This window comes from Novosphingobium sediminis (assembly GCF_007991615.1).
Classification (GTDB): Bacteria; Pseudomonadota; Alphaproteobacteria; order Sphingomonadales; family Sphingomonadaceae; genus Novosphingobium; species Novosphingobium sediminis.
Genome location: NZ_BJYR01000012.1, coordinates 1 through 57671, shown reverse-complemented (window position 1 = coordinate 57671; position 57671 = coordinate 1). Strand labels below are relative to the sequence as shown.

The window sequence follows — 57671 nt, the reverse complement described above, 5'->3', positions numbered from 1 at the left end:
CTAGCAGGCGCGGTTGCAACCGGCAGCGGGCTCAGGGTTGACCCGGCGCAGGCTGGCGCAGGGATATCTGGCGCCGATGCGCAGCCGCAATGGGCACGCGGCATCGAGGGGCAGCGGCGCGCCGATCTTGGCAATGGAACATACCGCAATCCGATCCTCGCCGGGGACTACCCCGATCCGTCCGTGCTGAAGGACGGCGAAGATTACTACATGACGCACTCGTCGTTCGATTCCGCGCCGGGCCTGCTGATCTGGCATTCGCGCGATCTGGTGAACTGGCGTCCGCTGGGGCCTGCCCTCCCCCGACCTCTGGGGACGGTGTTCGCGGTCGACATCGCCAAGCACGACGGGCGCTACTTCATCTACATCCCCTTCATGAAGGCGCCGTGGTCCGAGGGCCTCGCGAGCTTTGCCAATATCTACGTGATCCACGCGCCTTCGATGGCAGGGCCGTGGAGCGAGCCGATCGACCTCAGGATCGGCGGGCTGATCGATCCCGGCCACGTGGTGGGCGAAGACGGCGCGCGCTATCTGTTCTTCAACGGCGGCAAGCGGGTGAAGTTGACTCCCGACGGGCTGGCGACCGCGAGCCCGGTCGAATCGGCCTATGAGGCGTGGCGCTATCCCGATGACTGGATCACCGAGGCCTATTCACCCGAAGGCCCGAAGCTGTTTCGCCGGGGCGGGTACTTCTATCTCGTCAACGCGGTTGGCGGCACCAGCGGGCCGCCAACGGGACACATGATCGTCGCTGCGCGCTCGCGGTCGGTCCATGGGCCATGGGAGCATTGCCCGCACAATCCGATCCAGCGGACCCGGTCCCGCGCGGAAATGTGGTGGTCGCGCGGGCACGCCACTTGCGTCGAAGGGCCGGGCGGACAGTGGTTCATGGTCTATCATGGCTACGAGAACGGCTACCTGACGCTGGGACGGCAGACGCTGCTGGAGCCAATCGAATGGACCGCGGATGGCTGGTTCCGCGCCAAGGGCGGCGACCTTTCGCAGCCGCTCGCGATGCCGCGCGGGCCAGCGGCGGCGCATGGCATGGCGCATTCGGACGACTTTGCCGCCAGCCGGCTCGGCACGCTGTGGAACCTCTACGGCAGCGCCCCCAGCGATGCCCGGCGCGTGCGATTGGGCGGCGGCGAACTGGTGCTGGAGGCCAAGGGCAAAAGCCCGGCGGATGGCACGGTGCTGACCCAGCAGGTGGGTGACCGGGCCTACGAGATCACCGCCGAACTGGAACTGGAAGGCGCAGCAAACGGCGGGCTGCTGCTGTTCTTCGACGACCGGCTGTTCCTCGGCATGGGCATCGACGGCCAGCGGATGACGACCTGGCGCGGCGGCAAGGCCTCCTACTGGCCGGAACCCGCGCCGCCCGCGCGCCAGATGCATCTCAGGATCACCTGCGAGGACCAGATCGCGACGTTTTACTACAGCATCGACGGCAAGGTCTGGACGCGCCACGGCGTGCGCAGCGAGGTTTCCGGCTACAACGCCAACACGGTCGACAACCTGCTCAGCCTGCGCCCCGCGCTGTATGCAGCAGGTGATGGGGCGGTGCGGTTCCGGCAGTTTGGGTATCGGGCACTGGGGTAGGCCTCAGGCGCCTGCCGCATAGGGCGGCACCGCGCCGCCCAATATCGCTCTTGCCTGCTCGCGCAGCCAGTCCATCGCTGCGGCCCATGGCTGGTGGCCGTGGCTGATGCGCGCCACGCCAAGCGCGGCGAGCGCGTCGCGGTCACCGCACGGGGGAGACCACAGGATATTGACCGGAAGAGGCGATCTTTCGCAGATCACGGAAATGGTGGCCGCATCCGACAAGAACGGGACGAACAAACCGGCTGCACCCGCATCGGCATAGCGGCGAACGCGTTCGATGACTTCGTTGGCAAGTGCTGGACCATCGGCGGCCACATCGCGGCCGCGGAATACGTCGCAGCGGGCGTTGACGAAGAGGCCGCTGGCGGCAGCTGCAGCGATGCGGGCGGCAGCTTCCTCCGCAGGCAGCGGAGCGCTGGTGCCGGATAGGCGGTCTTCCATGTTGATGCCCGAGGCGCCTGCCGCGCGTGCCGCGGCGACCGAGGTGCCGACTTCGGCTGGCGTCGCGCCATAGCCCGCCTCCAAGTCGATGCTGACGGGCAGTTCGGTGACCCGCAGGATCCGCTCGAGATTGGCGATCGCATCGGCGAGCGCAAATGTCTCGCCATCCTTGAAGCCCTGGCTTTCCGCGACGCCATAGCTGCCGGTGGCGATGGCCTTGGCCCCGGCAGCAGCGACCGCGCGGGCTGAGCCTGCATCCCAGATATTGACCAGCACGAGCGGATCGCCCGGCACGTGAAGGGCGCGGAAAGCCGCGATGGTTTCAGCCGAGGCCGCGCCCGTCATCGCCCTCACCCCTCCAGCAGCGCGGCGGCCTGAAGCAGGCGGTTGCCGTGGTCGGTTTCCTCCTTGCCATTGGCGCGCAGGAGTGCGGCGGCTTCATCATTGCCGATGCTCGCGGCCCAGCCCTCGTAGAGCGTCTCGCCGTCGAACTCGGTCTGGGCGAGTTTGCGCAGCGCGGCCGGGGTGAGTTCGCCGATCGGGAACACGCCGCTGGCGAGGTAGGGGTTGGCATCGGCTTCAGGCGGCGTGAAGTCCGTGCCGGTGAGGACCTTGAGCACGGCGGCGGCGCGGGTCGCGTGGAGGAACTCCTCGTCGCCATTGGTGCAGAGCAGGTCCGCAACGGCAGGGTTGTCGCTGCCTGCTGCGGTCGCACGGTAAAGCTCGCGGCTGGCAGCCTCGACGAGGCACATGACCTTGATGTCCGTCACGGTGGGCGCGGTGACCGTGCCGATGTGGGCGAAAGCCTCGCCAATGGTCTGCGGCATACCGGGTTCGAGCGTGACGGTGGGCATGGAGTTCTCCCTTGGATGTTCTGATTCCGCGCGAGGGTACATCACGCCTGCCCCCGATGGGAAGGCGATTTAACCGCGCGGCTAAATCAGCAGAAGCGCGCCTTCGCGCTGGAGCAGCCTGGCCTTGATCTCGAGGCCCCAGGCATAGCCGCCAAGGCTGCCGTCCGTGCGGATCACGCGGTGGCAGGGAATGAGCAGCGAGACGTGGTTCGCGCCATTGGCAGAGCCCGCCGCGCGCACCGCGCCGGGCCGGCCGACTTCGGCGGCAAGCTCGGCATAAGTGCGCGTCTCGCCCTTCGGAATGCGGCGCAAGGCCTGCCAGATGCTTTGCTGAAACGGCGTGCCGGAAACATCGACGGGGATGTGGTCGAAATCCGTCTCGCCGGGGGCCTCGGCGGCTCTTACGATTTCCACAAGGAGCGCGGGGAACGTGCCACCGCCCTGCACGCGCTCTGCCTTGGGGAACCGCTCGGCGAGGACAGCGGGATCCTCCCCGAACGAAAGGCGGACGACGCCCTTTTCACTCGCGGCGACGAGCATCGGGCCGAGCGAGGTCTGCGCAACATCCCAGCGGATCACTGTGCCCCGGCCGCCATCGACCCAAGCAGAAGCTGCGGCGGAAGGCGTCTGGTCGGAATGGCTCATGGCGGTGCTCCTGCTGCTTGGTCAGGCGGCGATAGCGGCTTCCTGCTCGCTACGCCTCCCGCTGCTTGCGGTCCAATCGAATCCCGGCAACAACCGTGGACGATGCACAGACTTTACCGCCTGATCGCCGCCTTCGTCGCCCTCATGATCGCCGCGCTGCCCGGCGTGGGGACGGCCGATCCCGCCGATATCGCCGCTGCCAGTCGGGGCGTCGTGCGCGTCGTGCTGATCCGGTATGACGGCGGCGCGGCACAATTGGTGAGCCATGGCACGGGCTTTGCCATCGCGCCCGATCTCGTGGTGACTAATGCCCATGTCGTGGAGGACCTGCGCAGCAGCGACGGGATCGTGGCGGGGGTCGTGCCTTCCGAAGGGCGCGGCGGGTTTGCCGTGACAATTGCCGCCTATTCGCCCCAGCGCGATCTGGCGCTGCTCAAGCTGAAGCAAGGCGCCTCGCTCGCGGCGCTGACGGTGTTTTCAGGCGCGCCGGCGGATAGCCAGGAAGTCTATGCTGCGGGCTATCCCGGCAATGTCGACATGGCCGAAGGGCTTTCGATGGGCGACCTTGTCAGCCCGCAGGCCGCCGTGAAGACGCGCGGCTATATCTCCGCAGGGCGCTCGTCCAAGGCCTTCGATACGATCCTGCACACGGCGCCGATCGGGGCGGGCAATTCGGGCGGGCCGCTGCTCGATGCCTGCGGACGGGTGATCGGCGTCAACAGCTTCGGCACCGTGAGCGACAACTCAACCGATTCGGCGTTCTATTTCGCGATCTCGATGCGCGAGTTGGCCGCGTTCCTGCAGGAGGCCGGCGTGAGCCCGCATGCGAGCGGCACGCCCTGCACTTCGATCGCCGATCTCGACCGCGCAGATGCAGCGCGCGGGGCGGAGGATCAGGCGCGGCTGGCGGCAGAGGCGGAAGCGCGCAAGGCAGCGCAGGCGGACTTTGCCGCGAAGGCACAGCACGATGCCGAACTGCAGATCCTGTCCGAGCGGGACAACGGGCTGGCCATCGCCGCCGTGCTGCTGCTCATGGCGTTTGCGGCGGGGGCGGGGGCGTTTGCCTTCATGCAGCGCGGCAAGCAGCGCGAACTGAAGATTGCGGGCGGCGCTGCGGGGCTGCTGCTCACGGCGGCCATCGGCACCTGGCTGCTGCGTCCGCCGCTGAGCCTGATCGACGAGCGGGCGAAGGATATCATCGCCGAAGCCAAGGCCGAGACCCAGGCCGGCCCGACTGCAGACGCCAGCGCCGAAGCGCCAGAAACCCCGCAAAAGCTGGTCTGCGTGCTCGATCCGCAGCGCAGCCGGGTTACCGTCTCCGACGTGACCGACGTGCCGCTGACATGGGCTCCGGGCGGCTGCGTCAATGGCAAGACGCAGTATGGCCTTGCCGGGGATGGCTGGAGCCGCGTGCTCGTGCCGCAGGGCGAAGCGACAGTCTCGGTCACACGTTTCGATCCGGAGCGGCGGGAGTACACGGTCGAGCGCTACCTCATGGGGCTCGACGCGATGACCGCCGTGCGGGAGGCACGCACGAAGCTCAAGTCACCAGCTTGCGGCGGGAACGAAGCGGCAGCCCGTGCGCTGGGTGAAGCGCAGGGCAGCATCCGCGCGCTGCTCCCCCCCGAACCCAATGAGCGGCTGCGGTACAATTGCCATCCCGCGCCGTAACGCCCACCTGATTCTGCGCGATTTCACCCACGCTGCCCCAATGCCCCACGGAATCGGCATCTGGCATCTTGTCAGGCCGGGACTTGGTTGCTAGGCGCGCCCCCATTGCGGGCCGCTGTGTTTTGTGCACGGCACCATGGCTCATGCAACCTACATTTGCGATCCATCCTGGATGAAGGGGACCAAGGCGCGTGGAGATTTCCGGCGGGATTACGGCCAGCTTGGCGGGACGTTACGCGGCCGCGCTCTATGACTTGGCGGGCGAACACGGGGTCGTGACGGCGGTCGAATCCGACCTCGACACCCTCGCTTCTGCGGTGCGCGAATCGGCAGATCTTGCCTCGCTGCTCAAGAACCCCGAAGTTTCGCGCGATGCCGCGGCGAAGGCGGTGGATGCGGTGGCAGAGCACCTGAAGCTCAGCACCCTCACCCGCAACTTCCTCGGCGTGCTCGCGGCCAACCGCCGCCTCGCCTCGCTGCCCGACGTCGTGCGCGCGTTCACCGTGATCGCTGCTGCCGCGCGCGGCGAAGTGACCGCCGAAGTGACCACCGCGCACCCGCTCGATGAAGCGCAGCTCGCGCAGCTGGCTGACAAGCTCAAGGCCCGCGAGGGCCGCTCCGTCACGGTCAAGGCCCATGTCGATCCGGCTATTCTTGGCGGCCTCGTCGTTAAGATCGGCAGCCGCATGATCGACGGCTCGATCCGTACCCGTCTCAATTCGCTTGCCCAGGCCATGAAGGGCTAAGGCCCAGGGCTAAGCAAACAGGCTTCATGAAAGGCTGAAAATGGAAATCCGCGCCGCTGAAATCTCGAAGGTCATCAAGGACCAGATCGCCAGCTTCGGCACCGAGGCCCAGGTCTCGGAAGTCGGCTCCGTGCTGTCGGTCGGTGACGGTATCGCCCGCATCTACGGCCTCGACCAGGTCCAGGCCGGCGAGATGGTCGAGTTCTCGAACGGGGTTAAGGGCATGGCCCTCAACCTCGAAGCCGACAATGTCGGCGTCGTGATCTTCGGCTCGGACGCCGAGATCAAGGAAGGCGATCAGGTCAAGCGCACCGGCACCATCGTGGACGTCCCCGTTGGCAAGGGCCTGCTCGGCCGCGTGGTCGACGCGCTGGGCAACCCGATCGACGGCAAGGGCCCGATTGCTGACGCCGTCCGCACCCGCGTCGAAGTCAAGGCTCCGGGCATCATCCCGCGCAAGTCGGTGCACGAACCCGTGCAGACCGGCCTCAAGGCGATCGACGCCCTCGTTCCCGTCGGCCGCGGCCAGCGCGAGCTGATCATCGGCGACCGCCAGACCGGCAAGACCGCCGTCGCGATCGACACCTTCATCAACCAGAAGGCCGTCAACGCGGGCGATGACGAGAGCAAGAAGCTCTACTGCATCTACGTCGCTGTCGGCCAGAAGCGCTCGACCGTGGCGCAGATCGTCCGCCAGCTCGAAGAGAACGGCGCGATGGAATACTCCATCGTCATCGCCGCGACCGCTTCGGAGCCCGCGCCGCTGCAGTACCTCGCGCCCTACACCGGTGCGACGATGGGCGAGTTCTTCCGCGACAACGGCATGCACGCCGTGATCGTGTACGACGACCTTTCCAAGCAGGCCGTGGCCTACCGCCAGATGTCGCTGCTGCTCCGCCGTCCGCCGGGCCGCGAAGCCTACCCGGGCGACGTGTTCTATCTCCACTCGCGCCTGCTTGAGCGCGCCGCGAAGATGAACGACGACAACGGCAATGGCTCGCTGACCGCGCTGCCGATCATCGAAACGCAGGCGGGCGACGTTTCGGCGTACATCCCGACCAACGTGATCTCGATCACCGACGGCCAGATCTTCCTTGAAACCGGCCTGTTCTACCAGGGCATCCGCCCGGCCATCAACGTCGGTCTCTCGGTGAGCCGCGTGGGTTCGTCGGCGCAGACCAAGGCGATGAAGAAGGTCGCCGGCTCGATCAAGCTCGAGCTCGCGCAGTACCGCGAAATGGCGGCCTTCGCGCAGTTCGGTTCGGACCTCGACGCCTCGACCCAGAAGCTCCTCAACCGCGGTGCGCGCCTGACCGAGCTGCTCAAGCAGCCGCAGTTCTCGCCGCTGGGCTTCGAAGAGCAGACCTGCGTGATCTTTGCGGGTACGCAGGGCTACCTCGACGGCATCCCGGTGAACCGCGTCAACGAGTACGAGGCCGAGCTTCTGAGCCACCTGCGCTCGAGCCATGCTGACCTGCTCACGCTGATCCGCGACACCAAGGACCTCGGCGACGAAGCCAAGGGCAAGCTGGTCGCCGCGCTCGACGCGTTCGGCAAGCAGTTCGCCTGATGCGGCTTTCGGCCATCCTTCTCTGCGCAGCGGCACTGCCCACTCCGGCCCTTGCGGGCGGGGTGGCAGGTCCGATCGCAGGTGAATGGGTGGTCGATCTCTCGGCCAAGCCGGGGGAAGCATACACCAAGCCGATGGTGCTTACGCTCAATGGGGACGGCACGGTAACGGGCATGTTCTACCAGAACGACATCGAAGCAGGACGCTGGGAAGCCGATCGCGGCCGGACCTGCGTCAGCTTCCGCACCACCGATGGGGTGGGACCGTATCATACCGCGGCGTGCCTCGTCGGGGATCACGTTGAAGGGCAGACCTGGGCGGAACAACGCAAGTTCCTGTTCAACTGGAATGCCACTCGCAAGACAGGTGACAAGTAAGTCATGGCCTCGCTTAAGGAACTCAAGGGCCGGATCAACTCGGTCAAGTCGACCCAGAAGATCACCAAGGCCAAGCAGATGGTCGCGGCGGCCAAGCTGCGCAAGGCGCAGTCGGCTGCCGAAGCCGCGCGCCCCTATGCCAGCCGCCTGGCGGCAGTGATGGGCAGCCTTGCCGGCAAGGTTGCGGGTCAGGACAGCGCCCCGCTGCTGATGCGCGGCACGGGCTCTGACCAGCGCCACCTTCTCGTTGTCGTCAATACCGACAAGGGCCTGTGCGGCGGTCTCAACTCGAACATCGTCAAGGAAGCACGGGCGCAGGCTCGCGCACTCGAAGCCGCGGGCAAGACGGTGAGCTTCTACCTCGTGGGCAAGAAGGGCCGTGCGCCGATCCGGCGTGACTTCCCGGCTGCCGCTGCCGCCGGGTATGACACCAGCCTGGTGCGCACGCCCGGCTTCGACGAGGCCAGCGCCATCGCGCACGAACTGATCGCCATGTTCGAGGCAGGCAAGTTCGATGTCGCCCATCTGGTCTCGCCGGTGTTCAAGAACGCGCTGACGCAGGAACCCGTGACGCAGCAACTGATCCCCGTGCCCGCGCCCGTCGTGGCTTCGGGCGGCGATGCCGTGGTCGAGTACGAGCCCGGCGAAGAGGAAATCCTCGAGGCGCTGCTGCCGCGCTACGTCACCACGCAGGTCTTCGGCGCGCTGCTGGAGCGTGAAGCATCCGAGCAGGGTGCTTCGATGACCGCGATGGACAACGCCACGCGCAACGCGGGCGAGCTGATCCAGAAGCTGACGATCCAGTACAACCGCAGCCGTCAGGCCGCGATCACGACCGAACTCATCGAAATCATTGCTGGCGCGGAAGCGCTGTAGCAACATCAGGCAACTTTGGCGCCGAAGCGCTCTAAGAAATCTCAGGTAAGGAAACCAAAATGGCCACCGCAGCCGTCCTCAACCAGACCACCACTGGCAAGATCAGCCAGGTCATCGGCGCCGTCGTCGACGTGACCTTCACCGGCGAACTGCCGGCGATTCTCACCGCGCTGGAAACCGACAACAACGGCAATCGCCTTGTTCTCGAAGTTGCGCAGCACCTCGGCGAAAACACCGTCCGCACGATCGCGATGGACTCGACCGACGGCCTGACCCGCGGCCAGAGCGTGAAGAGCACCGGCGCGCAGATCTCGGTGCCGGTCGGCCCGATGACGCTCGGCCGCATCCTCAACGTGATCGGTGAGCCGATCGACGAACGCGGCCCGGTCAACGCGGAAAAGACCGCGCCGATCCACGCCAAGGCCCCCGAATTCATCGACCAGTCGACCGAAGCGGCCATTCTGGTCACCGGCATCAAGGTCATCGACCTGCTCGCGCCTTATGCGCGCGGCGGCAAGATCGGCCTGTTCGGCGGCGCCGGCGTGGGCAAGACCGTGCTCATTCAGGAACTGATCAACAACATCGCCAAGGGCCACGGCGGCGTTTCGGTGTTCGCCGGCGTCGGCGAGCGCACCCGCGAGGGTAACGACCTTTACCACGAGTTCCTCGACGCCGGCGTTATCGCCAAGGACGCCGACGGCAACCCGACCCCCGAAGGTTCGAAGGTTGCTCTCGTGTTCGGCCAGATGAACGAGCCGCCGGGCGCCCGCGCCCGCGTCGCGCTTTCGGGCCTGACCATGGCCGAATACTTCCGCGATGAAGAAGGCCAGGACGTGCTGTTCTTCGTCGATAACATCTTCCGCTTCACGCAGGCGGGTTCGGAAGTGTCGGCTCTGCTCGGCCGTATTCCTTCGGCGGTGGGCTATCAGCCGACCCTCGCGACCGACATGGGCGCGCTGCAGGAGCGCATCACCTCGACCACCAAGGGTTCGATCACCTCGGTGCAGGCGATCTACGTTCCCGCGGACGACCTTACCGACCCGGCGCCGGCTGCCTCGTTCGCCCACTTGGACGCGACGACCACGCTGAACCGCGCGATCTCGGAACTCGGCATCTATCCGGCGGTTGACCCGCTCGACTCGACCAGCCGCGTTCTTACCCCGGCCGTCGTCGGCCAGGAGCACTACGAGACCGCCCGCCGCGTTCAGGAAACCCTGCAGAAGTACAAGTCGCTGCAGGACATCATCGCCATTCTCGGCATGGACGAGCTTTCGGAAGAAGATAAGCTGATCGTTGCCCGCGCGCGCAAGATCCAGCGCTTCCTCTCGCAGCCCTTCCACGTGGCCGAAGTGTTCACCGGCATCTCGGGCAAGTTCGTGCAGGTCGAAGATACCGTTGCCTCGTTCAAGGCGGTGGTTGACGGCGAGTACGACCACCTGCCGGAAGCCGCGTTCTACATGGTTGGCGGCATCGAAGATGTGGTCGCCAAGGCCAAGAAGCTGGCTGAAGAAGCCTGATTTCTCTTAAGCCCCTCCCGCCTGCGGGAGGGGTTTGGGGTGGGCCTGCAGCAAACGCGGCGTTTCACCCCTGCCCACCCCCGACCCCTCCCGCAAGCGGGAGGGGGGAGTTAGAAAACGATGTCGCTCCACTTCGAACTCGTCACCCCGGCCCGCCTCGTCCGTTCGGAAGAGGTCTTCATGGTCGAAGTCCCCGGCTCGGAAGGCAACTTCGGCGTGCTGGAAGGCCATGCGCCGTTCATGTCGACGATCCAGGACGGCGCGCTGCGCGTGTACCGCACCAATGGCGCGGCGCCTGAGGACATCCTCATCACCGGCGGTTTTGCCGAAGTGAGCGAGAAGGGCCTCACCGTGCTGGCCGAGCACGTCGAGGGCTGATTTCAGCCGTCTGGTTAGCCAAGAGGCCGGTCCGTTTGGGCCGGCCTTTTGCGTTTGGGGGCTCGGGCGCCACATCTCAGATTCGTCACCCTGAACTTGGTTCAGGGTCCATCTTTCCACGCAGCACTGGTGCCAGCGGATAGCAGCCAAACTGCGCTGCATGCGCCTTGCCTGCTGGCACCAGCATTTGCGGCACGATGGACCCTGAACCAAGTTCAGGGTGACGTAGCGGGGAGGTGGCGAGTTTGGGACCAGTCCCAACTTTTTTCGCTATTTCACATAACTGAACTTTTCAGCCCGGTGAAATTCAGGCATGGCGACTCCGTAATCGCATTCCGGGAGAGCCTTGCCATGACCCAATCGCTTGAAGCCGTGATCGGCGGCCAGCCAGACCTCGTTCACTTCCTGCGCAACCAGCAAGTCGGGCCGAACGTCTATCCCGGCGTGCCGGCGGAATATTCCAACTGGCGCGCGGAGCAGTGGGCCTGGGGGCATACGGCGGTGCTCTACAACCAGTCGTACCACATGGTCGATCTGGCGGTTAAGGGCCCCGATGCGTTCAAGATGCTCGAGTATCTTGGCGTCAACACCTTCAAGAACTTCATTCCGGAGCGCGCCAAGCAGTTCGTGCCGGTGACGCCGGATGGTTACGTCATCGGTGACGTGATCCTGTTCTACCTCGACGAGAACCACTTCAACCTGGTCGGCCGCGCGCCGGCGATCGAGTGGGTGGAATACCACGCCGCGACCGGCAACTGGAACGTGACCGTGGAGCGCGACGAGCGCTGGGCGATGCGCACGGATGGGAAGCGCAATTCCTACCGCTTCCAGGTGCAGGGCCCGAACGCGATGAAGATCATCGAGAAGGCCATCGGCGCGACGCCGCCCGAGCTCAAGTTCTTCCACATGTGCCGCCTCACCATCGGCGGCAAGGAAGTGCGCGCGCTGCGTCACGGCATGGCCGGCCAGCCGGGCTTCGAGCTGATGAGCCCGTGGGAAGACTATGGCACGGTGCACGCCGCGCTGGTCGAAGCGGGCAAGGAATTCGGCATGGCGCTGGTCGGCGGCCGGGCTTATTCGTCCAACACGCTGGAGTCGGGCTGGATCCCCTCCCCCTTCCCAGCGATCTACACCGGCGAGGCGCTGGCGCCCTATCGCGCGTGGCTGACGGCCAATTCCTATGAGGCCAAGTGCTCGGTCGGCGGCAGCTGGGTGCCCGAGACGGTCGAGGGCTATTACACCACGCCGTGGGATCTGGGTTATGGCACCTTCGTCAAGTTCGACCATGACTTCATTGGCCGCGCGGCGCTCGAGAAGATGGCGGCGGCGGGGAACCACCGCACCAAGGTGACGCTCGCGCTCGACAACGAGGACGTGATGCGCGTGCAGTCCTCCGCGCTGTCGCAGGGCGAGCGGGCGAAGTTCATGGAATATCCGAGCTCGGTCTATTCGATGCACCCGTTCGATCAGGTGCTCTCGGGTGGCAAGCAGGTCGGCCTCTCCACCTGGATCGGCTACACCGCGAACGAGGGCAAGTTCCTGACGCTGGCGATGATGGAGCCGGGCTTTGCGGCGCCGGGCACCGAGGTTTCGCTGCTGTGGGGTGAGCCGGATGGTGGCACCAGCAAGCCGACTGTCGAGCCGCACGTGCAGACCGAGATCAAGGCGGTCGTGGCCCCCGTGCCCTATGTGGCTGCGGCGCGCGACAACTATGCCGAAGGCTGGCGCACGCGGAAGTGAGCTGATGTTTCGGCTGTGCTGAAAGCGATCTGAAGGCGCCGGTTCCGTGTCTGCGGGTCCGGCGCCTTTGCTTTGAGCATCTCAAAAATAGTTTGTGTTACTAACAATATCTGGCAGATTGCCGGGAACGATATGCGAGAGGACGACCATGGCCGCCAACAACACGATCACCTTCTACGACCTTGCGCTCAGCACCGGGGCGACGATCAGTCCGTTCGTGTGGGCAACCAAGTATGCGTTGAAGCACAAGGGCTTCGAGCTGGATGTGGTGCCCGGCGGGTTCACCGGCATTCTCGAGCGGACGGGCGGCAAGACCGAGCGGCTGCCGGCAATCGTCGACGATGGTGAGTGGGTGCTCGATAGCTGGGGCATCGTCGAATACCTCGACGCCAAGTACCCGGACCGCCCTGCCCTGATCCCGCACCCCTCCGTCGCCGCGACGCTGAAGGCGCTTGATCACTGGTTCTGGGGCGCCGCTGTCGGCCCGTGGATGCGCTGCTTCTGCGCCGACTACCGCGATCTCTCGCTGCCGCAGGACCATGAATACATCACCCACAGCCGCGAGAAGATGCTGGGCAAGAAGCTGGAGGACATGCAGGCCGGGCGCGAACAGCGGCTGCCGGGCATTTCCGCCGCGCTGGAGCCGCTGCGCGCGACGCTGGGGCAGCACGAATGGCTGGGCGGCGATGCGCCCAACTATGCCGACTACCGCATCATGGGCGGCATCCTGTTCACGTCGTCGGTGTGCAAGGTGCCGGTGCTCGCGAACGACGATCCGCTGCGCGGCTGGATCGAGCGCTGCCTCGATCTCTACGGCGGACTGGGCCGGCATCCGGGGCTGTTCCCGCTGTTCGGGCTCGAGCAGCCGGAAGGCGGGCCGGACCTGTTCAACCGCGCGGCCGGTCAGGGCGGCATCTACAAGCGCAATACCGGCCCGGCCTCGACGCAGGCGGAGACGCAGCGGATTACCGAGGGGATGAAGAAGTAAGGCCCCCTCCGTCAGCCCTTCGGGCTGCCACCTCCCCATTTGTCCCTACGGGAAAAATGGAGAGGATCTGTTTCCTCTCCATTTTCGTCGCAGACGCAAATGGGGAGGTGGCCCGCGAAGCGGGTCGGAGGGGTACCTCTCTTTCAGCCCAGCGCCGTCGCCGCGCGCAACAATGCCTGCCGAACGCGCCCTTCAAGCGCAGCGTCGAAGCGCACGGCGGGGATGGCAACGCTGAAGGCGCCGACGAACAGGCCGTCGATCTGAGCGGGAACTGCGGTGCCCACGATGCCGACAGTCGCCTCCTCGCGCGCCACGGCCATGCCATCGGCGGTAATGCGGGCAATGTCAGCGGTCAGGTCAGCCTCGCTTGTCCGCGTGGCCGGAGTGAACACGGCGCGGTTCGTCTCGGCGAAGTAGCGCGCGAGTTCGCTTGGCGGCAGCGCGGCGAGGATCACTTTCCCCGCGGCCAGCGCATGGAGCGGCCGCCGCGTGCCGGGATCGACGGCATAGCGCAGCGCCTGATCGCTCGCTTCGGTGACGAGCGCTTCGACGTCCCATCCGCGCTGGACCATGAACGAGGCGGTTTCGTTGAGTTCGCCCTTGAGCGCGCGAACCAGCGGGGCGACGCGGTCTGCCAGCGGCAGCGCTTCGGGCGCGGCGCGCAGGCGCGCCAGCGATGGGCCGGGGAGGTAGCGACGCCCCTCGCGGACGAGATAGCCGCGATCCGCCAGCGTGGTGAGCAGGTACGACAGGCTGCTGACCGGAATGCCGAGCGCGCCGGCGATTTCCTGCGCCACCACGCCCTGCCGGTGCGCGACGACGAACTCGATCACATCGAGCGTGCGCAGCGCGGATTTGACCGGGGGGGCAGCAGGCGCGTTCATCAGGGGGCGAAGGTAAGCGAGCCGCGCCGCTCCGCAAAGCGCCAGCCTTCGGCTGTCCGCACGAACCTGTCATGGAACGAGCCCACCAGCGGCGCGCTGGCCCCGGTGAACAGCAGCATGGCGCTGACGCCGGAGGCCGTATCTGCGCTCTCCACGGTGATCACCACGTTGCTGCACACGTGCCGCGTGGTGCGCGCCGGGCGGCTCCGGAACGCAGCGAGGATCGCCTCGCGGCCGTGGATCGGCGCGTCGGGTGCGGTCGGGCGGACCATCACGCCGTCTTCGGCATAGAGCGCCGCCACTTCATCCCAGCGCGCCTCGTCGTTGAGGTTGGCATAGAGCGCGATCAGGCGCGCACAGTCCGCCTCGGCGGCGCGGCGTTCCTCCTCGGTCACAGGCGCGCGCCCGCGATATCCGCGCCTTCGCGCAAGTTGCGCAGTTTCCGCCAGGTGACGATGGGATCGATCTTGCCGTAGCCCGCGAAGGTGCCGAAGCCGCAATCGGTGCTGCCGATGACGCGGTCCGGCCCGACGAATTCTGCGAAGCGCTCGATGCGCTGGGCGATGAGTTCCGGGTGCTCGATGTAGTTCGAGCAGGTGTCGATTACGCCGGGGGCGAGGATCTTGTCGCCGGGCAGCTTGGCGTCTTTCCACACCTTCCATTCATGCTCGTGGCGCGGGTTGGCCGCTTCGAACAGGACTGTGGAGGGCCGCGCCTCCAGCACGATGTCGATCACGCGCTCCAGCGGAATGTCGTGATCATGCGGGCCTTCGTAATTGCCCCAGCACACATGCATGCGCATCTTTTCGGGCGGGATGTTGGCCGTGGCGGCGTTGAGCGCCTCGACATTTGCGGCAGCGACCTTGAGGAAGTCCGCCTCGCTCATGTCCTGATAGCCGGTGTGGCGGCTCATTGCGAGATCTGGGCAATCGAGCTGGAGATAGAAGCCCGCGTTCACGATGGTCTCGTATTCCTCGCGCATCGCGTCCGCCAGATCAGCGAGATAGGCTTCATGGCTGGGGTAGTGGCGGTTGACCTGGAAAGCGGTGATGAGGCCGGGCGATGCGGCGTTCATGAAAGCTTCAGTGTCCGGCCCGGCGTGCTTGTCGAGTGCAGCGCGGAAGCGGCGGATATCGTCATGCAGCGGCTGCAAGGAGACAAGGCGCACATCTCCGATGCACGAGGCACGGACGAATTCCTGGCTGCCCATGATGGCCGAGAGCTTCTTGGCAAGGTTGGGCACTTCGGCGAGGTCTGCTGCGGGCTTGCGGTCGATATGGCCGCCAAAGCCCGAGAGGCGCTCGATCATGTAGGTCGAGTAACCGACCTTGCCGAGTTCACCATCGGAAACGACCGAGACGCCGGCCTCGACCTGCGCCTTGACAGCGGCATCGACCGCGTTTGCGACCACGGTGTCGAACGCTTCGGCGTCGTAGGCCTCGCCCTTGTCGCGGGCAAGCAGGAGGGGCGTCAGTTCGTCGCCGCGGGGCAGGCTGCCGACATGGGTGGTCTTGATCCTCGCCATTGTGCATCGCTCCAGTTCATATTTGTGAACTTTTCATAGAGGATGGGGCGCGTGTGGCAAGGTCGGATTGGGGCCCGGTGCTCCGCTTCGGCCCGACACCCGGGTCGGCGGCACCCCTCCCCGTTCCGGCGACGATCTCAGCGCTCCTCGCCCGGACGCCGCCCGGTCATGCGCAAATAGAAGCGCGAGAAGTAGGAGGGGTCGTCGAAGCCGAGCTCGGCAGCGACCTGCGTGGACGTGGCGTTGGTGAAGCGCAGCAGGCGCTGGGCTTCGAGGGCGAGGCGACGGTGAATGAGGTCCATCGGCGAGCAGCCAAGCTGCGCGGCGGTGAGCCGCGAGAGCGTACGGCGGGTGAGCCCGATCGCGTCCGCGTAGAAATCGAGATCGCGATGCTGGCGGTAGTGCAGCTCGACCAGCTGGCGGAAGCGGGCAAGGCGCTGGTCGTCACCGACGGGGCCGTCGGCTGCGGCTCCATCACGCCCGATGGTGCGAATGAGACTTTCGGCGAGCGCGAGGAACAACGGATCCTGCTGCTGCCATTCCTGCTGGAGGCTCAGCATCTCGCGCGCGAGCCATAGCGCGCGGGAAGCCGCTTCGTCAGAAAGCTGCGCAATGCCGCCCTGTGCTAGCATGGTGAGAAGCGGATCGGTGGCGGCGGCGGAGCGTGTGGAGAAGTCGGTGGACAAGGTGAGGACAAAGCCGCGCGTGCCCTGACTGAAGCGGAAACCGTGCACAGCTGCGGCGGGGACGATCACCCGGCCCGGCCCTTCCAGATCCGTGGTCTCCCCATCCAGCGTAACGCTCGCGTGTCCCCCTTCTACCAGCAGAACCTGCACGAAATGATCGTGGCGATGGATGCCGATCTCCCAGTCATGCAGCGCGCTGCGTTCGGCAATCGTCTCGATATGGGCAAAGCCGCCGGGCGTGGCGGCCCAGGATTGGATGGGGCCTTCCCCATAGAGTGCGTAGCGCGGAATTGCCTCTGCCATGTCCCGATAGTACCACGAGTTTGTCCCGGCTCTGTCTTTCGTCCATTCGCCGCGCCTGTCAAATGACGAAACGTGACCCGCCAAGACAGCGGGCTGCCGGGAGACAAGATCATGCAAACGCAAGTCGCCATCATCGGCGCGGGCCCCGCAGGCCTGCTGCTGGGCCATCTGCTCAAGGCCGAAGGCATCGAATGCGTGGTGATCGAACGGCAGACGCCGGACTATGTGCTCTCCCGCATCCGCGCCGGCGTTCTGGAGCAGATCACAGTCGGGCTGATGGAACGGCTGGGGCTCGACGCGCGCCTCAAGGCGGAGGGGCTGGTCGAGGAAGGCTTCAACTTCGCCGATGGCGAGCGGCTGATCCGCATCGACGTTGCGAAGTACACCGGCAAGACGGTGTGGGTCTACGGCCAGACCGAGATCACCCGCGACCTGATGGACGCAGCGCCCGAGCGCGGGCTCGAAGTGATCTACGGCGCCGAAGATGTCGCGCTGCACGATATCGAAGGCGATGCACCGTCGGTAACGTTCCGCCGCGATGGCCGCGAGGAGCGGCTGACCGCGCGCTTCATTGCCGGGTGCGACGGGTTCCACGGCCCATCGCGCAAGGCAATCCCGGCCTCCGTTGGCCGCGAGTACGAGCGTGTCTACCCCTTCGGCTGGCTGGGCATTCTGGCGGATGTCCCGCCCTGCCACGACGAACTTATCTACGCCAACCATGAACGCGGCTTTGCGCTCGCCTCCATGCGCAGCAAGACGCGCAGCCGCTATTACATCGACGTGCCGCTGACCGAGCGCATTGAGGACTGGAGCGACGAGCGGCTATGGGACGAACTGGCGGTGCGGCTGGGGCCTGAGGCGGCGGCGGGGATGACCCGCGGGCCCTCGATCGAGAAGTCGATCGCGCCCTTGCGCTCCTATGTGTTCGAACCGATGCGCCACGGCAGCCTGCTGCTGTGCGGCGATGCCGCGCATATCGTGCCGCCGACGGGTGCGAAGGGGCTGAACCTGGCCGCGAGCGATGTCCACTATGCCGCCGAAGCGCTGTGCCGATACTTCAAGCGGGCGGATAACGATGCAGTGGCAGCCTATTCCAAGCGCGCGCTCGCACGCGTGTGGAAGTGCGAACGTTTCAGCTGGACGCTGACCAAGCTGATGCACCGCTTCCCCGAAGACGGCCCGTTCGAACGCGCGATGCAGGTGGCCGAACTTGACTACATCGCTTCGAGCGAAGCGGCGCAGGCGAGCATTGCTGAGAATTATGTGGGGCTGCCGGTCTAGGCGGCGCGCTGGATTGCCCACCCCCAGCCCCTCCCGCATGCGGGAGGGGGGAAGGTTGAACTCGTGACTCCCCTCCCGCATGCGGGAAGGGTCGGGGGTGGGCAATCTCCTGCACTGTAATATCGTCATGGAGCCGTCACACTAGCGCGACAGAGAACCGGATAGGGCCCCTTGCCCGAACACGTGGAAACCGGTTCCGATGCGGCAGATCGACATTCTCCTCACCGACGCGCTCCCCGGCGGGCAGGACAGTTTTGTCCATGGCGACTTGCGGGTCGTCTTTCATCGCTGGAACTGGATGGCACCGCTGCCGCTGCTAGATGGCAACCCGTGGGCCTTTGTCGGCTGGCTGCTGCCCGAACTTTCAGGGCTTGAGCTGTGCCGCCGCCTACGCTGTGATCCGCAAACCGAGGCGGCGCACATCACGCTTGTGCTCGAAGAAGACGATGCGGATGCCAAGCGCCGGGCGCTGAGGGCCGGAGCGGACGATTACATTCTCGGCCCGATCGACCGCGCTTCGGTGCTCGACCGGGTCCTTTCCGTTCAGCTGCCCGAGCGCGATGCCCCTGCCCGCTCGCTCAGGCTGGGCGATCTGTCGCTTGATCTCACCGCACTGCAGGCCCGCTGGCGCGACAAGCCGGTGCCACTGATGCCCAACGAGTTGCGCTTGCTGCGCTATCTGATGGAGCAGCCGGGGCACGTGTTCAGCCGCACGCAGCTGATCGCAGCGCTGGGCAAGAAGGAACAACCGATCGACGAGCGCACCGTGGACGCGTGGGTCAGCCGCCTGCGCCGCGCGCTGCGCGAGGCGGGCGCAGGCTATCCGCTGCGCACCGTGCGTTCGCTGGGGTATGTGCTGGATCGGCCGTAGAAACCGAAGGCCCCGGCTTCCTGAGAGGAAACCGGGGCCTACTGCTTACAGATCGTGGCCGAGCTTGATGCCGAACACCTGCGGCTTGATCGGGTAGAAGCGCGCAGCACCGCCGCAGATCGACGGGGTGCAGACCGTGTTGATGCTGAGGATACCGCGCTTGTCGAAGGCGTTCTCGATGTAGGCCGAGATGTCGAAGCCCGAGACCTTTGCGCCGACCGAGAAGTCGAACGTCTCAAAGCCCTTGGTCCGGCCAAGGAGGTCTGCTTCGCGCGTGGTAAGGTAGGAGCGCGTGCCCGACTGGTGGTTGAGCGAGGCCTGAACGAAGGCCTTCGCCTTGCCCATGTCGAACTCGTAGCGCGCGGTCATGTTGCCCTTGAACCGCGGCTGGACCGGTAGCGGCGTACCCTTGGCCGCAGCAACGACGCCAAGCGAGCAGTCAGGGTTGCCGTTGGTGTCGAACGAGCAGAAGTCGGTCGTCAACTTGCCGTCGATCAGCGCGCCCGAACCCGACAGGTTCAGCCCGCCGAGCCGCAGGTTGAAGTCCATTTCCGCGCCATAGACCCGCGCATTGCCGGCGTTGTAGATATTGGTGACGCCGCTGGAGCCGACCGGGCTTAGACCGTACTGCAGGTTCTTCCACTGTTCGTAGAACAGCGCGCCGTTAAGCCGGAACTTGCGGTCGAACCACGAGGTCTTGAAGCCCAGTTCGTAGTTGTTGAGCGTATCGGAAACGTAGGGGTTGACGTTCGGGCGGCGGTTGTTGCCGCCGGGACGATAGCCCGTCGAGTACGTCGCGTAGACCAGCCGGTCCGGATCGATCTTCCACGTGAGGTTGACGCGGTGGGTTTCGCTGGTCTGCTTGGCCTGACGGTCGAAGTTGTTGCAGACCCGGTCGTCGGCAACCACCGCAACGCAGTTCGCGGCCGTGGTGTTCGACGCGAAGCCGGAGAAGCCAACGAAAGTATTGTTGTACTTGAACACGCGGATACCACCCGCAAGCGTGAGCTGGGGCGTGATATCGAACGAGCCGTCGATGAAGGCGGCATAGTCGCGGTCAACGCGGTAGGCGCGCGTCGCGAAGAGGTCGTCGCCCGACTTGGGCACGGCCGGCGAGTTCGGAATCGCGGCAAGGCCGTTGATATAGTAGTCCGCGACGATCCGGTCGGTCTGGCGCTGGAAGAACGCGCCCGCCGTGAGCTTGTAGCGTTCTCCGGCCGGCGAGGAGATGCGCAGTTCGTGGCTCTGCTTGGTCAGAGCGTCGTGACCGTGAACCTGCTGGGTGGGATCTAGAAAGCTGCCGGTTCCGGTCGGGAAGTAGGTGTAGAAGCCGCCCTGGAACTGGTCGTAGGCAACCGAGTATTCCGAATAGTCGCTCAGGTTGTCGATCTTGCGGTCGAAGTAGCCGCCGGCATAGGTCAGGTCCCAGTTGCCGATCTTGCCATTGATCGTCATCGTTGCGAGCACCCAGTCGTCGCGATTGCGCGAGGGGCCGAAATCGGTGACCTTGAGATCGCCGATGCGCGGATCGAACAGGAACGAACCGTGCGTGGTCTGGTGCTGATAGATGACCGCGGGCTGGATCGTCCAGCTGTCGTCGAGATCCACCTTGAGCGCAGCGCGGCCGCCGACCGTGTCGGTGGTGTTGACGTTGTCCTTGACGTACTTCGCGTTGTTGACCGTCACGTTGGTCGTCGGATCGTCATCGCCCAGCGTGAAGGTGCGCGAGCCCGGCACGCTATCGATATAGCCGCCATCGCGCTGGTAGAAGCCGACGACGCGCAGCGCCGCGCGGTCGCTCAGCGGGATATTGACGAAGCCTTCGATGCTGCCGCCGCCGGTGCCCTTGCCGACCTTGTTGCCCGAGACATCAATGCGGCCGGCGAAGCCCTTGGTATCGGGCTTGGCGGGAATGATACGCAGCGTGCCGGCGAGCGAGCTCGAGCCGAAGAGCGTGCCCTGCGGACCCGAAAGCGCTTCGACCCGGGCGATGTCGTAGACGTGGAGGTCGACCGCGTTGCCGATGGTGGTGACGGGCACTTCATCGAGATAGAGCGCTGCGGTGGGCTGCGAACCGCCGCGCAGGCCATCGCCGCCGCTGGTGATACCGCGGAAGGACAGCTGCGTCTGGCCCGGGCCGAACGACTGGAAGCTGACGCTGGGGAGCGCCTTGGCGTAGTCGTCGAAGCTGGCGACGTTGAGCTGCTCGAGCTTCTGGGTGCCGAAAGCCTGGATCGAGATCGGCACGTTCTGCAGGTTTTCGCTGCGCTTCTGCGCGGTCACGATGATTTCGGTTCCATCAGATACTGCGGCGGCATCTGCCGCGGCCTGCGGGGCCGTCTGTGCAAGAGCTGCAGGGGCGGCGAACGCTGCGGTCGCCATCAGAACGCTGCGCGAAACGCGCGAGTACGCAGTCTTCATATTATTTCCCATTTCGTTGGTCCCCCAGGACGGCGCGACCGTGGTCCGACTTGGTGAAGATTTCAACCGTGTTTCAGCACCATGTCACCTTGCACTCGGATGCGTGGCCGAATTGCAACGTAATATTGCGCGTAATCCTTACCAACCGGACGGCGCAGCGGGGTAGGCGGTGAGCACATCGCCAAGCGCGGACTTCAGCGGATCGAGGAAGGGTTCGAACGGCTTCCACGCTTCGGTACCCTCACGAAAAATGGGCTGCCGGACCTGCTCCGAGCTTGGTGTGCGCACAGCCCGCTCGGTTTCGTAAAAGGCAAGGCAGGCAGGCTCGAATGGCAGGCCGCAGGCATCCAGCAGCGCGCGCACTTCGGTTTCGGTTTCCTCGACCATGCGTTCGTAGATCACGCGGTGGACGGCGCCGGGGATCACGCGGTCGAGATGCGCCATCAGGCGGACATAGTCGCGGTAATAGGCGCCCATGTCCTCCAGCGAATAGGAAAAGCCCTGCCCGCGCGCGAAGTGCTGCTTGAAATTGGAGAAGCAGCAGGAAAGCGGATGGCGGCGCGCGTCGATGATCTTCGCATTGGGTAGGATCAGCCGGATGAAGGGCACATAGAGCCAGTTGTTGGGCAGCTTGTCGATGAACAGCGGCCGCGCGGTATGCCGCTGCACGCGGGTGCGTTCGAGATACTGCTCCCCAAGATCGCGCAGCTTGGCGGGATCGATGGCGGCGAGGTTCTGCGGGTAATGCTCCAGCGTGCGCGCAAGGATACCGATGTCCGGCAATTCGCTGGTGCCTTCCACCGCGCTGTGGCTGGAGAGGATCTGCTCGACGAGCGTAGAACCTGCGCGCGGCATGCCGAGCACGAAAATCGGATCCTGCGCAGGGCATCCGGCCCCTGCGTAGCGCGCGAACAGTTCGGGCGTGGCAAGCGCGATGGCGGCATCGACGGCGGCGGTGGTTTCAGCCGCCTTGTAGCGCAGTTGCTCCTTCCGGAGCGCGTTGCCCGCCGCATAGTGCGCAAATGCCGCTTCGGCTTCGCGCCGGTCCTCATGCGCCTTGCCGAGGGCGAAATCGAGGTGCCAGCGGTCTTCGGGCGAAACCTTCTCGTCCGCCAGCGCCGCGCGCATGGCCGCCATGTCCTCGTCGGAAAAGCGCACCGTCTTGAGATTGGCGAGGCTCCACCACACTTCGCCGAGGCAGGGTTGGCCAGATTTGGGCTGAATCGCCAGCGCGCGGCGATAGGCGGCGATGCCTTCATCCAGCCGCCCGACCGTCTTGAGCAGGTGGCCGTAGCTCATCCAGACTTTCGGCTGGTTCGGCGCATCCTGCAGCACGCGGGCATAGAGCGCGAGCGCCTCGTCGAATTCACCGATGCGGCCATAGGCGGCGGCCTGCAGGTTGGCATTGCCGAGATTGTCCGGATCTTCGGTGGTGACGCGCGCCAATTCCTCCAGCGCCTCCGTCACCCGCTCGGTCCGATAGAGCACGAGCGCGAGATTGGCGCGCGCGGGGGTGAAATCGGGTGCGAGTTCGATAGCGCGGCGCAGCAGGTTTTCCGCATCCTGATAGCGGCCGATCCGCCCGGCAAGCTCTGCGAACAGGCGGATCGCCCGCACATCGAAGGGGTTTTCCTTGAGCAGCGCGCGCAGCAGGGGCTCGGCCACGTGCAACACGTTTTCGTTCATCGCGATCGCGGCGCGGATCAGGCGGGGATCGTAGTTCGGAGCGGTAACGGTCTGGCTGGCCATGGCGGCGGACAAGAAACACGGTGACGCCGCGCGATCAAGCGTTAGTCTGTGACGCAAACGAGAATGGAAGACTTGATGAACCAGCAACCGCGCGGCCTCAATTTCTGGATGGTGCTGGCGCTGTGCGTGGGCAACATGGTTGGCTCCGGCATCTATCTGCTACCCTCAACTCTGGCGCCGCTCGGCACAAACCAACTGCTCGGCTGGATGGTGACGATTGCCGGGGCAACCGCGATGGCGGCGGTTTTCGCGCGGATGGGCGCGCGGCTGCCGGGTTCGGGCGGGCCTTACGCTTATGCCTCGGCGGCGTTCGGGCCGTTTGCGGGGTTCGTAACGGCGTGGAGTTACTGGGTGCTGCTGTGGAGCGGCAACGGGGCGATTGCGGTGGCGGTCGTCAGCAACCTCAGCCTCGTCGTGCCGTGGATCGGCAAGACGCCGGGGATGCCCGCGATCCTTGCCGTGGCCTGCGTCTGGGCGATGACGCTCATCAACATTCGCGGCGTGCGCGCGGCGGGGGCGTTTTCGGTGGTGACGACGGCGCTCAAGCTGCTGCCACTGGTGCTGCTGATCGTGCTGGCGCTGTGGTTTGCCGCGAGCGGAACGCCGCGCGTGCCGCCGCCGCAGGTTTCCATCGCACCGGGAGCGATTGCCGCTGCGGCAGGGCTGACGTTCTGGGGCTTCCTCGGGCTTGAATCCGCGACAGTGCCCGCTGGCCGGGTCGAGAATGCCGCGCGCGTGGTACCGCTCGCCACCTTGATCGGCGTTGTGCTGACAGGCGCGGTCTACTTCGGGATCAGCCTCGCGTTCTGGGCCTATATGCCGGCCGATCAGGCGGCGGCCTCCCCTGCCCCGGTGGCGGATTTCCTTGGCCGCACGTTCGGCGGAAACATGGCCTCGGTCGTCGCGGTGTTTGCTGCGATCAGCGCGTTCGGGACGCTCAACGGCTTCATCCTGCTGCAGGGCGAAATGCCGCAGGCGATGGCGCGCGGCGGGGTGTTTCCGATGTGGTTCGCCGCCGATGGCAAGCGCGGCACGCCGGTGCGCGCGCATGTCGTCTCCTCGCTGCTGCTGACCTCCGTGACCCTGCTCAACTATGGTCGGGGCCTTGGCGACTTGTTCCAATTCATCGCCTCCGTCAGCCTTGCGGCGGGCATGCTCGCCTATTTCATGAGCATGATGGCCGCGATCCGCCTCCTGCCGCAGGAACGCGGGCTGACGGTGATCGCGCTGGGCGGAGCGGCCTTCATCGGCTGGGCAACATGGGGCCTCGGCGCGAGCGCGGTGAGCTACGGGCTAGGGCTCGTGGCCGCAGGCGTGCCGGTTTACCTCGCGGTACGGCGCGGACAGCGCGAGACTGCGCTGGCATGAAAGCGCGGTGGTGGAAGCGGCTGTGGCTGCGGTATCTCTATTATTTCAAGCAGCACTGGATCATCGCCGGGGTGGCGACGCTCTGGGTGCTGTGGTTCCTGCTGCAGATCGGGATCCAGCTGCTACCGGTGGTGCTGGAATTCCTGTTCGAGATGGTGGCGGCGATGATCAGCGCTGTTTGAAGCCCGCCCAAGCCGAGCGCGCCATGACCACTGCGGCGTAGTAGACCACCGCGATCACCAACCAGCGCAGCATCACGACATCCATGTTCTTGACGAGGAACGCGGCCACCAGCACCGCTGGTATGCCGCCCAGAATGATGCCGGTGACGACGCGCAGGTCTACCTCGCCGATCTGGATGTGGCGGATGCTGGCCCCCGCGCCCGCGATGCCTGCGCTGCCTGCCATGACCGGAAAGGCATAGCGCGGGTCCATCCCCATCAGGCTGAACATGATGAGCGTGGGCGCAAAGTTGCCGATGCCGAAATTGACGAGCACGCCAAACCCGAAGTTGGCGGCAATCGCCCCGAGTAGCAGCGGCAGTGGCAAGCTGGAGGCGGTGCCGGCGCCGGGCATCAGGTGCAGGTTGATGAGCAGGAAGATCGTCGCGGCGATGACAAGGCCGAGCGCGACCATCGCCTGCACCAGCCAAACCGCCGCGCGCGAAACCAGCGACGCACCGAGCACGGCTCCGGCCAGTACGCCTAGGATGCAGCCGACGAGGAGCACCGGGTCCACATTGCCGCCGAGGAGGACCAGAAAGATGATCGCCTGCATGATCGCTGGGCCGGTGTGGCCGACGAGCAGGGTGGAGGGGATCAGCCGGTCTGGCAGCAGGTTGCGGAACTTGACCCAGGCAGTCGACGTCGCGAATGAACTGATGCCGAGCGTGTCGAAGAAGTTGGTCACTCCGCCGAGCAGCACGGCTTCGGGCTTCGGCACCGCTCGCTGCGGGATCACCACGCGCAGCAGCGCGGCGAGATAGGCCAGAACCCCCAGCCCAAGCAGGATCAGCAGCATGGTCAGCATGAACGTTTCCCCCTAGCCCCTGATCCGGGAGGCTAGAGGAAACCGTTCAGGCTGCAACGGAATTACCGTCCGCGGTGGAGCACCTTCCACAGCGTGCCGCGATCGCGGATGATTTCCGCAGCCGCGTTGTGGCCCGGCGCGCCCGTCACGCCGCCGCCCGGGTGCGTGCCCGAACCGCACATGTAGAGGCCCTTGATCGGCGAGCGATAATCGCCGTGACCGAGCACGGGGCGCGCGGCCCAAAGCTGATCGAGGCCCATCTGCCCGTGGAAGATATCCCCGCCGATAAGGCCGAACTTGCGTTCGAGATCGAGCGGCGAGTGGATCTGCCGGGCGATGACCGCATTCTTGAAGTTGGGTGCGTGGTCGTTGACGGTGTCGATGATGAGGTCCGCCACCTTCTCGCGCACGTCGTCCCAGCTCTGGCCGTCCTTCAATTCGGGCGAGAACTGCTGGCAGAACAGGCTGGCGACATGGCCGCCCGGAGGGGCGAGGCTATCGTCGATCGTGGTGGGCAGCTTGATTTCGATGATCGGCTTCTTCGACCAGCCGAACTGCTGCGCATCGATGAAGGCTTGATCCATGTAGTCCATGCCCGGCGCGATGATGATGCCGGCGGTGTGGTGCTCGGCCTTTTCCTTGCCGGGAAGGACGGTGAAATCGGGCAGTTCGGACAGCGCGACGTTCATGCGGAACGTGCCCGACCCGGTCTTGAAGTTCTTGATGCGGCGGTTGAAATCGGCATCGAGATCGCTGCTGTCGACCATCTTGCGATAGAGCAGCGCGGGGCCGACGTTGGCGGCGATGGTCGGCGCATAAAGCTCCTCACCGCTTTCGAGCGTCACGCCGACGGCCTTGCCGTTGTTGACGAGGACCTTGGCAACCGGCGCTTCGAGACTGATTTCCACGCCTTCCTCGGCGCAGGCGCGGGCCATGGCCTGCGTGATCGCGCCCATGCCGCCGACCGAGTGGCCCCATGCGCCGAACTTGCCGTTCACTTCGCCGAACACGTGGTGCAGCAGCACATAGGCAGAACCGGGGGTGGAAACGCCCGCAAAGTTGCCGACGACGGCATCGAAGCCGAACGCGGTGCGCACGTAATCGTGCTCGAACCAGCCTTCGAGGAATTCGCGCGCCGACTTGGTGAAGATGTCGAGCAAATCGCGCTGCACATCGAGGCCGAGGCCCGCGATGGGCCAACCCTGCTGTGCGGCAGCGAGCAGCGAGCGGACGCCGCCGCCGACATTGGGTGGGCACTTCAGAGCGATATCGCGCAGCACCTGCGCCACCTTCTCCAGCGCAGCGTCGTAGTGCTTGTAGGTCTCAGCGTCCTTCTTGGAGAAGCGCGCAAATTCCGCCTCGGTGCGGCCGGGTCCGCCGCCGAGCTTGAGGTAGTCGTTCTCGAACGGGAAGAAATTGCTGATCGTGCGCTCGATGATGCGGAAGCCGCGCTCGTGCAGCTTCATGTCGGAGATCACCTTGGGGCGCAGCAGGCTGACGGTGTAGCTCGCGGTCGAGTTGCGGAAACCGGGATGGAATTCCTCGGTCACGCAGGCCCCGCCGACAATGTCGCGCCGCTCCAGCACGCGCACCTTCATGCCGGCGCGGGCGAGATAGAAGGCGCAGGTAAGGCCATTGTGGCCGCCGCCGATGATGATCGCGTCGTAACGGTTCGACATTGGATTTCTTCCCTTTTTCTCAGGTGTGGGTTGGCCCACCCCCAACCCCTCCCGCAAGCGGGAGGAGCGTTATAGCTCTAGCCCTTCCTCTCCCCTCCCGCCTGCGGGAGGGGCCGGGTGTGGGCCCTTTACTTCAAGCCTTCGACCACCCCGCCGGCGGAGCCTTGTGCAGCCTAGCCTCCGGCGTCAGCGCGCGGATCTTGCGGGCGAAGCTGCGCAGGCAAACCTCGCTCTTGCCGATGGGCCCAGCGCCGTACGTGTCAGAGGCCATGCCCTGCTGCACCCGCTCGATCAGCCAGGTATCTTCCTTGTTGACCACGCGGTTGATGCGCCAGTTGGCATAGCGCACCAGCTTCATCGTGCGCCGCTCGTCTTCAGGCAAGGAATCGTCCGGCAGCGTATAGGCCATCTCGCGCAGCAGGCAGGTGGTCGGGCTGATAGGCAGCCACTGCATGAAATCGATCTGGTCCGCATAGATATCGAACGCAATGTTCGGCCAAAGCTTGAAGTAGAGCCAGCGGCGGCGGTTTTCCTCCGGCAGTTCCTCCACGTTGGGGAGATGCGCCTGGTAGAAACGTTCCCAGAAGTTGGCGCTGGGCTTGTCCACCAGATCACCCTTGAGGCGGTCGACCCAGTCGTCAGCGCTGATCTGGTAGGACTTGCCGAAGATGCGCGTCAGGCCATCGTGCGCGACGGGGATGTGGAGGTTGTCCGAATAGTTGTCGCCGACGTTCTTCCAGTTCACATCGCGCGGGCGCAGGCGCATGGCGCCCATCGGCTGCATGTCCTCGAACCGATAGGGCGCGATTTCAGCTTCGTGCGGGGCCATCATTTCGCTCGGTGTCGGGAACACACCGGGCTTGAGACAGACCCAGACAAAGCCGCGCCACACTTCGAGCGCGACCGGGGCGAGGCCGTTTTCTTCCAGCTTGAGAGCGGGATAGTCGCTCTTCATGGGAACCCCGGTGAGGCGGCCATCGGTCTCGTAGACCCACGCATGGTAGGGGCAGACGAGCTTCTTCGCGCAGCCCGAAGTGCCTTCGACCAGCCGCATCGCGCGGTGGCGGCAGACGTTGGTGAAGGCGCGCACCTCACCATCATCGCCGCGCATCACGATCACGCTCTCGCCGATGTAGTCGATCGTGCGCCAGTCGCCCGCGTTGGGGATCTCGTTCACATGGCAGACGATCTGCCACGAAGGGCGGATCACCCGCTCCATCTCCAGCGCGTGGTATTCGGGATCGGTATAGAGCCAGCCCGGCAGGCTCCAGTCCGCGTCAGGATCGTGCTCACTCGCGCTGCAGGCCGCGATGGCAGATTGGTGGCCCATACCGAATCTCCAAGGGGTGTGAAATTGCTTGTTGGACGATCGTACAACAACGGGTAGGATGTGCAAGATGAAAGCGCACTCCCCTCACTCTGGCCCTCATCAACCCGCCTTCCGGCGCCAGGAACCCGATGCCCGGCGGCTTGCGCTGATCGAGGCCTGCGCGCGGGTGCTGGCGCGGCTCGGCGCAGCGGGCGCAAGCGTGCGGGCGATTGCGGTGGAGGCGGGCGTCTCGCCGGGGCTGGTGAGTCACTATTTCAGCGGAATCGAAGCGCTTGTCGCGGCAACTTATGCCCACGTCGAAGACAAGGTGAACGAGGCCATCGACGAGGCCGTGAACGCAGCGGGGCAGAACCCCCGCGCGCGGCTCGATGCTTTCGTGATGGCCAGCTTCGCGCCGGCCATCGCCGACCCGCAGCTGCTCGCCACTTGGATCGCGTTCTGGAGCCTCGTCACCGCGCGGCCCGCCATCGCCGCCCAGCATGACGAGCAATACTCAGGCTCGCGCGCGCGGCTCGAAGCCTTGCTGGGCGATTGCGGCGTGCCAGCAGAACGCCAGCGCCGCGATGCCATCGCGGTTTCGGCGCTGGTCGACGGGCTGTGGCTGGAGCTGTGTCTCTCGCCCGGCTGCTTCAGCGCCGAGGAAGCGGGCGCCATCGCGCGCCGCTTCCTCGATACGCTTATTTAGCCAAGCCCGTTACTTTGAAAGATCGGTGAGCAGGCTGACGTAGTACGTCACGCCGGGGCGGATGTTCTCCAGCCGCACGCGCTCGTTGAGTCCGTGCGAGAATTCCTCGCTATCCTTGGTGAACACCGGGCTCGCGCCATAGGCGGGGATGCCGAGGCGGCGGTAGTACATGCTGTCCGATGCGCCAGAGCTCTGCGAGGGGACGACGGCGATGTCCTTGCCCCACGCCTTGCGGATCGCCTTGGTCGAGGCGGCGACGAAATCGGGGCGCATCGGCGAGGCATCAGTCTCGAACGAGCCTTCAGTAACGTCGGTGATCTTCACTTCGGGCTGGCCGACCACCTTGGCGAGCTGGTCCATGATCTCGGCGCGGCTGTGGCCGGGGAAGATGCGGCAGTTGATATAAGCCGTGGCGCGCTGCGGCAGCGCATTGAGGGCGTGGCCGGCGTCCGACATCGTCGGCACGCAGGTGGTGCCAACCTTGCCGACCATCGCGGGATTGGCGCGCAGCACGGCTATCGCGTCCGCGTCCGCCGGATTGGCTGCAAAGGCGCGCATCGCGGCAGCGGTCTTCGGATTGGCCTCGAAGGGGGCGGCCTGCGTGAAGTAAGCCTTGGTCAGCGCGTTCTGCTCAGCCGGGAAGTAATAGGCGCCGAGCTTCACGAGCGCGGAGGAAAGCTGGACAATGGCGTTTTCGGGGCGCGGCGCGGAGCTGTGACCACCGGGGTTGGTGACCTCGAACTTGAAGTCGCCGTAGGTCTTCTCGGCGCCGTCCCACACCCAGTAGAGCGGTTTGCCTGCTTCTTCATCAAGCTTGCCGCCGCCGGCATCGGCATTGATGACGAGTTCGGCATTCTTGAGCTTGTCCGCGATGAGCCCAGTGGTCTTCATCACCGTTTCCTCATCACCCGAAAACTCGATGACGATGGTGCGGCGCGGCTTGTAGCCCGACTTGCGCAGTTCGATCAGCGAGGAAAGCGCGAGCGCGCCGCCAAACTTCATGTCGGTCGCGCCGCGGCCATAGAGGATCCCGTCCTCCACCACCGGCGTGAAGGGATCACGCTTCCAGTCGGAAGGCTTGGCTTCGACCACGTCCATGTGGCCCGAAATCACCAGCGGCTTCAGCTTGGGATCGCTGCCGGCCCACGTGGCGATGATATAGGCTGTGTCGTCGACTGGCGTGATCTCAATATCGCCCTCTGCCCAGCCCGCTGCCAGCAGCGCCTGCTTGTAGAGCTTGGCCACGTCGATGGTGCGGTTGTTCTCGCCGCGGACCGAGCGGATGGCGATCGACTTGGTGGCGAGATCGAGGACCTGTGCCTCGGCTGCGGGATAGCCTGCGGGGGCCGCGGCAAGCACGGGAAGCGGGGCCAGCGCGAGAGCGGAAAGAGCGGCGATACGGAATGGGGACATGGCGTTACGGGACTCCTGATGTCCCCCGACGCTGGCGGGCTATGTTGCGGCGTGCAAGATGTTTTCTTGATAATTGCGCGGGGTGGCGTGGTGCCGCCTGCCCACCCCAAACCCCTCCCGCAGGCGGGAGGGGCTTACTTCTTTTTCCCTTCCCACTTGTGGCAGGGGTCGGGAGTGGGCCGCCTCAGCGCTCCACCTTGCTCGCGTCGAACGTGCCGAGGCCCGGCTTGAAGCTCTTCTCGTCGAGGAACTGGCGGGTGGCTTCCTTGCGCGCCGCTGCACCGCCGAAGCTGTGCAGCGCTTCCTGCGCGCGGATCTGGTATTCGAGGCCGTTGTCGTAGGTCATGTCGACCATGCGGCGCATCGTCCACTTGGTTGCACGCAGCGCATGCGTGTCCTTCTTCTTGAGGACGTTGGCGATCTCGAGCACGCGCTCCTTGAGCCTGTCGGCGGGCACGGCTTCGGTGACGAGGCCCTGCTCTTCGGCCTGCTTGCCGGTGAGGTTTTCGCCCATCATCGCGTGGTACATCGCCTTGCGGAACGGCATCAGTTCCTGCGCGACCTTTGATGCACCGCCGCCGGGGAGGATGCCCCAGTTGATTTCGGAAAGACCAAACTGTGCGTCTTCGCTGGCAATCGCGATATCGCAGCCGAACAGCGGGCCATAGCCGCCGCCGAAGCACCAGCCGTTGATCATCGCGATGGTGGGCTTTTCATACCAGCGCAGCCGTTCGAACCAGCCGTAGCTTTCGCGCTGCGACTTGCGGATCGCGCCGAGGCCCTGCGCTTCGGTTTCGCGGAAGTATTCCTTGAGGTCCATGCCGGCGGTCCACGCCTCGCCCTCGCCCGTCAGCACGAGCACGCGCACATCGTCGCGGAATTCGAGCTCTTCCAGCACCGCCTTCATTCGGCGGTTGAGCTTGGGGCTCATGCAATTGCGCTTCTCCGGCCGGTTGAACGCCACCCAGGCAATGCCGTCGTCCACGCAGAAGGCGACGGTGTCTTCCTCGGCGCGATCAGGCTTGGGGGCAATCGGGGTCTGGTCGGTCACGGTGGATCCTCTCGGGTGAAACAGGCTTATGGGTTATGCTGTATAACACTTCCCGAGTCGGCGCAACTTTGGCCCTCGAGGGGCATGACACGGCGTGAAATCGGACCCGGAAGGTGGTTTCAACCGTAACGGACACAAAACCTGCACCAAAGGACAGGATGGTTGCAGAAAGCCTTGTGAACGATCACTGCATACGAATGCAGCACTTGATAATAATGCAAAATCTGCCGCCTGAAATCGCTTGAAACGGGGCTTTTGGCGGTGTGAATTGCAATTATTGCAATTACTACCCCACGTTTCGCACTTGCGAAGACTCGGGGTGCGGCGCACTAAGAACACGCCTTTCAGGCATCCTCTCCCAAACTTTCAAAGGGCCATCCGGCAACGGGTGGCCCCTTTTTTTGGTCTGGTTCCGGCGGCTCTTGCAGCGCCTGGCTTCTCACCCGTTGGGCAGGATCACCGTGCGCCCGATCACGCGGCGTTCGCGCATCGCTAGATAGGCTTCGCGCCAGTCCACCAGCGGGACGGCGGAATGGACGTGGGGGCGGATACGGCCCTCGGCGGCGAGGCGCATCACTGCGGCCATGTCCTCGCGCCCGCGTTCGGGGAAGCGGCGGCCATATTCACCCGCACGGACGCCGACGACCGAGAAGCCCTTTATCAGCGGAATGTTGGTGCGCACCTCCGCGATGCGCCCGCCGGCAAAGCCGACAACCAGCAGGCGGCCACCGAATGCCGTGTAGCGGCAAGCCTCATCGAACACGTCGCCGCCAACAGGGTCGTAGACAAGGTCTGCCCCGCGCCCGCCGGTAAGCTCGAGGATCTGTTCGCGCAGGCCGGTAGGCCCGGCAAGAATATGGTCCGGTGCATAGAGTCGGCTGATCGCCTCGCGCTTCTCCGGCGTCGAGGAGGCCGCGATCACAGAAAGGCCCAGCGCCTTGCCAAGATCGACGGCGGCGAGCCCCACCCCGCCTGCCGCGCCATGCACCACCAGCGTCTCGCCCGCCTCGGCCCGGCCGATGCGCGCGATCGCGGTGTAGGCGGTGATATAGGCGGCGCGCAGCGAAGCACCTTCGGCATAGGACAGAGCAGCAGGCAGCGGGACCAAAGCGGCATCGGCGTAGGCACCATATTGCTGCACGGCGCCGGTCAGCGTGGCCACGATAACCTTGTCGCCCGCCTGCCAGCGGCTCCCCTCACCCGCCGCGACGACTTCGCCGGCAGCTTCCATGCCGGGCACGAACGGCAGCGGGGGCTTCGCCTGATAGAGCCCCTCGGTCATCAGCAGGTCCGGAAAGCCGAGCGAGGCCGCCTCGATCCGCACCAGCGCCTGCCCAGCTCCCGGCTGCGGCACCGGCCGCTCGGCTATGCCGACCCCGGCAAGGTCGGGCGCAAGTTCGGACACTTCAAGGACGTGCATATGCGTCGGCAGCTTGGTCATCGGCGGCAGTTCTCCCGCCCCAGCGATGCCCCAGCCTGCGCCCGTCGTCCAGCCTTAGGCTGCCGATGCCCGCTGGTGCAGGCGGGTGATCGCATCAAGCGCCGAAAGCAGCGCGCCTTCCTGCCAGCAGCCGTAATAGGAGCAATGCTCGCCCGCGAGGACGATCCGCCCGTCCATCGCCACGAGGTCCTGATAGTGCGCCGCCCGGCTTTCCTCGGTCCAGGTCGCGCAGCAGCCAAGGATCCACGGCATCCGGCTCCACGCAAGCGATGCGCCGGTCAGGAATTCCGATTTGTAGTGCGCCGGATGGAACACGGAGCCTTGCTCCAGCGCGGCGGCAATGCGCTTTTCGGGCTTCATCCCCGCTAGCATGTAGGAGCCGACACCGAACGGATAGGCCCCCAGCAGCACCGCCGGGCCATCGCTGAAGCAGCCGTGGCTGGGATAGCTGACAAGCCCGATAGCCGCATCGGTGAACGAACTGCCGCCATAGATCGCATCCTCGGTCTCCCAGAAGCGGCGTTTCATCTCCAGCCCGATCTTGACCGAATTGCCATAGGGCAGCGCCTTGATCGCGGCCTTCTTGGCGTCTGAAACCTGCAGGTCGATCTGGCCAAGGATCGTCGCCGGGATCGTGCACACCATCCAGTCGGCGCGGGTTTCACCGGCAGCGCCGGTTTTCGCGTCGGTCCAGCTTGCCGTGACGCCGCGCTCGTCCTGCGCGATCTTGCTGACGCGGGTGCCGTAGCGGATCAGCTTGCCCACCCGCGCCTGAAACGCCTTGCCGATATGGTCCATGCCGCCTTTCGGCTGGAACATCGAGGTCTGCATCACGTGTTCGGCAAAGAAGCCCAGCTGGTCCCAGATCCGGCTGTCCAGCGTATCGGAGAGGGTGAAGGGATCGTTCGGGATCGGCGCCCCGTTGACGCCGCCACCGGGCGGCCGCCCCCACCCGCGCTGCTCACCCACCTTGTCGCTTCTGGTGTAGGCCATGTTCTTGTCGAGCACGCCCCAGCTGCGCAGCGCCTCGAGCAGTACGTCCCTGTCCTCCTTCGTCACCGCCGCATCGAGCGCGCCTGCATTGAGCGCCTTGCCGAGCAGTTCGGAGACATGGCCCTTCCAGTCGATGGTGAGATCGCGAAAGCGCTGCGGCTTGCCGTCGAACGCCGCCTTGCGGTGGACAAAGGCGTTGTGGTTGCTCTGGAGAAAGGGTTCGAGTTCGACACCGAACTGCTTGCAATAATGCAGCACGGTGCGGTGGTGATAAGGAATGCGCCAGGGGCCGGGGTTGAGATAGTTGCCCGGCGAGAAGCCGACCTTCTGGACCGAGCCGAGTTCGCTAACCGTATCGCCGCCGCGCAAGGTCATGTTGCGGCCGCCCGCGCGGGTCTGCACTTCGAGGATCTGGACCTTGTAGCCAGCCTTGGCCAGCTCATAGGCCGAGAGCATCCCGGCCAGCCCCGCGCCCAGCACGAGCACAGTTGCACCCGGCTTGGCGCCCGAAAGCTGCGGCGGCCCGGTGAATTGCGATTCCGCAGCGTGCCCCATCACCGTCATCGCCTGATAGAGCGCTGCGCCGCCGCCCACCTTGCCGATCATCGCGAGCAGGTCGCGGCGCGTTTGCGGCAGGATCGGATTGGTCATGCGGAGCGCACCTTGTCTGGTCGGAGTTCAGTGCCCGCAGTTGCAATCGGGAACCGGAGGATTGGCGGTAGTGATGCGGTCCAGATCGGCAACGGTGACCGGATCGGGATAGGCATTGAAATGGCCGCGCACGTAGTTGATCACCGCCGCGATCTGCGGCCGGGTGAGCATCCCGGAAAACCACGGCATCCCGCCGCGTCCCTTGAGCAGGATGATGCTGGCATAATCGTGATCGGCAAGGCGCGGATTGCCGGCGAGCGCGGGGAACATGGCCCCCGGAACGCCGCCGCCTTTCGCATCGGACATGTGGCAGGATTGGCAGATCTGCTCATAGATCTCGCGGCCCTCGTCCGCCACGGCAACAGAAGAGCCGCCGCCGCGATCCTGCGCGAAACCCGGACTGCCGAGCGCGAGAGAAACGGCCAGCGCGAGGCTGGCGGCGGAAAGGGCGGTTCCTCGAAGTCCCGGCAAGGTCGTGTCCCCACTCCTGCTACCGTCGGTCAGAACGCACATGCTATGCTGCATTGCAGCGAGGTCAATGCCAATTTGCGCCGCATCGGCGCTGGTAGCCGCTGCTCTTTAGGGCATTCCCGTATGGTATCGCAGCGCCAGCCAGCGCTTTTGCACTTGCGAATTGTAGCTTATGCTCGGAGTCGATGGGCCGCATCAGCGCGGCCTTTGCCTGAAGGGGACCGATCGATGCGCTTCATCCTCCTGCCTGCCCTCGCCTCTGCCGCACTTGCGCTGGCCGCTCCGGCCTCGGCGCAAGTCACACGCGTGCAGAGCAATCCGCAGGCGCTGATCCTCGATGGGGCAGACGTGAAGGCAGGGACGGACCTGTTCTATCTCTCGGGGCAACTCGCCTCGCCCATCGATCCGGCGAAGAGCTTTGCCGACGTGAAATCGATCGAGGATCTGGGCGACACGAAAACCCAGACGATCAGCGCGCTGAAGCGGATCAAGGCGATCCTCGAAAGCCGCGACTACGCGATGTCGGACGTGATCAAGCTCACGCTGTTTGTTGCGGCGGATCCCAAGCTCGGCAAGATGGATTTTGCCGGCGCGAACGAGGGCTTCAAGCAGTTCTTCAAGACAGCTGAAAATCCGAACACCGTCGCCCGCTCGACCTTTCAGGTAGCGGCGCTGGCCGGACCCTATTTCCTGATCGAGATCGAAGCGATCGCCGCGAAGAAGCGCTGAACAAGCGTAGAAGGCGAACGCAGGATCGCGCCGACAGGTGCTGCAATCGTATTCCTTCAACTTAATACCATTGCATAACACCTTGCCGGCTCTGATCGCTTGCGGCGGGCGCCTTCCCTCGCCTAGGTTCAATCGCGTGAAGCCGGGGGAGGCTTTGGACAGCAAAAGGGTCTTTGGGGGGGCCGCGGGCCGCACGAGACGCCCATCCCTCGCCATGCCCGGCAGGTGGAGTGATGTTTCGTGCGCCACGATGAACGCGAAAAGCCTGGCACTGTTGCTGCCAGCGGGTCAGCCGGCCCCGACATGAAGGACCATATCCTCGACGTGCTGCGCCACCGCGTGGGCAAGGACGTCCATTCCGCCACCCCGCACGATTGGTTCACCGCGACTGTCCTCGCGCTGCGCGACAAGGTGATCGACAACTGGATGGATTCGACTCACCGCACGTATGAAGCGGCGGGCAAGCGCGTCTATTACCTCAGCCTCGAATTCCTGATCGGCCGCTTGCTGCGCGATGCGCTGTCCAACATGGGCCTGACGCGCGAGATGGAAAAGGCGCTGCGGACCTACGGTTTCGACCTTTCCGCGATCGAGGATCTGGAACCGGACGCCGCACTCGGCAACGGCGGCCTCGGCCGGCTTGCCGCATGTTTCATGGAAAGCCTCGCGAGCCTCGATATCCCGGCCTATGGCTACGGCATCCGCTATGTGAACGGCATGTTTCGCCAGCGGCTCGATGATGGCTGGCAGGTCGAACTGCCCGAAACCTGGCTGAGCCACGGCAACCCCTGGGAGTTCGATAGGCGGGAAAGCGCGTACCGCATCGGGTTCGGCGGCGAAGTGGTCGACAAGGGTGACCGCGTCGAATGGATCCCGGCCGAGCAGGTCGAAGCCTCCGCGGTCGATACGCCGGTGGTCGGCTGGCGCGGCAAGCGGGTCAACACGCTTCGACTGTGGACCGCGAGCGCGCTCGATCCGATCCGGCTCGATGCCTTCAACGCAGGCGACTATGCCGGGGCGCTGGCCGAGGAAGTGCGCGCCGAAACGCTGGTGCGCGTGCTCTATCCGGCGGACTCCAGCCCGGCCGGTCAGGAACTGCGGCTGCGGCAGGAGTATTTCTTCACCTCAGCTTCGATCCAGGACATCGTGCGGCGTCACGTGCAGACCTACGGCGCCATCGAGACGCTGCCGGACAAGGCGGCGATCCAGTTGAACGACACGCACCCGGCGGTGGCCGTGGCGGAACTGATGCGGCTGCTCGTCGATGTTCACGGCCTCGATTTCAACGAGGCGTGGGATCTGACGCGCAGGACGGTGGCCTATACCAACCACACCCTGCTGCCCGAAGCGCTGGAAAGCTGGCCGCTGCCGCTGTTCGAGCGGCTGCTGCCGCGCCACATGCAGATCATCTACGCGATCAACAGCCGCGTGCTGCGCGAAGCGCGCAAGGCCGGGGCGGACGACCGCGCCATCGCCGCGATCAGCCTGATCGACGAGGCGGGTGAACGCCGCGTGCGCATGGCGAACCTTGCTTTCGTGGGCGCGCACAGCGTCAACGGCGTGGCTGCGCTCCATACCGAACTGATGAAGTCCACGGTGTTTTCGGACCTGCACGGGCTCTACCCCACGCGGATCAACAACAAGACCAACGGCGTCACTCCGCGCCGCTGGCTGCAGCAGTGCAACCCGGGGCTGACGGGCGTCATCACCGACGCCATCGGCCCGGCGTTTCTCGACGATGCGGAGAAGCTGGCCGACCTCAATGCGCTGGCGGGCGATGCCGCGCTGGGCGAACGGATCGCCGAAGTGAAGCGCGCCAACAAGGTCGCGCTGGCGAGCTATCTGCGCCAGACGATGGGCCTCAGGCTCGATCCCGATGCCCTGTTCGACGTGCACATCAAGCGCATCCACGAATACAAGCGCCAGCTGCTCAATCTGGTCGAGACGGTTGCGCTGTACGACCAGATCCGCAGCCACCCTGAGCGCGACTGGGTGCCGCGCGTGAAGATCTTCGGCGGCAAGGCAGCGTCGAGCTATCACAACGCCAAGCTGATCATCAAACTGGCGAGCGACATCGCGCGGCGCGTGAATGCCGATCCTTCGGTAGGCGGGCTGCTCAAGGTGGTCTTCATGCCGGACTACAACGTTTCGAAGGCCGAGCGGATCATCCCGGCAGCAGACCTTTCGGAGCAGATCTCGACCGCAGGCATGGAAGCATCCGGCACCGGCAACATGAAGTTCGCCATGAACGGTGCGCTCACCATCGGCACGCTCGATGGCGCGAATGTCGAGATCAAGGACCGCGTGGGCGACGACAACATCGTGATCTTCGGCCTGACGGCAGAGGAAGTCGCCGAAAAGCGCGCCGGAGGCTATAACCCGCGCGCGGTGATCGAAAAGAGCCGCGAATTGCAGCAGGCGGTTTCCGCCATCGCGACGGGCGTTTTCTCGCCCGATGATCCCTCCCGCTATGCGGGGCTCATGGGCGGGATCTACGATCACGACTGGTTCATGGTCGCCGCCGATTTCGACGCCTATCACGCCGCGCAGCGCCGGGTGGACCGCCTGTGGGAAGACCAGGCGGCATGGCGCGAAAAGGCGATCCGCAACATCGCCAATGTCGGATGGTTCTCCTCCGACCGCACCATCGGCGAATACGCGCGTGACATCTGGGGGGTGGGGTCAGCCTGATGAAACCCTCCCCCGCCGCGCTCGAAGCCCTGCTGAACGGGACCCATGCCGATCCCTTCGCCCTGCTGGGCATTCACGAAGGCCCCGGCGGCGCGTTTGCCCGCGCGGTGCTGCCCGGCGCGGAGACGGCGGAGGCGCATTCCCTCGGCGGGGATGTGATCGGTGAACTGAAGCGGATCGACGATCGCGGGTTGTTTGAAGGCCATGTTTCCGGCACGCGCCAGCCGGTGAAGTATCACTGCACGGCGGCAGGGCACGAATGGTGGGTCACAGATGCCTACTCGTTCGGGCCAGTGCTGGGGCCGATGGACGATTTCCTCATTGCGGAGGGCACGCATCTCAGGCTGTTCGACAAGCTCGGCGCGCATGTGATCGACCATGAAGGCGCGCGCGGCGTGCACTTCGCGGTCTGGGCACCGAATGCCGAACTTGTGTCGGTTGTCGGCGATTTCAACGATTGGGACGGGCGCCGCCACCCGATGCGGCGGCGCGCCGATATCGGCGTGTGGGAAGTGTTCATTCCCGATATCGCAGCAGGGCGTGCCTACAAGTACCGCGTGGTCGGCCCCGGCGGCGCGGTGCAACCGCTCAAGGCCGATCCGTTTGCGTTCCGCTCCGAACTGCGCCCCGCGACCGCGAGCGTCATCGAAGCCCCCGATGTGCACGAATGGGGCGATGCCGGCCACCGCGCGCACTGGGCGGCGACCGATCCCCGACGGGTGCCGATCTCGATCTATGAGGTGCACCCGGGATCGTGGCAGAAGCCTGGAACCGATGCCGGAGCCGAAGAGGGTGCTGGCCGCGAGTTCTACAGCTGGGACGAATTGGCCGACCGGCTGATCCCCTATGTCGTGGAGATGGGCTTCACCCATATCGAGTTCCTGCCGGTCTCCGAGCATCCTTTCGATCCCAGCTGGGGCTATCAGACCACCGGCCTGTTCGCCCCTTCCGCCCGCTTCGGCGAGCCGGAAGGCTTCGCGCGGTTCGTCGACGGCGCGCACCGCGCCGGGATCGGCGTGCTGATCGACTGGGTGCCAGCGCACTTCCCCGTCGATGCCCACGGGCTTTCGCAGTTCGACGGCACCTATCTCTACGAACATGCCGACCCGCGGCTGGGCTTCCATCCCGATTGGCAGACCGCGATCTACAATTTCGGGCGGCGCGAGGTGTTGAGCTTCCTCGTCAACAATGCGCTGTTCTGGGCGGAGCGCTACCATGTCGATGGCCTGCGCGTGGATGCGGTCGCCTCGATGCTGTACCGCGATTACAGCCGCAAGGACGGCGAGTGGATCCCCAATGCCGAAGGCGGCCGCGAGAACTGGGAGGCCGTTGGCTTCCTTCAGGCGATGAACCGCGCGGTCTACGCGAGCCACGCCGGGTTCCTGACCGTGGCAGAGGAATCGACCAGCTGGCCGGGGGTGACGCTCCCCACCGATGCGAGCGGACCGCCGCGCGGGGGATTGGGCTTCGGGTTCAAGTGGAACATGGGCTTCATGCACGACACGCTGGCCTACATGGCGCGTGATCCGGTGCATCGCCGCTATCACCACGACGAGATCACCTTCGGGCTGATGTACGCCTTCAGCGAGAACTTCGTGCTGCCGCTGAGCCATGATGAAGTCGTCCACGGCAAGGGCTCGCTGCTCGGCAAGATGAGCGGCGTGGACGCGTGGCAGAAGTTTGCCAACCTGCGCGCCTATTATGGGCTGATGTGGGGCTATCCCGGCAAGAAGCTGCTGTTCATGGGGCAGGAGTTTGCGCAAGGCCGCGAATGGAGCGAGGCGCGCGCACTCGACTGGTATCAGCTCGACATCGCCGAGCACGCCGGGGTGCAGCGCTGGGTCAAGGACCTCAACCACGCCTACCGCACGATCCCCGCGCTCCATGCGCGCGATTGCGAGGGCGAAGGGTTCGAATGGCTGGTGGTAGATGATGCCGCCGCCTCCGTCTTCGCATGGGCACGCAAGGCGCCGGGCGCGCCGACGGTGGTTGTCGTCAGCAACATGACGCCCGCGCTGCACGGGCATTACCGCCTGCCCTTCCCGCAAGACGGCAAGTGGCGCGAGGCGCTGAACAGCGACGCTGCGATCTATGGCGGATCGGGCCAGGGCAATCTGGGCGGGGTTACGGCTGAGGGCGGCGCCGCCCTTGTCGTGCTGCCGCCGCTTTCAACGATGATGTTCGTGTTCGAGGGATAATCCAACGAGAAACGGGGGAGTGTGGCAATGAGAGATACTTACGCACAGCCGCTGGCGCGCGATGCGATGGCCTATGTGCTGGCAGGCGGACGCGGGAGCCGTCTGTACGATCTCACCGACAACCGCGCCAAGCCTGCGGTCTATTTCGGCGGGGTCAGCCGGATCATCGATTTCGCGCTGTCGAATGCGATCAATTCGGGCATCCGCCGCATCGGTGTGGCGACGCAATACAAGGCGCACTCGCTGATCCGCCACATGCAGCGCGCGTGGAACTTCATGCGGCCCGAGCGTAACGAGAGCTTCGACATTCTCCCCGCCTCGCAGCGCATTTCCGAGAACGCGTGGTACGAAGGCACGGCTGACGCGGTCTACCAGAACCTCGACATCATCGCGAGCCATGCGCCCAAATACATGGTCATCCTCGCGGGCGATCACATCTACAAGATGGACTACGAGCTGATGCTGCAGCAGCACGTCGCGACCGGCGCGGACGTGACGATCGGCTGCCTCGTGGTGAAGCGCGAGGAAGCCAAGGGCTTTGGCGTGATGGCGGTGGATGCGAACGCGGTCATCACCGATTTCGTCGAAAAGCCCGAAAACCCGCCCGCAATCCCAGGCGATCCGGAACACTCGCTGGCTTCGATGGGCATCTATGTGTTCGACACGAAGTTCCTGTTCGACGCGCTGCGCCGCGATGCCGAGGACCCCAATTCGAGCCGCGATTTCGGCAAGGACATCATTCCCGACATCGTCAAGAACGGGAAGGCCGTCGCCCACCGCTTCACCGACAGCTGCATCCGCGCTGCCGAGGAAATCGGCGAATACTGGCGCGACGTCGGCACGCTCGACGCCTATTTCGAGGCAAACCTCGACCTCACCGACGTGGTGCCCGCGCTCAACATGTACGACCGCGACTGGCCGATCTGGACCGATCAGGTCGTGGCGGCGCCGGCCAAGTTCGTCCACGATATCGAGGGGCGGCGCGGCATGGCGATTTCCTCGCTGATCTCGCAGGACTGCATCGTCTCGGGCGCGATCGCCAGGCGTTCGCTGCTGTTCACCGGCGTGAAGATGGGCTCGTACTCCAGCGTCGATGAAGGCGTGATCCTGCCCTATTGCAACATCGGCCGCGGCGCGCGGCTCAAGCGCGTGATCCTCGATTCCGGTGTGCGCATTCCCGAAGGCCTCGTGGTGGGCGAAGACCCGGTGCTCGACGCCAAGCGCTTCCGCCGCACCGAAGGCGGCGTGGTGCTGATCAACAAGGCGATGATCGAGCGGCTGAAGTGATCCTGCCCACCCCCAGCCCCTCCCGCAAGCGGGAGGGGAGTACCAAGCGCTTTCCTTTCAGTCCCCCTCCCGCTTGCGGGAGGGGTTAGGGGTGGGAACTCCATGACCAACGTCCTCTCCGTCGCCTCCGAAGCCGTCCCGCTGGTCAAGACGGGCGGCCTCGCCGATGTCGTCGGCGCGCTGCCCGAGGCGCTTGCGCCGCACGGCGTGGCCCTGACCACGCTGCTGCCGGGCTATCCCGCCGTCATCGCCGCGCTCGGCAAGAAGCCCAAGGCCCTGCACAAGTGGGACAGCCTGCTGGGCGAACCGGCACGGCTGCTGGCGGGCAAGATTAGCACTCATCCTCTGCTGGTGCTCGATGCGCCGGGGCTGTTTGCGCGCGAGGGCGGGCTCTATGGCGATGTCACGGGCCGCGACTGGGCAGACAACTGGAAGCGCTTCGCCGCGCTGGGCCGGGCTGCGGCGGATGTGGCGGGGGGCATGGTCAAGGGCCTCACCTTCGACCTCATGCATGCGCATGATTGGCAGGCCGGCATGGCGCTTGCCTACCAGCGCTTTGCGCCTGCGGGGCCGGTGCTGCCTTCGGTCATCACCATTCACAACATGGCGTTTCAAGGTCACTACGGCGCGGACCTGTTCCCGGCGTTGGGCCTGCCGCCGCAGGCCATGGCGATTGACGGGATCGAATATCACGGCGGCATCAGCTTCCTGAAGGCAGGCCTTGCTGCCGCGAGCCGGATCACCACGGTGAGCCCGACTTACGCCCGCGAAATCCGCGAGCCGGGCTTCGGCATGGGCCTCGAAGGCCTGATCCGCGCACGCGAGGGAGACGTCAGCGGGATCGTCAACGGCATCGATCCTGCGGTATGGAACCCTGCAAGCGATCCGGCACTGAAGGGAACCTATTCGGCAAGGGCGCTGGCCAAGCGGGCGGCGAACGCGCAGGCGCTTGAGGCCGAATTCGGCATTGAGCAGGGAGATGGCCCGCTCTTCATCGTCATCAGCCGCCTCACCTGGCAAAAGGGCATGGACGTGCTGCTTGAAGCCGCCGACCACCTCGTCGGCATCGGCGGGCGGCTGGCGCTGCTGGGTTCGGGCGATGCGGCGCTCGAAAGCGGGTTCCATGCCGCCGCCGCGCGCCATCCGGGGAAAATCGGCGTGCGCATCGGATATGACGAAGCGCTTTCGCATCGGATGCTCGGCGGCGGCGATGCGATCCTCGTGCCGAGCCGGTTCGAGCCTTGCGGACTGACCCAGCTCTACGGCCTCGCCTATGGCTGCGTGCCGGTGGTGAGCCGCACCGGAGGCCTTGCCGATACGGTGATCGACGCCAACCTTGCCGCGCGGCAGGCCGGCGTTGCCACCGGCGTTCAGTTTGACGGGGTCCGCTGGCAGACGCTGGCCGATGCCCTGACCCGCACGGTGCAGCTTTACCGCGATCCCGCCGCCTGGCGCAGCCTGCAACGCGCCGGGATGAGCGCGGATTTCTCATGGATCGGCAGCGGTCTGGCCTATGCCGATCTCTACAGGAGCCTTACGGTAGCCGCATGATCCAGACGATTCCTTCCTCGCCGTTCACCGATCAGAAGCCGGGCACTTCGGGCCTGCGCAAGAAGGTGCGCGTTTTCGCCCAGCCGAACTACGCGGAGAACTTCATCCAGTCGGTGTTCGATGCAGTGCAGCCTGAAGCAGGCTCCACCCTCGTGATCGGCGGCGACGGGCGCTATCACAACCGCACCGTGATCCAGGCGGCGATCCGCATTGCAGCGGCGAACGGCTACGGCCGGGTGCTGGTCGGGCAAGGCGGCATCCTCTCGACCCCGGCCGCCAGCCACGTGATCCGTAAATACGGCGCGAGCGGCGGGCTTATCCTTTCCGCCAGCCACAACCCCGGCGGGCCGGACGAAGACTTCGGCATCAAGTACAACATCGCCAATGGTGGGCCCGCGCCCGAGGCGATCACGGACGCGATCTTTGCGCGCACCAAGGTGATCGACCGCTGGCTGACCGTTGAAGCCGCAGATGTCGATCTCGATACGCTGGGCTCGCAGCAAGTTGCGGGCACGACGGTCGAGGTGATCGACAGCGTGGCCGACTGGGCGGACCTCATGGAAACGCTGTTCGATTTCCCCGCGATCCGCGCGGCGGTGGCAGGCGGGCTCTCCATGGCGTTTGACGCGATGCATGCCGTAACTGGCCCTTACGCGGTCGAAGTGCTGGAAAGGCGGCTCGGCTTTCGCCCCGGCACCGTGCAGAACGGCGTGCCGCTTGAGGATTTCGGCGGGCACCATCCCGATCCCAACCGCGTCCATGCCAAGGTGCTGTTCGATCTGATGTTCTCGCCCGATGCCCCGGCGTTCGGCGCGGCGTCGGACGGCGACGGCGACCGCAACCTGATCGTGGGCAAGGGCATCTTCATCACGCCTTCGGATAGCCTCGCGATGCTGGCGGCGAACGCGCATCTCGCACCGGGCTATGCCAAGGGCCTCGCCGGCATTGCGCGTTCGATGCCGACGAGCGCGGCGGCGGACCGGGTGGCCGAGGCTCTGGGCATCCCTGCGTTCGAGACGCCGACGGGCTGGAAGTTCTTCGGCACCCTGCTCGACGCAGGCAAGGCGACGATCTGCGGTGAGGAAAGCGCCGGCACCGGTTCGGACCACGTGCGCGAGAAGGACGGGCTCTGGGCCGTGCTGCTCTGGCTCAACATTCTGGCCGCGCGCGGCGAGAGCATGGAAGCCATCGCCCGCCAGCACTGGGCGAAGTTCGGCCGCAACTACTACGCGCGGCACGATTACGAGGCGCTGCCCAAGGACGATGCCGAGGCGCTGATGGCCGCGCTTGAAGCCTCGTTCCCGACGCTTCCGGGCAAGGCATTCGGGCCGCTGACGGTCGAGAAAGCGGACAGCTTTGCCTACACCGATCCGGTGGATGGCTCGTTCAGCGCCAATCAGGGCCTGCGCGTGCTGTTCGTGGGCGGATCGCGCATCGTGCTGCGGCTGTCCGGCACCGGCACCGAAGGCGCGACCTTGCGGCTGTACCTTGAGCGCTACGAGCCGGCAGGCGGCACGCTCGATGCCGATACCGACGCGATGCTGTCCGATCTCATCGCCGCAGCCGAAGCGATTGCCGGGATTGCCGCGCGCACCGGCCGCAGCGCGCCCGACGTCATCACATGACACAACTTTCGGTGCGCGCCCCGCGCGCCGAGGCGGTCATGCTCTGCCTGTTTGAAGGCGAGACCGAAACCCGCGTGCCGATGGTCCGCGGGGGAGACGACTGGTCTGCCAAGGCCCCTGCCCCCGGCACCCGTTATGGCCTTCGCGCGCAGGGCGAATGGGCACCGGAGCGCGGGCTGTGGTTCGACCCCGCCAAGCTGCTCGTCGATCCGCGTGCAGTGGAGCTGGACCGGCCCTTCACCTATAGCCCGGCGCTGTCCCAATATGGCGTGGATACCGCGCCGCTGGTGCCGCGCGCGGTAATGCTGGAACCCTTGCCGGACGTGCCGCTCCAGCCGCCACACTTCACGCGCGGCGGGCTGATCTACGAAGTCAACGTGCGCGGGTTCACCATGCTGCACACCGATGTGCCGGAAGCGCAGCGCGGCACAGTGGCGGCACTGGCCCATCCCGCCGTGCTCGCACATCTCGAAAAACTGCGCGTGAGCGCGGTGGAACTCATGCCGATCACCGCCTGGATCGACGAGCGCCACTTGCCGCCGCTCGGGCTCCGCAATGCATGGGGCTACAACCCTGTCGTGCCGATGGCGCTCGATCCGCGCCTCTGCCCCGGCGGCGTGGCCGAACTGCGAGAAGCGGTCGCGGCGCTCCACGCGCGCGGCATCGGCGTGATCCTCGATCTGGTGTTCAACCACACCGGCGAGAGTGACATTCTGGGACCGGTGCTCAGCTTTCGCGGCCTCGACAATGCGGCCTACGCCCATGCGCCGGACGGCAGCCTCATCAACGATACCGGCTGCGGCAACACGCTCGATTTCGCGTACGCTGCGGTGCGGGCGCTGGTCGTCGATACGCTGCGGCATTTCGTGAGGCATTGCGGCATCGACGGGTTCCGCTTCGATCTCGCGACCGTGATGGCGCGCGGACCGGGATTTGCGGCGGATGCGCCGATCTTTGCCGAAATTGCCGCCGACCCGTGGCTGGCAGACCGCGTGATGATCGCCGAGCCGTGGGATATCGGCCCCGGCGGCTATCAACTGGGGCGCTTCCCCGCGCATTGGCTCGAATGGAACGACCGCTACCGCGACGATGTCCGCCGCTTCTGGCGCGGCGATGCTGGCGTCGGCTTGCTCGCGACACGGATCGCGGGCTGCTCAGACATATTCGGCAAGGACTGCCGCGCGGTGAACTACCTCGCCGCGCATGACGGGTTCACCCTCGCCGATACCCTTGCCTACGAACACCGCCACAATCACGCCAACGGCGAGGACAACCGCGACGGGCATGGCGAGAACTTCAGCTGGAACAATGGCGCCGAAGGGACGTCCGAAGATCCGCAAGTCCTCGCCCGCCGCGCCGCCTTTGCCCGCGCCATGCTCGGCACGCTGTTCGTCTCAACAGGCACGATCATGCTGACGGCAGGGGACGAGTTCGGCCGCAGCCAGCAGGGCAACAACAACGCCTATGCGCAGGACAACGCGGTGACGTGGGTCGACTGGGAAGGCAGGGACCGCGCGCTGGAAGACCATGTCGCGGCGCTGGCGGCATGGCGGGCGCAGCGGGACTTCACCCAGTTTCCGGATGAGGGCGAATGGCGGGCGCTGGACGGCGTGCCAATGGATGCGGCCAGATGGGAAGATCCGGCGACACCGGGTTTCAGCTGGGAAGCAAAGGGCGAGGCGGTGCGATCGACGGGATTGGGGATCGATCGCACCGCCCCGTGGGCCGGACCTCGGGGAGGGATTGAGGCCCGTTAAAGGATCAGGCGCGCTGCCAGACAAGCGCCGGATCGAACTCATCGCGCGCGGCAGGCAGGCCGCGCGGCGTGTCCTGCACCACCGGCAGCGGCTGCGGCAGCAAGGTGTTGAGCAGCAAGCGGCCAAAGGCCCAATCGCCCAGTTCGGATGCCGCATTGATGTACCCCGCCTCCCCCGCATCGGCGAGGCGCGCGCCCCAGCGGCGGGCAAGCCTGCGGGCCTGCGCCATCGTCAGATATGGGTCATTGCGACTGGCAACGAGGATCGAAGGGAACGGCAGCGCTGCTTCGGGCACCGGGGCAAAGCGCGTCAGCCGCCGATCAAGCGGGCGCTCCTCAACATCGGGCGGCGCAACCAGCAGCGCGCCGATTACTTTCCCGCCTTCGATAACTCCGCCCGGCTGCTCGTATTCCGCCCACCACGCCACCGCGAGGCAGCCAAGGCTGTGCGCTGCAAGCACCACCGGCCCTTCGGCGCGCTGGATCGCGAGGTTGAGCTTGTTCACCCAGGTGTTGCGATGCGGATCTTCCCACAGCCCCAGATCGACCCGGCGGCAGCGCGGCAGGCGCGCTTCCCATGTTGTCTGCCAGTGCCCGGGGCCAGAATTGCCAAGGCCCGGCACGGTGAGGATCACGGGCGGTGTGGTATCATTCAATGCATTGATTTCATGGGCCATATAACGTCTCCGAGAGAAGAATGGCCGGTCGACTCGGTACACGTCCCGACAGCCCTGTCGTTAACTCAACATTTTTGATAGACAATAGCATCCGCGACGAGACGCGCGAGGATTTCGCCAGTCCGTGCAACGATGCCCGCCGCCTTGCGGAATGCCGGTGCGATTGCCATTTCCTCGCCGCAGTTGGCGTGCACAAGCGATCAGGAAGCCCGGAACAGGTCACGCGCGAAGGGGCCACACCCATGATGACAATCGATGGCGGGATGCGGCTGCGCCTTGCGGCAGTGCAGCATGTGGTGATACCGGCGCGCGCATGAACGCCCCCGCGCCCTCTTCTGCCCATTCCGCGCGGCGGCCGCCAACGAAACGTCTGGTGGTTTCGATCCACGATGTCTCGCCCCGGTTCGAGGCCCAGGTCGATGCGCTGGCAGAGCGGCTGGCGCGCCATGTGGGCGAGGCGAACTTCGCCATGCTGGTAATCCCCGACCATTGGCGCGGTGCACCGATTGCGGGGAATGCGGCGTTCGCGGCACGCCTGCGCGGCTGGGCCGATCAGGGCATCGAGATGTTCCTCCACGGCTGGAGCCACAAGGACGAAACGCCCGCCACTGAAGGGCTTGCCGCGATCAAGGGCAAGCACATGACGGCGGGCGAAGGCGAGTTCCTCAATCTCCCGCAGGCCGAGGCGCTGGCCCGGATGCGCGACGGGCGCGCCCTAGTGGAAGACACCATCGGCCGCCCGGTGGCGGGCTTCATCGCGCCTGCATGGCTTTATGGCGATGGCGCCCATGCGGCGATGCGGGAGCTCGGCTTTGCGCTCGCCGAAGACCACATGAAGGTCTGGCGTCCGGCCAGCGGTGAAGTGCTGGCGAAAGGCCCGGTCATCACCTGGGCAAGCCGCAGCAAGCCGCGCATCGCCAGTTCGCTGTTTGCCGCATCGCTGGGCCGCATGGCGCTGCCCTTCACCCAGACGATCCGCGTTGCGGTCCATCCGGGCGACACCACCGTCCCCGCGCTGCTGACCAGCATAGACAAGACGTTGGCGCGCTTCGTGCGCACGCATCAGCCTTCGCGCTATGCCGCGCTAGGCGGGGCGGCATGAACGCGCTTTCGGCAGCCATGACGCAGGAAATGCCTGCGCCTGCGCGGCCGCTGCGCGTGCTGACCTTCCTGCACAGCTTCGAGCCCGGCGGTGTGGAGCGCGTGGCACTGCGACTGCATGAAGCGTGGCGCGCGCAGGGGCTGGATGCGCGGCTGGTGATGGGCCGCACCGCGGGCGCGATGAAGCGCGAGTGGCCGGGCATCGAGCTTGAAGTGCTCGGCCCCGAGGCGATCCCCAGCGCGGCGTGGGAGACGCTGTGGATGATCGCCCTGTTGCCGCGCGCGATCCGGCGGATCCGGCCCGACGTGCTGTTCTGCGCGGGCAATTCCTACACGGTCGTCGCGGTGGCGATGCGGCTGCTGCTGGGCAAGGCCTGCCCGCCGGTTGTCGCCAAGATCAGCAACGATCTCACCCGCAACGATCTGCCCGCCCCGGCGCGGCCGTTCTACCGGCTGTGGCTGCGCATTCAGGGAAGGATGCTGCAGCGCCTTGTCGGCATGGCGCCGCCGATGCGCGAAGAGATCGGCAGCCTGATGCGTGTGGAAGATGCGCGCATAGCGGTGATCGACGATCCATCGCTGGCGGAAGCCGATATCCAGCGCCTCACCGCCGCGCGGGCCGCGGCCAAGGCGGCACCGCGTGGCCCCGGAAAGCGCTTCCTCGCCATCGGCAGGCTTGCGGCGCAGAAAAATTTCAGCCTGCTGATCGATGCTTTTGCGCGCATGGCGGGGCCAGATGACAGTTTGGCCATCATCGGCGAAGGCAGCGCGCGCCGATCACTGGAAGCGCAGATCGCCCGCCTTGGCCTTGCCGGAAAGGTGCGCATGCCGGGCCATGTCAGCCCCCTCGATGCCGAGCTGGCCAGGGCTGATGCGCTGGTACTTTCCTCGGATTATGAAGGAGTTCCGGCCGTCGTTGCCGAGGCGCTGGCGGCTGGCCTGCCCGTGGTGACCACGCGCTGCAGCGTGAGCATGGACGACATGCTGGGCGGCGGGCGCTTCGGCCTGCTGGTGCCGGTGGGCGATGCCGACGCACTCGCACAGGCGATGAAAGACATTGCCAAGTTGAAATTTGACGAAACCGTTGCGCGCAATCAATCACGCCGGTTCACCGTGGAGATAGCTTCGCATGGCTATCGCGCGCTGATGGAGGGCCTCGCCTGTGCTTAACCCCGATGGCGAGGCGGGCTCCTCGAAGGATATTTCACCGATGGTTCCCCCAGAAGCGATGGCCGAAGCCCTGACCGAAACCCTGCCCCCGGTGCTGCCCACGGCGCTGCCGAACTCCGGCTCGCTGGAGCGCAACCTGCGCAAGTGGAGCGGCTGGATCGGGCCCGTGATTTCGCTCGCCATTCTGGCTGCCGTGCTGTGGCAGCTGCGGAAGATCGACTGGGCGCAAGTCTGGTCGATCGTGCCAACCTCGCCGCTGATCTGGCTGGTGCTCGCCGCCAGCTATTTCGCAGGCCCGGTGGCGGATTGGGTGATCTTCCGCAAGCTCTGGGGCATCCCCGTCTCGGGCATCTTCCCGCTGCTCAAGAAGCTGATCGGTAACGAACTGCTGCTGGGCTATGTCGGCGAAGTCTACTTCTACGATTGGGCGCGCCGCCATGTGAAGATGGAAGGCTCGCCGTTCGGTGCGGTGAAGGACGTTGCGATCCTGTCGGCGCTCGCCGGCAATATCATGACGGTGCTGCTGCTCATCTTCACCTGGCCGATCATCAGCCAGCTCGGGCTCGATGGCGGCGGCGCCGGCGATAGTCACGTGCTCGCCACTTCGATCGGCGTGGTGCTCGTCACCAGCCTCGTCATCATGTTCTTCCGCAATGGCCTGCTCAGCCTGCCCAAGGCCGAACTCGCCTTCGTCTTCGTCGTCCACACCCTGCGCATCGTCGCCAATACCGGCCTCTCGGCGCTTGCCTGGCATCTCATCCTGCCCAGCGTCGGCATGGGATCGTGGCTCCTTTTCGCAACAGTTCGCCTGCTTCTGTCCCGCCTGCCGTTAATTCCCAATAAAGACATCGCCTTCGCTGGAATATCGACTCTCCTTGTTGGGAGTCAGGTTCAGACTAGCGACATGATTGCCATGATATCGCTCCTTATCGTGGCAACGCATGTGGTGTTGTTCATTGGCTTGATGCTGCTTGATCTGGTGCAGAAGGAGAAGAATGCTTGAAACGGTTCGTCTTCCTTGGTGGTGCACTTGCGCTGCTTGTTGCGGCGGCACCGATCCCCTCGACGCCTGACCTCGGCAAGGCCGAAGGACAGTGCCGTCCGGGCGAGAACGGCCCAGCGTTTCTCGTAGATCTCATCGGCCTTAAGGACCGCGCCGGGCGCGTGAAGGTTGAGGTCTATCCGGCCAACGACGCCGATTTCCTCGCCGACGACAACGTGCTGGTCATGGCAGGCAAGACCTTCCGCCGCGTGGAAGTGGCCGTCCCGGCCGAGCCTACCCCGCGCGTCTGCATTCGCCTGCCCGGCCCCGGCACCTATGCCGTAACCGTGCTGCATGACCGCAATGCCGATCGCAAGTTCAGCCTCAGCCACGATGGCATCGGCTTTTCGGGCAACCCCCGGCTGGGCTGGTCAAAGCCCAAGGCGAACGCGGTCGCCGTCAATGCAGGCGGAAGTTTAACCACGTTGCGCGTAGTAATGAATTACCGTACCGGCCTGTTCTCGTTCGGGCCCCTCAAGAGGTCGTAGGTCGTCCCATGAAGCTTGTAGATGTATGCGCCTTCTACGCGCCCAAGGGCGGCGGCGTGCGCACCTATGTCGATCGCAAGCTGAAGGCTGGCGCGGCGATGGGCCATGAAGTGGTCGTCATCGCGCCGGGCGAGGAAAACCGCGTCGAGGAACGCGGGCCGAAAGCACGCATCGTCTGGCTCAAGAGCACGGTTTTCCCGCTCGATTTCAACTACCGCTATTTCAGCGACGTGCCTGCGCTTTACCGGGCGCTGGACCGCGAGGCGCCGGACATGGTCGAGGCCTCTTCGCCCTGGCGCAGTGCCAGTCTGGTGGGCGAATGGCCGGGTACGGCCCCGCGCGCGCTCATCATGCACGCCGATCCGCTCTCGGCCTATGCCTATCGCTGGTTCGATGGCGTCGCCCCGCGCCCGGTGATCGACAAGGCGTTCGATCGCTACTGGCGCCACCTGCGCCGGCTCGACACGCAGTTCGACATGATCGTGAGCGCCAGCCAGGGCCTGTCCGACCGCCTCACGAACGGGGGTCTGTCGGGCGTGGTGACCAATCCGATGGGGGTCGATCCGGGCGTGTTTGCCCCCTCCCATCGCGATGAACGCCTGCGCAAGGGGCTGCTCGAAATGTGCGAGCTGCCCGAAGATGCCACGCTGCTGATCGGCGTGGGCCGGTTTGCGCCGGAAAAGCGCTGGCCGATGCTGGTCGATGCCGTCACCGCAGCGGGTACGCGTCGGCCCGTGGGCATGGTACTGGCCGGGCAAGGCCGCGATCTGAAGGCGATCGAGAAGCGCATCGCGGGCAATCCCCACATTCGCATCCTCGAGCCGATCACCAACCGCGCCGAACTCGCCCGCGTGATGGCGAGCGCCGATGCGCTGGTCCATGGCTGCGAAGCCGAGACGTTCTGCATGGTCGCCGCCGAGGCACGCGCCTCCGGCCTGCCTCTCATCGCCCCCGATGAAGGCGGCGCGGCCGATCAGGCACGCGCATCAGGCGGGTGGATCTACGAATCCGCCAACGCCGCAGACGCCGCCGAAACCATCGTCGAATACTGCATCGCGCGCGAAAGCGGGATCGACGGCCCGCGCGCCAGCATCCCTGCCCCGCGTGTGATGGACGACCACTTCGCCGAGCTGTTCGCCAGCTACGAACGCCTCGTTCGCGACGCACGCCGCGAAGTGGGCCCGCGCCGCGCGGCGTAAACTGCTACCCCGCAGCTTTTCCATTTTATCGAATAAATGAAACGATATTATCCGGATTTTCCGGATGATCGGTCACGCGTATTCCGTTTGCAACAGGACCGGACGGCTCCTCGCCCGGCAAGAACTGCAAAGGATCAAGCCATGACCACCACCACTGTCAACGCCGCCACTGCCCAGACTTCGGAATCCGCAACCGGTCACATCCTCGCCGCCGCCGGCCGCGTGCTGATTGCCGCGATCTTCATCCTCAGCGGCCTCGGCAAGATCGCCGCGCCCGATGCCACCATCGACTATATCGCCAGCGCTGGCCTGCCTTTCGCCCCTGCCGCTCTGATCGCCGCGGCGCTGATCGAAGTCGGAGGCGGCCTTGCGCTGATCGCCGGGTTTCGCACCCGCATCGTTGCGCTGGTTCTCGCGGGCTTCAGCGTCGCCACTGCGCTCGCCTTTCACGCGCACTTCGCTGATCAGAACCAGTTCATCCACTTCCTGAAGAACCTCGCCATGGCCGGCGGCCTGCTGCAGGTCGCAGCATTCGGTTCGGGCAAGATCGGCCTCGATCGCCGCTGAACCCGCCCTCTGCCCAAACGAAAAACGGCGGCCGGATCGCTCCGGCCGCCGTCCTTTTGTGTGTGCAGGCTGCGCTGCGATCAGAACTTGATCGAAGCGTCGAAACCGAAGGTGCGCGGCATGTTGAAGTTGCCGTAGTCGCCCAGCACGCTGCCGTTGTTGCCGATCACAACCACGTTGGTGCCCGCCGGGCCGCTGGTCTGCACAGCGGGGAGGCTGTTCGACGGATCGCGGCGGTAGACGTACTGGTGGTTGAAAACGTTGCGGCCCCACAGCCCGATGTTGAGCTTGTTGTCACCGACCTCGATGTCGAGCAGCGACAGACGGGCGTTGACGATGAAGCTCGAGTCAGCCTTCGTTGCAAACTGATCGAAGCTCTGCGTCGCCTGAGCGTAGTTGGCATCGACGTGGATCTTGGGGCGAGCGCCGCCAAGGATCTCCGGCAGGTCGTAGTCGATCGACGCGCTCGCGGCATTGCGCGGCGTGTAGACGATGTAGAACTTCTGGTTCACCGTCGTGCTGAACAGCGCCGTGCCCGTGCTGCTGAACTGCGTGTACGTCACCGGCACGAGAGGAATGTCGGTGTAGGTATAGGCGTAGGAGAAGTTCATGGTCAGGCGGCTGACCGGCTTCACCGTCAGGTCAGCTTCAATACCGCGGATCTTGGTCGTGCCCGGGGCGTTGAACGTCACGAGGTTGTTGAAGTTGCCGGTCGCGGTGGGCTGGATGGTCGAAAGGTCCACCTGGCTACCGGTGCGGTCCATGATGTAACCCGCAAGGTTCAGACGGGCACGGCGGCCAAACAGGTCGGCTTTCAGACCGATTTCGTAGCTCTTGACGTCTTCCGGGTTGAACGCCCGGTAGTCCGAAGTTCGCGAGCTGGCACCGCCGGCGCGGTAGCCGGTCGCGTACTTGGCGTAGGTGTGAACCTCGTCGTTGACGTCGTAGGCGATCGTCACCAGCGGGTTGAACCGGCGCCACTTCTTGTCGAGCGGCACATAACCGTTCGCCGCAGCGATGGCCGGGTTGGTCCGGTAGTCGATGTTGCGCGAATAGACCAGCTCGCCCTGCTTCTCGTCCCAGGTGTAGCGGCCGCCAGCCGTGATGTGGAGCTTGTCGGTCGCATTCCAGGTTGCCTGGCCGAAGATCGCATAGCTCTTGGAGCTGACCTGCGAGGCGCGGTCGATCGAGCAGCCGTTCACGGCCTTGCCAACGAAATCAGGGGTATCGGCCGTGCAGAACACGTTGGGCACGTAGGTGGCCTGCGTCGGCGTGTTGTAGATCACGCGCATCGAGTTCGGCGTGGCGGCCGTGTCGCTCACGTGTTCGTTGAAGTAGTAGAGACCGGCAACGTAATCGACTGGACCGATCGAGCCGACAGCCTGCAGTTCCTGGCTGAACTGGCGCTGGCGCAGGTCGGCAAGGCTGTAGCGGCTGAAGGTGCAGCTCGCCGGGCCGTTGACGGTGCAAGCCGGGGTGTAGTTGACGACCGGCACGCGGTGGGCGCCGCCCGAGTTATCCCACTGCTGCACATCCACACCGCGCCATGCGGTGATCGAGCGCAGTTCGATTTCCGGCGCAATCTTCCACTTGAGGACGTTGGTGAAACCGTGGGTCTCGTCGAAGCTGCGGCGCTGCGGCACGCCGATGTCGGCAGTGCGCATCAGGGTATCACCATTGACCTCGACGCCGGGAAGCAGCGCGCGAACCGTGCCCTGCGTCCCAACAAAGGCGGTGCCGGGGGTGGTGCAGGTGCTGCCGGCGGGGATCGCCAGCGGCGAGGAGTTCGAACCGCCGCTCTGGCAGTTGTTCGGGTTGTAGTTCAGCAGCTGGCTGTAGAACGGAGTGTTCTCGTCGCGCGCGATGTCGAAGGTGAAATCGTTGGTCAGGCCCGCGAAGGGGTTCCAGCGAACGGCGGCGCGGAAGCCCTTGCGATCGAACAGGCCCCAGCCTTCCTGGTTCGGCATCGGGTTCTTGGTGACGGGGTCCTGATGCTGGTAGACGCCGTCGAGCTTGACCGAGAAGCCGATCACTTCGGGCAGGTTGAGGTGGATTGCACCGCTGCGCGAGCCGATGTTGCCGATGCTGCCATCGATGCTGCCGCCGAACTTGCCGGTGGGAGCTTTCGAGATCAGCGAGAGCGCGCCGCCTTCGGTATTGCGGCCGAACAGCGTGCCCTGCGGACCCTTGAGCACTTCGACGCGCTCGATATCGAACAGGCCGGTGTTGAGGCCATGCTGGCGGCCAAGGTAGACGCCGTCAATATAGATGCCGACGCCCTGTTCGCGAGCGGGCTGGTTCGCATCGAGCGGAACGATGCCGCGGATGCCGATAGTGAGGGCCGACTGGCGCGCCTCGAAAGTCGCAACGCGAAGGCTCGGTACGCCGCCGTCGGCGAGATCGAGCAGGCTCTGCACGCGGCGCTCGCGGATCGTTTCCGCGTTCACGACCGAGATCGAGATCGGCGTCTTCTGAAGGTTGGTCTCGCGCTTGGTCGCGGTGACGACGATTTCCTCGATCGGCACGCCATCGGGCAGGCCTGCAGCAGGAGCCGGTGCGGCTTCGGCAGCGGCAGCTTCAACCGGCTCAGCGGCGAAGGCAGGAAAAGCGATGAGTGCAAGCGCGCCCGCTCCGGCCAGCAGGCCGGCGCGGATGGTATTTTCGAATGTCATGGTAAACCTCTGCTAGACAGGTTCGAGCCCCGGATGAGGGCGCTCTAGGCAGCTTGCATGACTGTATTCTGACATCCTGACATGAAGGTGTCACACAAAACTGGCGGAATTCCGCCAGTTCCATCCGAGTGTGACGGAATATCCACGCAGCAATTTTATTGCCGAAACGACATAATCCGCCATTTGTAACTTTTTATTTCTTAATACGGCATTCGCCGCCCGCGCGGATTCGGCGGCGACCCTGAAAATGCCCCTCGGCGGAAGCGATGGCGCTGATTTGGTCCACGCCCCAGCCCGCCATAGCACTGCAGGCCGAGCCGCGACTCGCAACGGTCAGTGGCACGTGAGCCACGCTTCGTCGCAACATCAACCGCTAGGGGGTTGGATCATCAACCGTTGCCTGCCTTAGTTGCAGGCGGGGTCGCTAACGCGTTCAGGACTTGCTGAAACAATGACAATCAACCGGCGCCACTTTCTTGGCGCCCTCACCGGAACCGCTGCTTCGCTTGCGCTGCCGCGCCAGCCCCTGCATGCGCAGGAAGCCGAACTGCCGGGTGGCACGTTCTGGGGCACAGTACCGGTGGCTGATGCAGGCGCACCTATGGTGCAGGGCGAGCCGGTGGCCATCGCACGCTCGGGCATCCTCCCCCTCATCCCGCGCGCGCTTGCGGCGCTGGACCAGCACGGTTCCGTGATCGCCGCCCGCGACCGCATCGCCATCGTCGATTTCTCGCAGCCTTCGCGTGAAGCGCGCTTCCATATCGTCGACCTTGCCGGCGGCACCGTCTCCGCGCCGCTGCTGGTCGCGCATGGCAAGGGCTCGGACCCGGCCAATTGCGGCATGGCGCAGCACTTTTCGAATCAGGTGGACTCCGAAGCCTCCTCACGCGGCAGCTACGTCACGGGCGAGCTTTACTACGGCAAGCACGGCCGTTCGCGCCGACTGGTCGGTCTCGATCCGGATAACGACCGCGCGATGGAACGCGGCATCGTGATCCACGCGGCGAGCTACGTGTCGCCAGCCGTTGTTGCCATGCAGGGCCGCGTCGGCCGCAGCCAGGGCTGCTTCGCGGTGAACCCGCGCGAAATCAACCACGTGCTCGAAGCGCTCGGCCCGGGCCGCCTGCTCTTCGCGACGGCCTAAGCGGGCTTCTTCGCCAGCAGTGCCATCCGCAGGCAGCGGCACACCACTTCGTCGCGCTGGTTGAGAGCTTCGTGCGCGAAGGTCACGATCCCTGCATCGGGGCGCGACTTGCTGGCGCGCAACTCCACCACTTCGCTGGTGGCGCGCAGGGTATCGCCGAGGAATACGGGCTTCGGCATCACCAGCTTGTCGTAGCCGAGGTTGGCGACGAGCGTGCCCACGGTGGTATCGCCGACCGACAGCCCCACCATCAGCGCAAACGTGAAGGTGCCGTTGACGAGGATCTGCCCGAACTCGCTGGCCCGCGCGGCTTCGGCATCGATGTGCAGCGGCTGCGGATTGTGCGTCATCACCGAGAACAGCAGGTTGTCGGTCTCGGTCACGGTGCGGCGGATTTCATGGGTGAGCTTGTCGCCCACCTGCCATTCATCGAAGTAGCGGCCTGCCATTCCCGAGTGTCCTTTCTTCTTCCCCCTCCCCTCAAGGGGAGGGCCGGGGTGGGGTTTACGACGCCAGCGCCCACGCCGCTGCGCGCTCC

General features: G+C 65.4%; 49 protein-coding genes and 1 pseudogene (1 of these 50 running past the window's edge). 30 read left to right on the top strand and 20 right to left on the bottom strand.

What is annotated here, in order from left to right; genetic code table 11:
* Positions 1-1599, top strand: the 3' portion of a protein-coding gene (locus NSE01_RS08735) for a family 43 glycosylhydrolase (protein ID WP_246135117.1). It extends 12 nt beyond the left edge of the window; only the last 1599 of its 1611 coding nucleotides appear in the window; the start codon falls outside the window, past its left edge; the stop codon is at positions 1597-1599.
* A gap of 3 nt (positions 1600-1602) precedes the next feature.
* Here the strand turns inward: NSE01_RS08735 and NSE01_RS08730 are convergent, their stop codons facing one another.
* The 3 genes and pseudogenes from NSE01_RS08730 to NSE01_RS08720 form a co-directional block, all read right to left on the bottom strand.
* On the bottom strand, positions 1603-2388 hold the full coding sequence (locus NSE01_RS08730; protein ID WP_147159217.1) for an isocitrate lyase/PEP mutase family protein: 786 nt from the start codon (positions 2386-2388) through the stop codon (positions 1603-1605).
* Positions 2389-2393: 5 nt separating this feature from the next.
* Positions 2394-2897, bottom strand: coding sequence for a hypothetical protein (locus NSE01_RS08725; RefSeq protein WP_147159216.1), 504 nt, complete (start codon positions 2895-2897; stop codon positions 2394-2396).
* 81 nt (positions 2898-2978) lie between these two features.
* Positions 2979-3506: pseudogene (locus NSE01_RS08720) on the bottom strand (methylated-DNA--[protein]-cysteine S-methyltransferase); the annotation flags it as partial.
* A 138-nt stretch (positions 3507-3644) separates the two neighbouring features.
* Between NSE01_RS08720 and NSE01_RS08715 the strand changes: the two are divergent.
* From NSE01_RS08715 to NSE01_RS08675, 9 genes are all read left to right on the top strand, one after another.
* On the top strand, positions 3645-5213 hold the full coding sequence (locus tag NSE01_RS08715; RefSeq protein ID WP_147159214.1) for a S1 family peptidase: 1569 nt from the start codon (positions 3645-3647) through the stop codon (positions 5211-5213).
* Positions 5214-5404: 191 nt separating this feature from the next.
* On the top strand, positions 5405-5959 hold the full coding sequence (locus NSE01_RS08710) for a F0F1 ATP synthase subunit delta (protein ID WP_147159213.1): 555 nt from the start codon (positions 5405-5407) through the stop codon (positions 5957-5959).
* Between the two features lie 40 nt (positions 5960-5999).
* Positions 6000-7529, top strand: a complete 1530-nt coding sequence (gene atpA, locus NSE01_RS08705; RefSeq protein WP_147159212.1) for a F0F1 ATP synthase subunit alpha — start codon at positions 6000-6002, stop codon at positions 7527-7529.
* Positions 7529-7906, top strand: a complete 378-nt coding sequence (locus tag NSE01_RS08700) for a hypothetical protein (RefSeq protein WP_147159211.1) — start codon at positions 7529-7531, stop codon at positions 7904-7906. Before atpA ends, NSE01_RS08700 begins: the two co-directional genes overlap by 1 nt.
* A gap of 3 nt (positions 7907-7909) precedes the next feature.
* On the top strand, positions 7910-8782 hold the full coding sequence (locus NSE01_RS08695; protein ID WP_147159210.1) for a F0F1 ATP synthase subunit gamma: 873 nt from the start codon (positions 7910-7912) through the stop codon (positions 8780-8782).
* Positions 8783-8841: 59 nt separating this feature from the next.
* Positions 8842-10299 (top strand): F0F1 ATP synthase subunit beta, encoded by a 1458-nt coding sequence (atpD, locus tag NSE01_RS08690; protein ID WP_147159209.1) that lies wholly within the window; start codon positions 8842-8844, stop codon positions 10297-10299.
* A 120-nt stretch (positions 10300-10419) separates the two neighbouring features.
* Entirely contained in the window at positions 10420-10677 is a 258-nt protein-coding gene (locus tag NSE01_RS08685) for an ATP synthase F1 subunit epsilon (protein WP_147159208.1), read from the top strand.
* Between the two features lie 351 nt (positions 10678-11028).
* A complete protein-coding gene (desA, locus tag NSE01_RS08680) occupies positions 11029-12417 on the top strand; it encodes a syringate O-demethylase (RefSeq protein ID WP_147159207.1) in 1389 nt (462 codons plus the stop codon).
* A 148-nt stretch (positions 12418-12565) separates the two neighbouring features.
* Complete coding sequence (locus NSE01_RS08675; RefSeq protein ID WP_147159206.1) at positions 12566-13405, top strand: beta-etherase; 840 nt, start codon at positions 12566-12568, stop codon at positions 13403-13405.
* Positions 13406-13548: 143 nt separating this feature from the next.
* On the opposite strand, the gene NSE01_RS08670 is transcribed toward NSE01_RS08675, so the two are convergent.
* The 4 genes from NSE01_RS08670 to NSE01_RS08655 form a co-directional block, all read right to left on the bottom strand.
* Entirely contained in the window at positions 13549-14289 is a 741-nt protein-coding gene (locus NSE01_RS08670) for an IclR family transcriptional regulator (RefSeq protein WP_147159205.1), read from the bottom strand.
* The gene (locus NSE01_RS21740; RefSeq protein ID WP_246135116.1) at positions 14289-14684 is read right to left on the bottom strand and encodes a nuclear transport factor 2 family protein; all 396 of its coding nucleotides are present in this window, start codon (positions 14682-14684) and stop codon (positions 14289-14291) included. The genes NSE01_RS08670 and NSE01_RS21740 overlap by 1 nt, the downstream gene beginning before the upstream one ends.
* The gene (locus NSE01_RS21735) at positions 14681-15814 is read right to left on the bottom strand and encodes a cobalamin-independent methionine synthase II family protein (protein ID WP_147159203.1); all 1134 of its coding nucleotides are present in this window, start codon (positions 15812-15814) and stop codon (positions 14681-14683) included. Before NSE01_RS21735 ends, NSE01_RS21740 begins: the two co-directional genes overlap by 4 nt.
* 137 nt (positions 15815-15951) lie before the next feature.
* On the bottom strand, positions 15952-16803 hold the full coding sequence (locus NSE01_RS08655) for a helix-turn-helix domain-containing protein (protein ID WP_147159202.1): 852 nt from the start codon (positions 16801-16803) through the stop codon (positions 15952-15954).
* A 111-nt stretch (positions 16804-16914) separates the two neighbouring features.
* Between NSE01_RS08655 and pobA the strand changes: the two genes are divergently transcribed.
* Positions 16915-18084: a 4-hydroxybenzoate 3-monooxygenase gene (pobA, locus tag NSE01_RS08650; protein ID WP_147159201.1), complete on the top strand. Its 1170-nt coding sequence runs from the start codon at positions 16915-16917 to the stop codon at positions 18082-18084.
* 199 nt (positions 18085-18283) lie between these two features.
* Positions 18284-18955 carry a response regulator transcription factor gene (locus tag NSE01_RS08645; RefSeq protein ID WP_147159200.1) on the top strand — a complete coding sequence of 224 codons (672 nt, stop codon included), beginning with the start codon at positions 18284-18286 and terminating at the stop codon, positions 18953-18955.
* Positions 18956-19000: 45 nt separating this feature from the next.
* Here the strand turns inward: NSE01_RS08645 and NSE01_RS08640 are convergent, their stop codons facing one another.
* Together NSE01_RS08640 and NSE01_RS08635 are read right to left on the bottom strand one after the other, a co-directional pair.
* A complete protein-coding gene (locus NSE01_RS08640; protein ID WP_147159199.1) occupies positions 19001-21376 on the bottom strand; it encodes a TonB-dependent receptor in 2376 nt (791 codons plus the stop codon).
* A 138-nt stretch (positions 21377-21514) separates the two neighbouring features.
* Positions 21515-23125: a sulfotransferase family protein gene (locus tag NSE01_RS08635; RefSeq protein WP_174812020.1), complete on the bottom strand. Its 1611-nt coding sequence runs from the start codon at positions 23123-23125 to the stop codon at positions 21515-21517.
* Positions 23126-23200: 75 nt separating this feature from the next.
* On the opposite strand from NSE01_RS08635, the gene NSE01_RS08630 reads away from it, so the two are divergent.
* Positions 23201-24493 (top strand): APC family permease, encoded by a 1293-nt coding sequence (locus tag NSE01_RS08630; protein WP_246135115.1) that lies wholly within the window; start codon positions 23201-23203, stop codon positions 24491-24493.
* Positions 24490-24675, top strand: coding sequence for a hypothetical protein (locus NSE01_RS08625; protein ID WP_147159197.1), 186 nt, complete (start codon positions 24490-24492; stop codon positions 24673-24675). Before NSE01_RS08630 ends, NSE01_RS08625 begins: the two co-directional genes overlap by 4 nt.
* Here NSE01_RS08625 and NSE01_RS08620 read toward each other — a convergent pair.
* From NSE01_RS08620 to NSE01_RS08610, 3 genes are all read right to left on the bottom strand, one after another.
* Entirely contained in the window at positions 24662-25522 is an 861-nt protein-coding gene (locus NSE01_RS08620) for a TSUP family transporter (RefSeq protein WP_147159196.1), read from the bottom strand. The two genes, NSE01_RS08625 and NSE01_RS08620, sit on opposite strands and share 14 nt — an antisense overlap.
* A gap of 62 nt (positions 25523-25584) precedes the next feature.
* Entirely contained in the window at positions 25585-27201 is a 1617-nt protein-coding gene (locus NSE01_RS08615) for a phytoene desaturase family protein (protein ID WP_147159195.1), read from the bottom strand.
* A gap of 133 nt (positions 27202-27334) precedes the next feature.
* Positions 27335-28531, bottom strand: a complete 1197-nt coding sequence (locus tag NSE01_RS08610; RefSeq protein WP_147159194.1) for an aromatic ring-hydroxylating oxygenase subunit alpha — start codon at positions 28529-28531, stop codon at positions 27335-27337.
* A 67-nt stretch (positions 28532-28598) separates the two neighbouring features.
* Between NSE01_RS08610 and NSE01_RS08605 the strand changes: the two genes are divergently transcribed.
* On the top strand, positions 28599-29216 hold the full coding sequence (locus NSE01_RS08605) for a TetR family transcriptional regulator C-terminal domain-containing protein (RefSeq protein ID WP_147159193.1): 618 nt from the start codon (positions 28599-28601) through the stop codon (positions 29214-29216).
* A gap of 9 nt (positions 29217-29225) precedes the next feature.
* Here NSE01_RS08605 and NSE01_RS08600 read toward each other — a convergent pair whose 3' ends face one another.
* The 5 genes from NSE01_RS08600 to NSE01_RS08580 form a co-directional block, all read right to left on the bottom strand.
* Positions 29226-30629 (bottom strand): M20/M25/M40 family metallo-hydrolase, encoded by a 1404-nt coding sequence (locus tag NSE01_RS08600; protein ID WP_147159192.1) that lies wholly within the window; start codon positions 30627-30629, stop codon positions 29226-29228.
* Positions 30630-30813: 184 nt separating this feature from the next.
* Positions 30814-31680 carry a p-hydroxycinnamoyl CoA hydratase/lyase gene (locus tag NSE01_RS08595; protein WP_246135114.1) on the bottom strand — a complete coding sequence of 289 codons (867 nt, stop codon included), beginning with the start codon at positions 31678-31680 and terminating at the stop codon, positions 30814-30816.
* Between the two features lie 439 nt (positions 31681-32119).
* Positions 32120-33121, bottom strand: coding sequence for an NADPH:quinone oxidoreductase family protein (locus NSE01_RS08590; RefSeq protein WP_147159191.1), 1002 nt, complete (start codon positions 33119-33121; stop codon positions 32120-32122).
* A gap of 54 nt (positions 33122-33175) precedes the next feature.
* A complete protein-coding gene (locus NSE01_RS08585; protein ID WP_147159190.1) occupies positions 33176-34765 on the bottom strand; it encodes a flavin monoamine oxidase family protein in 1590 nt (529 codons plus the stop codon).
* Between the two features lie 27 nt (positions 34766-34792).
* Positions 34793-35236, bottom strand: a complete 444-nt coding sequence (locus tag NSE01_RS08580; RefSeq protein ID WP_246135113.1) for a c-type cytochrome — start codon at positions 35234-35236, stop codon at positions 34793-34795.
* 228 nt (positions 35237-35464) lie between these two features.
* Between NSE01_RS08580 and NSE01_RS08575 the strand changes: the two genes are divergently transcribed.
* The 7 genes from NSE01_RS08575 to glgX all read left to right on the top strand — a co-directional run bounded on the left by NSE01_RS08575 (position 35465) and on the right by glgX (position 47074).
* Positions 35465-35965: a RidA family protein gene (locus tag NSE01_RS08575; RefSeq protein ID WP_147159188.1), complete on the top strand. Its 501-nt coding sequence runs from the start codon at positions 35465-35467 to the stop codon at positions 35963-35965.
* 303 nt (positions 35966-36268) lie between these two features.
* Positions 36269-38656 carry a glycogen/starch/alpha-glucan phosphorylase gene (locus NSE01_RS08570; RefSeq protein ID WP_147159388.1) on the top strand — a complete coding sequence of 796 codons (2388 nt, stop codon included), beginning with the start codon at positions 36269-36271 and terminating at the stop codon, positions 38654-38656.
* The gene (gene glgB / locus NSE01_RS08565) at positions 38656-40854 is read left to right on the top strand and encodes a 1,4-alpha-glucan branching protein GlgB (RefSeq protein ID WP_147159187.1); all 2199 of its coding nucleotides are present in this window, start codon (positions 38656-38658) and stop codon (positions 40852-40854) included. The genes NSE01_RS08570 and glgB overlap by 1 nt, the downstream gene beginning before the upstream one ends.
* A 27-nt stretch (positions 40855-40881) precedes the next feature.
* Positions 40882-42141 carry a glucose-1-phosphate adenylyltransferase gene (gene glgC / locus NSE01_RS08560; RefSeq protein WP_147159186.1) on the top strand — a complete coding sequence of 420 codons (1260 nt, stop codon included), beginning with the start codon at positions 40882-40884 and terminating at the stop codon, positions 42139-42141.
* A gap of 102 nt (positions 42142-42243) precedes the next feature.
* The gene (gene glgA, locus NSE01_RS08555) at positions 42244-43692 is read left to right on the top strand and encodes a glycogen synthase GlgA (RefSeq protein WP_147159185.1); all 1449 of its coding nucleotides are present in this window, start codon (positions 42244-42246) and stop codon (positions 43690-43692) included.
* Positions 43689-45317, top strand: a complete 1629-nt coding sequence (locus NSE01_RS08550; RefSeq protein ID WP_147159184.1) for an alpha-D-glucose phosphate-specific phosphoglucomutase — start codon at positions 43689-43691, stop codon at positions 45315-45317. The genes glgA and NSE01_RS08550 overlap by 4 nt, the downstream gene beginning before the upstream one ends.
* The gene (glgX, locus tag NSE01_RS08545; RefSeq protein WP_147159183.1) at positions 45314-47074 is read left to right on the top strand and encodes a glycogen debranching protein GlgX; all 1761 of its coding nucleotides are present in this window, start codon (positions 45314-45316) and stop codon (positions 47072-47074) included. The genes NSE01_RS08550 and glgX overlap by 4 nt, the downstream gene beginning before the upstream one ends.
* Before the next feature lie 4 nt (positions 47075-47078).
* Here the strand turns inward: glgX and NSE01_RS08540 are convergent, their stop codons facing one another.
* A complete protein-coding gene (locus NSE01_RS08540) occupies positions 47079-47750 on the bottom strand; it encodes an RBBP9/YdeN family alpha/beta hydrolase (RefSeq protein WP_147159182.1) in 672 nt (223 codons plus the stop codon).
* Between the two features lie 20 nt (positions 47751-47770).
* Between NSE01_RS08540 and NSE01_RS08535 the strand changes: the two genes are divergently transcribed.
* The 7 genes from NSE01_RS08535 (at position 47771) to NSE01_RS08505 (ending at position 53317) form a co-directional block, all read left to right on the top strand.
* Complete coding sequence (locus tag NSE01_RS08535; RefSeq protein WP_147159181.1) at positions 47771-48067, top strand: hypothetical protein; 297 nt, start codon at positions 47771-47773, stop codon at positions 48065-48067.
* Positions 48064-48852, top strand: a complete 789-nt coding sequence (locus NSE01_RS08530; protein ID WP_147159180.1) for a DUF2334 domain-containing protein — start codon at positions 48064-48066, stop codon at positions 48850-48852. The genes NSE01_RS08535 and NSE01_RS08530 overlap by 4 nt, the downstream gene beginning before the upstream one ends.
* On the top strand, positions 48849-50021 hold the full coding sequence (locus NSE01_RS08525) for a glycosyltransferase (RefSeq protein WP_147159179.1): 1173 nt from the start codon (positions 48849-48851) through the stop codon (positions 50019-50021). Before NSE01_RS08530 ends, NSE01_RS08525 begins: the two co-directional genes overlap by 4 nt.
* A gap of 40 nt (positions 50022-50061) precedes the next feature.
* Positions 50062-51024, top strand: a complete 963-nt coding sequence (locus tag NSE01_RS08520) for a hypothetical protein (RefSeq protein ID WP_246135112.1) — start codon at positions 50062-50064, stop codon at positions 51022-51024.
* Positions 51021-51551, top strand: a complete 531-nt coding sequence (locus NSE01_RS08515) for a DUF2141 domain-containing protein (protein WP_147159178.1) — start codon at positions 51021-51023, stop codon at positions 51549-51551. Before NSE01_RS08520 ends, NSE01_RS08515 begins: the two co-directional genes overlap by 4 nt.
* Positions 51552-51559: 8 nt before the next feature.
* Positions 51560-52750, top strand: a complete 1191-nt coding sequence (locus NSE01_RS08510) for a glycosyltransferase (protein ID WP_147159177.1) — start codon at positions 51560-51562, stop codon at positions 52748-52750.
* 141 nt (positions 52751-52891) lie between these two features.
* Positions 52892-53317: a DoxX family protein gene (locus tag NSE01_RS08505; protein ID WP_147159176.1), complete on the top strand. Its 426-nt coding sequence runs from the start codon at positions 52892-52894 to the stop codon at positions 53315-53317.
* Positions 53318-53397: 80 nt separating this feature from the next.
* On the opposite strand, the gene NSE01_RS08500 is transcribed toward NSE01_RS08505, so the two are convergent.
* Positions 53398-55989, bottom strand: a complete 2592-nt coding sequence (locus NSE01_RS08500; protein WP_147159175.1) for a TonB-dependent receptor — start codon at positions 55987-55989, stop codon at positions 53398-53400.
* 451 nt (positions 55990-56440) lie between these two features.
* Between NSE01_RS08500 and NSE01_RS08495 the strand changes: the two genes are divergently transcribed.
* Positions 56441-57133: a murein L,D-transpeptidase catalytic domain family protein gene (locus NSE01_RS08495; RefSeq protein WP_147159174.1), complete on the top strand. Its 693-nt coding sequence runs from the start codon at positions 56441-56443 to the stop codon at positions 57131-57133.
* Here NSE01_RS08495 and NSE01_RS08490 read toward each other — a convergent pair.
* A complete protein-coding gene (locus NSE01_RS08490) occupies positions 57130-57582 on the bottom strand; it encodes a MaoC family dehydratase (RefSeq protein ID WP_147159173.1) in 453 nt (150 codons plus the stop codon). The genes NSE01_RS08495 and NSE01_RS08490 overlap by 4 nt on opposite strands.
* Positions 57583-57671 lie beyond the last annotated feature (89 nt).

Excerpts from the sequence above, each read along its gene's own strand:
- NSE01_RS08730 (WP_147159217.1), bottom strand. The coding sequence starts at position 2,388 with ATGACGGGCGCGGCCTCGGCTGAAACCATCGCGGCTTTCCGCGCCCTT.
- NSE01_RS08725 (WP_147159216.1), bottom strand. The coding sequence starts at position 2,897 with ATGCCCACCGTCACGCTCGAACCCGGTATGCCGCAGACCATTGGCGAG.
- NSE01_RS08715 (WP_147159214.1), top strand. The coding sequence starts at position 3,645 with ATGCACAGACTTTACCGCCTGATCGCCGCCTTCGTCGCCCTCATGATC.
- atpA (WP_147159212.1), top strand. The coding sequence starts at position 6,000 with ATGGAAATCCGCGCCGCTGAAATCTCGAAGGTCATCAAGGACCAGATC.
- NSE01_RS08700 (WP_147159211.1), top strand. The coding sequence starts at position 7,529 with ATGCGGCTTTCGGCCATCCTTCTCTGCGCAGCGGCACTGCCCACTCCG.
- NSE01_RS08695 (WP_147159210.1), top strand. The coding sequence starts at position 7,910 with ATGGCCTCGCTTAAGGAACTCAAGGGCCGGATCAACTCGGTCAAGTCG.
- atpD (WP_147159209.1), top strand. The coding sequence starts at position 8,842 with ATGGCCACCGCAGCCGTCCTCAACCAGACCACCACTGGCAAGATCAGC.
- NSE01_RS08685 (WP_147159208.1), top strand. The coding sequence starts at position 10,420 with ATGTCGCTCCACTTCGAACTCGTCACCCCGGCCCGCCTCGTCCGTTCG.
- desA (WP_147159207.1), top strand. The coding sequence starts at position 11,029 with ATGACCCAATCGCTTGAAGCCGTGATCGGCGGCCAGCCAGACCTCGTT.
- NSE01_RS08675 (WP_147159206.1), top strand. The coding sequence starts at position 12,566 with ATGGCCGCCAACAACACGATCACCTTCTACGACCTTGCGCTCAGCACC.
- NSE01_RS08670 (WP_147159205.1), bottom strand. The coding sequence starts at position 14,289 with ATGAACGCGCCTGCTGCCCCCCCGGTCAAATCCGCGCTGCGCACGCTC.
- NSE01_RS21735 (WP_147159203.1), bottom strand. The coding sequence starts at position 15,814 with ATGGCGAGGATCAAGACCACCCATGTCGGCAGCCTGCCCCGCGGCGAC.
- NSE01_RS08655 (WP_147159202.1), bottom strand. The coding sequence starts at position 16,803 with ATGGCAGAGGCAATTCCGCGCTACGCACTCTATGGGGAAGGCCCCATC.
- pobA (WP_147159201.1), top strand. The coding sequence starts at position 16,915 with ATGCAAACGCAAGTCGCCATCATCGGCGCGGGCCCCGCAGGCCTGCTG.
- NSE01_RS08645 (WP_147159200.1), top strand. The coding sequence starts at position 18,284 with ATGCGGCAGATCGACATTCTCCTCACCGACGCGCTCCCCGGCGGGCAG.
- NSE01_RS08640 (WP_147159199.1), bottom strand. The coding sequence starts at position 21,376 with ATGAAGACTGCGTACTCGCGCGTTTCGCGCAGCGTTCTGATGGCGACC.
- NSE01_RS08635 (WP_174812020.1), bottom strand. The coding sequence starts at position 23,125 with ATGGCCAGCCAGACCGTTACCGCTCCGAACTACGATCCCCGCCTGATC.
- NSE01_RS08630 (WP_246135115.1), top strand. The coding sequence starts at position 23,201 with ATGAACCAGCAACCGCGCGGCCTCAATTTCTGGATGGTGCTGGCGCTG.
- NSE01_RS08625 (WP_147159197.1), top strand. The coding sequence starts at position 24,490 with ATGAAAGCGCGGTGGTGGAAGCGGCTGTGGCTGCGGTATCTCTATTAT.
- NSE01_RS08620 (WP_147159196.1), bottom strand. The coding sequence starts at position 25,522 with ATGCTGACCATGCTGCTGATCCTGCTTGGGCTGGGGGTTCTGGCCTAT.
- NSE01_RS08615 (WP_147159195.1), bottom strand. The coding sequence starts at position 27,201 with ATGTCGAACCGTTACGACGCGATCATCATCGGCGGCGGCCACAATGGC.
- NSE01_RS08610 (WP_147159194.1), bottom strand. The coding sequence starts at position 28,531 with ATGGGCCACCAATCTGCCATCGCGGCCTGCAGCGCGAGTGAGCACGAT.
- NSE01_RS08605 (WP_147159193.1), top strand. The coding sequence starts at position 28,599 with ATGAAAGCGCACTCCCCTCACTCTGGCCCTCATCAACCCGCCTTCCGG.
- NSE01_RS08600 (WP_147159192.1), bottom strand. The coding sequence starts at position 30,629 with ATGTCCCCATTCCGTATCGCCGCTCTTTCCGCTCTCGCGCTGGCCCCG.
- NSE01_RS08590 (WP_147159191.1), bottom strand. The coding sequence starts at position 33,121 with ATGACCAAGCTGCCGACGCATATGCACGTCCTTGAAGTGTCCGAACTT.
- NSE01_RS08585 (WP_147159190.1), bottom strand. The coding sequence starts at position 34,765 with ATGACCAATCCGATCCTGCCGCAAACGCGCCGCGACCTGCTCGCGATG.
- NSE01_RS08575 (WP_147159188.1), top strand. The coding sequence starts at position 35,465 with ATGCGCTTCATCCTCCTGCCTGCCCTCGCCTCTGCCGCACTTGCGCTG.
- NSE01_RS08570 (WP_147159388.1), top strand. The coding sequence starts at position 36,269 with ATGAAGGACCATATCCTCGACGTGCTGCGCCACCGCGTGGGCAAGGAC.
- glgB (WP_147159187.1), top strand. The coding sequence starts at position 38,656 with ATGAAACCCTCCCCCGCCGCGCTCGAAGCCCTGCTGAACGGGACCCAT.
- glgC (WP_147159186.1), top strand. The coding sequence starts at position 40,882 with ATGAGAGATACTTACGCACAGCCGCTGGCGCGCGATGCGATGGCCTAT.
- glgA (WP_147159185.1), top strand. The coding sequence starts at position 42,244 with ATGACCAACGTCCTCTCCGTCGCCTCCGAAGCCGTCCCGCTGGTCAAG.
- NSE01_RS08550 (WP_147159184.1), top strand. The coding sequence starts at position 43,689 with ATGATCCAGACGATTCCTTCCTCGCCGTTCACCGATCAGAAGCCGGGC.
- glgX (WP_147159183.1), top strand. The coding sequence starts at position 45,314 with ATGACACAACTTTCGGTGCGCGCCCCGCGCGCCGAGGCGGTCATGCTC.
- NSE01_RS08540 (WP_147159182.1), bottom strand. The coding sequence starts at position 47,750 with ATGGCCCATGAAATCAATGCATTGAATGATACCACACCGCCCGTGATC.
- NSE01_RS08535 (WP_147159181.1), top strand. The coding sequence starts at position 47,771 with ATGGCCGGTCGACTCGGTACACGTCCCGACAGCCCTGTCGTTAACTCA.
- NSE01_RS08530 (WP_147159180.1), top strand. The coding sequence starts at position 48,064 with ATGAACGCCCCCGCGCCCTCTTCTGCCCATTCCGCGCGGCGGCCGCCA.
- NSE01_RS08525 (WP_147159179.1), top strand. The coding sequence starts at position 48,849 with ATGAACGCGCTTTCGGCAGCCATGACGCAGGAAATGCCTGCGCCTGCG.
- NSE01_RS08520 (WP_246135112.1), top strand. The coding sequence starts at position 50,062 with ATGGTTCCCCCAGAAGCGATGGCCGAAGCCCTGACCGAAACCCTGCCC.
- NSE01_RS08510 (WP_147159177.1), top strand. The coding sequence starts at position 51,560 with ATGAAGCTTGTAGATGTATGCGCCTTCTACGCGCCCAAGGGCGGCGGC.
- NSE01_RS08505 (WP_147159176.1), top strand. The coding sequence starts at position 52,892 with ATGACCACCACCACTGTCAACGCCGCCACTGCCCAGACTTCGGAATCC.
- NSE01_RS08500 (WP_147159175.1), bottom strand. The coding sequence starts at position 55,989 with ATGACATTCGAAAATACCATCCGCGCCGGCCTGCTGGCCGGAGCGGGC.
- NSE01_RS08495 (WP_147159174.1), top strand. The coding sequence starts at position 56,441 with ATGACAATCAACCGGCGCCACTTTCTTGGCGCCCTCACCGGAACCGCT.
- NSE01_RS08490 (WP_147159173.1), bottom strand. The coding sequence starts at position 57,582 with ATGGCAGGCCGCTACTTCGATGAATGGCAGGTGGGCGACAAGCTCACC.